This window comes from Bifidobacterium amazonense, assembly GCF_018555435.2.
Lineage (GTDB): Bacteria > Actinomycetota > Actinomycetes > Actinomycetales > Bifidobacteriaceae > Bifidobacterium > Bifidobacterium amazonense.
Map to the genome: position 1 here is coordinate 1 of NZ_JAFEJT020000007.1, position 57,671 is coordinate 57,671.

The window sequence follows — 57,671 nt, forward strand, 5'->3', positions numbered from 1 at the left end:
TGTTCATCAGGCGCTTTTTGGTTGTTGTTTTTCTTGGTCGTTAAACATCCTACCCAGAAAGCGCTTTTCTCTTACTCCCTCAACGACTCAACAACGAACCCACACCCACGAAAACAGCAATAGCGCCATAAAAAAAACATCGGTGCGCAACCACCACGCGCACCGATGCCCACCCGCAATAAACCCCAGTGCCCAACCCTCCAAATATTCACAGGTCTACCATCTGGAATCCCTGTACAAAAGGAAGCTCGGTAGTCGAGCCTTCGGCTTAAACGCGAACTAGCCGATGTTCACGATGAGTGACAGGAAACTCGCCGGGAGAGGTCTTGGTTTATCTCGTCTCCGACACGCCGGCACTCGCCTGGCGAACGTTTTTTCGTCTACAATCCATCTTAGATGCAAGAATAAAAGCATCTAAGAACCAAAGATTATGGAGGCGCAAATGGCTGAGATCATGACAATCAAGCTCGGTGGTCGTACGAACTTCGTAGAAGAAATTCCTTACGGTGGTGGGGCCAAGCGCTCTCAGTACGGCTGGGAAGAGGGTATGACCGAAGACCAGTGCTGGGAAGCCGCTCAAGGATGGTGGCGTCTTGAGCCCGGCCGCGCGATTCGTGCGAAGCTGGCACTCGTGCTCAACAATGATAGTGAAGTCGTCGCCATCGGTCGGATTGAAGGTGTCGTTAAAGGTGAAGATCGTCTTTGGCTGCTCGGGAAGCAGGATGCTACCGGTTACGAGCAGTGGCTACACAAGCATGTGAATCGTAACCACAGCCAGAACCCGATTGCTTACTTCGATGAAAAGAGGTTCGTCAAGCCGGAAGACGTCACCGCTGAAACAGCTGACATCATCATCGACGATGCTAAGAACTAGCTCTTGATTTCAAGTTACTGCATGAGCTGCTTCGCAAAGATAATCTAAATAGATTGCCCTCCACAAAGTCGGCGTAGCCGGATGGGGAGGGCAATCTATTGCTGTACTGGGGTGTCGGTTAGTTCCCGTTGTTTGAGCTGTTTTGTACTAGTTTCGTAACCTGCTCTTCAACGTACTCCCGTTTCTGATCAGGCTGCATGTAATAGGCCGCCTTGGGGATTTGAGCAGCCGTAGCGTTCTCCAATGTCCAGAGGAACACGCAGGTGGGACCGTTCCATGATGGAGTGAAAGTGTTTCCATCGAGAGCTCCGTATATGCCGATCGTCCAATTGCCGTTCGAGTCATAAGCGAAGCAATCAACGATCTTCCAGAAGTCCTGCGGCATACTGGTGGCATCGACGGTTCCTTGATCGGCCATGAACTCATGAAGCATGGTCCTGTAATCGTCCTTGTTCATACCTACCGGCAACCATACTTTCAGATTTGCGTCTGAAGAGCCGTCTGAATAGTCTTCGGAAGAAGTATCCGAGTAATCCTCAAATGAATCGTCAGAAGAAGATGAATCATCTGAAGAGGAATCGTCGGATGACTCATCATAGGAGGAACTGCTTTGGCTTGACGACTGGTCCTTCTGGTTGACGTGGACTATAGCCGCGAATGACGTTACAAGCGCGACTGCAATGAATATCGAGGCAACTAAGATGAGAATACGTAGTATTCTCGAGTGACTCTCGTCTCGTTCTGGACTGAACTGATCCATCTTGACCTGTTTTCTCCCCTATGAATGTCAGCGACGACGCTGCATTTCTTCCTTAAGCTCTCGGATCTCTTTTGTCTGGCGGTGCATTTCGAAGGCCTGAGAAGCTTGCGCCGCAGCGGAAGCGACCATCGCGTCAGTCTGCCTCCTTGCTTCCTGGACCTTCTCATACTCATACTGCTCCAGACGAACACGATGCGCGTGCTCCTCCCATTGCTTCACCGCCGAGCTGAAATCAGCGGCTTGGCCGCAGAGCAGTAGTTGCAGCATGTATGCGTTGGCCTCATCGGTGCGGCAAGACTGCGGGAACATGAGGACCGCCGGTCGCATTTCTTCCTGTACTTTCGCTATAGCCTGACGATCCGTGTCAATCGCCTCACGAACTTTCGGGAGGACATCTTCGATGTTGCTCTTATGATGACGGTAATTGATGATTCCTGGAATCAGGAGAAGAGCCCCTACCACGGCTACAATCAATGCCATGATTGCGCTGACGGAACCGCCTTCGCCGATTATACTGCAGAGTAGAGACCAAACGGCGGCAATAATGGACAGCACCAAACAAACCAGTGACCATTCATAAACTGTCTTGTTGGTAGTGAATGCACCTTCACCGCCCTTGATGTCCTTTTTCAAAGCGGCGATGTTCGCGTACTGTTCATCAAGGGGCTGCATGATGGCAATGAGCTGACGAGGCGTCAGCTGGCCAAGTCCGAGCACTTCCTGTTTTTGTGGACTAGACGCTGGCTGACTTGGTTCCTCCGCGAATTTCCTTCGAGTGCCGCATTTCGAGCAGAAATCCGCATCGTCGGCCAGTTGGACCCCGCATTTATGGCAGAACATTTCTTCCTCCTCGTAATGACAGGGATGTCTCGGATCGGCCATGACGTTCAACTCCTTCGTCGCTCCGTCCCTCAAACAACCGTCCAATACATTATAGCCAATCCAGCCGCCGATGATAGCCCGGCCCGAATCGGGCCTGTCCAAACCGGACAACACGTACAACAAAGAGGTCTTGCCCGCTCCTGAAGGCCCGACGATCGCCGTCAACCCGGCACCGGGAATATCCAACGAGACATCGTTGATGATCACACTCGGACCGGAACCATCAGCGGAAGCCACATGCTTGACCAGCCTACGCGCCTGAACCGGCATCGACTTAACCGGTTGCAGACCGTCATCTCGTTGCCAATGGCTTGTCGCAATGGGGAGTATTCGGATTTTGGATTGCCACGCCAGCCCCTTTCCGTAAAGGTTGATTACGCCGTTTCCGACGTATGACTTATACCTTCATGGAAAGGAGCACTAAAGTCGAGAGATAAACGAGATCTGTCATCTTAGGGTGACATATCTCGCTGATGATGCTCCCAGATAAAAGAGAGCCCCCAGTGCATCACGGCTCAGTCGAAGACCGTCCGGAGAGGCCCATTGGGGGATTTCATGGAATATGATAATGATTCATGAGCCGACAGTCAACCCCAGTATCCGCTTTCCTCTCGCAGACCCCCTCGCAAGGGAAGTCCGCAGGAGAGGGCGTTGCGCGCGTGCATCACCGACGAACGGCTCACATCCTACGATTCCGAAGCGCGGCGACGCTCATGCCCGGCGCCGCGACTGTACCTGTGGGATCACGACATGGCCAGCGCCTGCATGGGCGACATCGCCATCCTCGAAGTCGTTCTACGCAACCACATGGACCGGCAGTTGTCACTCATCGCCTTGGAACAGTCCGGCACCGAGGACTGGTATATGGCGGGTCTCCGTTTCGACGACCGCACCCAACGCCAGATCCGCGAGGCATGGGGCCATCTCACCGTCCAGCAGAGGAAACGGCACACGCACGGCCATCTCGTCGCGGCGTTGACGTTCGGGTTCTGGCGCAACCTGCTGGAGAACGGCGGAGCTATCCACGCGCACTGGCCGGACGAGGGCAGCGCCGACTACGAGAACGACCTTTGGCGCAAAGGCATCGTCAAAGCCTTCCCCGGCGGGCGTCGGCACGCATCGGACGCGAACGCCAAGTGGACGAGACGCTTTGCGCTGGATATCGTCAAGACCGTGCATGCTCTGCGTAACCGTGTCGCCCATCACGAGCCTCTCGTCAACGGTATCCCGCTGCCCGGCGAGAACCGGCGCATCACGTTGGCGGACGCGATGCAGACGTGCTTCGATCTGGCGATGATCCTGGACCGGGACTTGTATGCGTGGCTGATGGACAACAGCAAGATGAAACTCGTGCTCGGACACGAGCCGCAACCCAATGAGTAGGCGACCGCTGCTGTTCTCTTCAATCACCTGTTCGGAGAAGGACGGCACGGTACGGAGAAAGAGCGGTAACAAATTGTTTTGACCGTGTGTCGACACGCCGCGCTATTCCACCGTTCCGATGCTCAAAGCCAGTAACAAACCAGTAACAATGACCGTCACGATTCGCCAATCTGGGTGGTCTGAACAAAGAAACTCGAAACTTGAAAATGGCTTGATTCCAACGGTTCCGAGGTGAGCCAAGACCGCTGGTGTGAGCCAAGAACCCTCGAATCCTAACAGGATGTCGCAGGTTCGAATCCTGTCGCCCCGACCCGAAAGCCCTACTCCCGCTTGGGAAGTAGGGCTTTGTCATACCCGGTTGTGCAGGCTGGTGATAACACTGGGTAACAATGACCGCAGACCGTCGACACGATCGGCGACGATACTGTGATCGGTGCGGGCGGCGTCGCCGCGAGTAATATGATCGGCATGACAAGCAATAGTCAACCCGCCATGTTCGATCGCATCCGCGCATTCGCCGCGGAGCACGCGGACGAGGCGACGATCATCGAGCATGAGACGGCGATCGTCGATCTGCAATCCGGCGCGACGGTGTTCGATCTCGACAAGGCCGCGGCGACATACATCGTCGAAGCCAAGGAAGGCGTGTTCGCCGTGGTCGCATCCGCCACAAGCCATTTGAAATGGCGGCAGCTGGGGCGTGCGCTGGAATTGCGGCAGCTGCATCTCGCCTCGCCGGAACTGGTCAGGGAACGCACCGGATACGACGTCGGCGAGGTCGGACCGCTGTTCCTGGGCGGCATACGCATGTTCCTCGACCGCCGCCTGCTGGACCACGACCGCGTATACTGCGGCACCGGCGACGCGCACCACACGCTGTCCATCGCGCCGCGGCTCATCGTCGACAGCAACGACATCGCCGGCATGTTCGACGGTGCCGAATTCGTGCGATAAGCGACTCCGATACGGCTTCGACGCGGCATAATGGAGACGATGCGTCGATCATGCTCATCAAGGAGGAAATCATGGCCATCGAGAACGCCAAAGTGCTGATCATCGTGAACAACTGGGGCATCGAGGAGGCGGAGCTGACCCGCCCACTGCGCGACCTGAAGGCCGCCGATGCTGAGGTCACGCTCGCCGCCACCGAGCTTGAGCCGTGCGAAACCGTGCAGCACGACCGCTATGAGGGGGAGACGCTGACGCCTGACGTGAAACTCTCCGACGTGCAGGCGGCCGACTACGATCTGCTCGTCGTGCCGGGAGGAACCTGCAACGTCGACCGCATCCGCGTGAACGAGGACGCGATCACGCTCGCGCAGGAGTTCGCGCACGAAGGCAAGCCGATCGCCGCGATCTGCCACGGCGCGTGGCTGCTCGTCAACGCCGGTCTGATCGCCGGCAAGACCGCATCGCCGTGCCGTTACATCGCCGCCGACATCGAAAACGCCGGCGGACACTATGTCGATAAGCCGCTGACCGTGGACGACGCGAACGGCTGGAAGCTCATCACCTCGCGCAAGCCCGACGACCTCGACTACTTCGTCGGCGCGATCAAGGAGGCGCTCGCTGACTGACGGTCAGACAACGAACCGTAGGTAGGTGCGGTCGTCGAAGGACTCCTGGCCGGGCGTGAAACCCTTGGTGGTGCGGTATTCGCGAATGAGCCGCGGATCGTCGCGGCGAAGATGGTCCAATTCGCGTTCCGATTCGGCGAGCGTCGGTCGCAGCAGGGGATAGCCGTCCGATGCGAGCACCACATCGTCGCCGGGACTGACGGAAACCGTACGGATCGGATACGTCGGATCGGTGAACCCGTCGAAGACGAAATACCCGTATTCGCCACGCCGGTTCGCGAACCGCGACTGCAATCGCAGGAACGGCAGGATCATCGCACGGGCGGGATCGTCGCCGGTGCCGACGGCACGGTGGTCGGTACCGACGGCACCGCCGTAATCGGCTCCATCACTCGGTCCGCATTCCAACGCCAACGCCTGAGCGGCGAACGACCGCAACTCGCCGAACAGCACGTCCACGCACTTGACCGTCGGCGTGGCCACGCCGTTGACCATGATCTGACAGTCGCCGAACAGCCACGCCTCACGCCGATACGCACTGTAGACCACCGCATTCGCCTGCAAACGCTCCCACGGTTCGCGTTCGAACAACGCCGCATCGTCGCCGATCGCGGCGTACTGCGCGCGCAGCCGACCGTCCAGCATCGTCTGCACCTGACGCATCGTCGCGTCCGCAGGCAGATCGGCGATCGCCTCCAACAGCAGGTTCTTCGCCACGACTCCGCCGCTCGGACGCCACAGCCGACGCACGCTCTTGCTCGTCACACCGTCCACCACCGCGGCGAAACCGTCCGTCAGCACCAGCCCGTCCTCATTCAACGACTGATCGGCCCTCTTGCCACGGCAGCACCGTTCGATAACACGCATGCCTCCACCATAGTGCGCATGCCGACGCAATACGGGCATCCGAACCTCAACGAACGGACACGAAACCCGCGAATGCGGACGCAGGGCGCCGCGGCGACCACGAAACCGATACGATAGCATCCATGAGCGAAACGAACTATCCCAACCCCTGGCCCGCGCCGACGGCGAGCGGGCCTCTCGACGCGACCGTCACCATCCCCGGCAGCAAATCGCTGTCCAACCGCTATCTCATCCTCGCCGCACTCGGCTTCAGGCCGGTCACGCTGGTCGGCCTGCTGCGTTCGCGCGACACCGAACTCATGATGGGCGCGCTCGCCGCGCTCGGCGTGCGCTGCGACGTCGACCCGAACGTCGAAACCACCGTCACCGTCACGCCGCCCGCGAACGGACGGTTCCACGGCGACGTCGACGTGTACTGCGGACTCGCCGGCACGGTCATGCGATTCGTCCCCGGGCTCGCACTGTTCGCTGACGGTCCGGTACGCTTCGACGGCGACGAGCAGGCGTACGCTCGGCCGATGAAACCGGTGCTCGACGGGCTCGAACAGCTCGGCGCGACCGTCGACTATCACGGCGAGACCGGACGGTTGCCGTTCACGATCACGCCGCCGGCCGAGCTGCCATCGGCCGATGATGACGCCGCGCATGTCGCGATCGACTCGTCCGGCTCGTCGCAGTTCATCTCCGGACTGCTGCTCATCGGCTCACGCCTGCCGGGAGGACTCGAGCTGGCGCACACCGGCGAGAAGACGCCGAGCCTGCCGCATATCCGCATGACCGTCGCCGACGTGAACGGGGCCGGCGGACGGGCGCTCGCCGACGAGGACGCGCGCGTGTGGACCGTCGCGCCGGCTGATCTGCAGCTGCCGGAACGCGTGGTCGTCGAGCCGGACCTGTCGAACGCCGCGCCGTTCCTCGGCGCCGCGCTGATCGCCGGCGGCACCGTGCGCGTACCGCATTGGCCGGTCGAGACGACCCAGCCGGGCGGACTGCTGCCCGGCTATCTGGAGCGCATGGGCGCGACCGTCTCGTTCCCGGAACATGACGGCGTGCGGTATTGCGAGGTGACGGCCGAGCGCGGCACGATCCGCGGCCTTGGCGACTTCGACCTGACCGCGGCGGGGGAGATCGCGCCGTCGCTGGCGGCGATCCTCGTGTTCGCGGACGCGCCGACGCGCATGATCGGCATCGGCCACCTGCGCGGGCATGAGACGAACCGGCTTGAGGCGTTGGTCAACGAGATCCGCCGCATCGGGGGAGAGGCCCGCGAACTGCCGGACGGCATCGAGATCGCGCCGGTGCCGTGCGACACGTTGCACGGTGCGGTTATGGAATCATACGCCGACCACCGCATGGCCACGTTCGCCGCGATGATCGGACTGGCCGTGCCGGGCGTGTCGGTCGTGAACGTCGCGACCACGCGCAAGACGCTGCCCGACTTCGTCGGCATGTGGACCGGCATGCTGGGATAGTTCGCAACGTCGGCCGGCATGAGAAAGCCCCTGTGACGATTCTTCGGGAACCATCACAGGGGCTTTCTCATGCTATGTCAGCGAATCAGACGACTCACTTGGCGAACTTGTTGCCGTAGGTGTCCTCGCCGGCCTCCGCGATGGCGGCGGACTTGCGGGCGATGGCCAGCTCCTCGTTGGTCGGGATCACGGCGATGATCACGGAGGAATCCGGGGTGGAGATGACGCGCGGCTCCTTGGAGCGCTTCGCGTTCTTCTCCTCGTCGAGCTTGACGCCGAACGGGGCGAGCTTGTCGCACACCATCTTGCGCACGATGTCGTCGTTCTCGCCGACGCCGGCGGTGAAGGTGATCACGTCCACGCCGCCCATCTGCGCGGTGTAGTTGCCGATGTAGCCGACGATGCGGTGCACGTACACGTCGAGCGCCAGCTTGGCGTCCTCGTTGCCCTCGGCCACCAGACGGTGCACCTCGCGCAGATCGCCGAAGCCGGTCATACCCATCATGCCGGAACGCTTGTTGAACAGGGCATCCAGCTCGTCCACGTTCATGTGGGCGTTGCGGATGAGATGGAAGACCACGGCCGGGTCGATGTCGCCGGTGCGGCCGCCCATCATCAGGCCCTCGAGCGGGGTCAGACCCATCGAGGTCTCGACCGGACGGCCGGAGATCTCGGCGGAGGCGGAGGCGCCGTTGCCGATGTGCAGGACGATCTGCTTGAGGCCCTCGGCCGGCTTGCCGATGACTTCCGGCACCACGGAGGAGATGAACTCGTGGGAGGTGCCGTGGGCGCCGTAACGGCGGATGTGGTACTGGTCGGCGATCTCCTTGTTCAGCGCGTAGGTGCTGGACGCCTTCGGCAGCTGGAAGAAGAAGGAGGAGTCGAACACGAAGATCTGCGGCACGTCCGGCAGCAGCGCGCGCATGACCTCGGCGCCCTTGGCCTCCGGGCCGTTGTGCAGCGGGGCGAGCACGGCCAGATCCTTGACGGCGTTGATGGTCTTGTCGTTGACCAGAGCCGGCTTCGGGAAGAGGGAGCCACCCTGGACCACGCGGTGGCCGACGGCGACGATGTTCGCGTCGGCAAGCTTCGGGCCATACTCCTCGAAGAAGCCGAGCACGCGCTTCAGGCCCTGCTCGTGGTCGTGGATCGGCTCCTCGAGCTCGTGCTTCTCGCCGTTGTACTCGTGCTTGTAGTGGCCGTCGACCGGCTCGCCGATCTTCTCGACGAGACCGGAGGCAAGGCCTTCGCCGGACTCGAGATCAACCAGCTGGTACTTGATCGAGCTGGAACCGGAATTGATGACAAGGACGGTTTTCGCCATTGTGGGCATCCTCCATATTGTTTGCCGTGCCGCGAGAACGCGGCTTTCCAAATCTTCAGATTACTCGTTGCTTGCTACAAAAACGTTCGCCGGGCGGTCGTGGCGACCGGCCCGGCGAACGTCGACGCCGCTACTGCGCCTCGATGGCGGTCAGGGCGATCGTATTGATGATATCCTGCACGAGCGCGCCACGGGACAGGTCGTTGACCGGCTTGTTCAGGCCCTGCAGCACCGGGCCGATGGCGAGGGCGCCGGAGGAGCGCTGCACGGCCTTGTAGGCGATGTTGCCGGCGCACAGGTCGGGGAACACGAACACGTTGACGTGGCCCGCCACATCGTTGCCCTTGGCCTTGGTGGCGGCCACGCTGGGCGACCATGCGGCGTCGAACTGGATGGAACCGACGACCGGCAGGTCGGGGGCCTTCTCCTTGACCAGGCGCGTCGCCTCCTCGACCACGTCCACGTCGGGGCCCTTGCCGGAGCCGAGCGTGGAGTAGGAGAGCATGCCGACCTTCGGGTCGATGCCGAAGGCGCGCGCGGTGTCGGCGGACTGCAGCGCGATCTCGGCGAGCTGCTCGGCGTCCGGGTTGAGGTTGATCGCGCAGTCGGCGAACACGGCGACGTGGTCCTTGAAGCACATGAGGAACGCGCCGGAGACGAGCTTCTGGCCGGGCTTGGTCTTGATGACCTGCAGGGCCGGGCGCACGGTGTTGGCCGTGGAGTTGATCGAACCGGAGACCAGGCCGTCGGCGTAGCCGAGCACGACCAGCATCGTGCCGAAGTAGCTGGCGTCGGCCAGCTGCTTGCGGGCCTGCTCCTCGGTCATGCCCTTCTTGGCGCGCAGCTCGCACAGTTTGGCGACCATGGGCTTGAGCACGTTCTCGTCGTCCTTGGCCTGGAAGCGGGCCCGGTCGAGGTGCTTGAGGCCGAGTTCGGCGCCGCGGGCGAGGATCGCATCCTTGTCGCCGACGATGATGAGGTTCACGATCTCGCGTTCGAGCAGGTAGTCGGCCGCCTTGATGATGCGGTCCTCCTCGCCTTCGGGCAGCACGATCGTCTTCTTGTTGGCTTTCGCGCGGCCGAGCAGGCTGTACTGGAAGGCGTACGAGGTGACGGGGAATTCGACGTCGACGTCGAGCGCGCGCAGCACCTCCTCGGTGGGCACGTTCGCCTGGAACGCGGCGAGCGCGGCGTCGGCCTGGGAGGCGTACTCGAACGGGGTCTGCGGGATGGTCCACACCGGCAGGCCGAAGTCGGCGAGCGTGTTCTTGACGGAGACGGAGTGGCGCGGCTCGCAGCCGGTCACGAAGATGCCGAGCACCTTGTTGCCGGCCTGCTCCATGCCTTCGATGGACAGCTGCACGGTCTCCTTGAGCTCGTCCGGCCAGCGGTCGATGGTGCACACGGCGAGGAAGACGCCGGCCTGCAGGTCGGCGGCGATGTCCGCGTTGAACGAGTAGGTGGTGGGGTCGTTGACGTGTGACTTGTCGGTGCCGACGATGAGCGCCGCGTCGGCGCGGGACACGTTCATCGCGTCGTTGAACGCGGCCACGATGTCGCCGCGGGCCGCGGCCTTGTCGCGGCGCACCTGATGGATGTCGAGTCCGGTGGACAGCGCTACGCCGAGGCCGGCGTTGGAGGCGGCGAGCAGGACGGGCGTGAAGTGGTCGTGGTTGGAGACGGCGGGGCGGAACACGGCGGTCTTGTATTTGGTGGTCAGGGCCTTGAGCACGCCGTAGGCGACGACGTTGCGCCCGTTGGCTCCCTCGGGGCTGGCGATGTAGACGTTGGTAATGGTCACGATGTATCTCCTCGTTGATGGTTGCGCGTGTGACCGCTTTGTTCACACTCATCGCCCATTGTAGTGTGGTGCCGTTCGCCTTCGGCCGTCCCAGCCTGTGTGACTTGCGTCACAGTGCGGGGCGGCGATGTGAACGGCACCATGCGCCGCGGGTCATCCGTTCGAACGGTCCGTCGTACCCGGACGTCACTTGTGGGGACGTCACTTGTGGTACAGACTCACCCGCTCGTACTTCGGTTCGCAGCATACGTTGATGCCGAGCTTGCGGTAGGTCGCCTCGTCGGTCGGGGAGACGATGACCGAGAAGAACGCGTCGCAGCCGCGCAGCTGTTCGAGTCCGGCGATGACCTTCGCCGCGGTCGGATCGGACGCGCTGGTGATCGACAGCGCGATCAGCGTCTCATCGGAGTGCAGGCGGCGGTTCGTGCTGTGCAGATGCTCGGTCTTGAGCGTGCAGATCGGCTCGATGTTCGCGTCGTCGATCACCGGCAGTTCCGCGTCCACGCCGGTGACTGCCTTGAGCGCGTTCATGAGCAGCGCGCTGGCCGCTCCCATGAGCACGCCGGTCTTGCCGGTGACGACCCGTCCGTCCGGCAGCACCATCGCGCCTGCGGGAGCCCCGGTCAGTTCCTCCTTGCGCAGGGCGGCCGCCCGTGCGGGGGACAGGTTCTCGTCCACGCCGGCGCGCTGCATGATCGAATGGAGGCGTTCGACCTGCTCCTCACCGGTGCCGGTGCGCTTGAGCTGTTCGGCCGCCGTGAAATACCGCCGAACGATCTCCATCTTCGCGGCCTCACGGCACGCCTCGTCGTTCGAGATCGCGTAGCCGGCCATGTTCACACCCATGTCGGTGGGGCTTTGGTAGGGGCTTTCGCCCATGATCCGCTCCATCATGGCCTTGAGCACTGGGAACGCCTCGACGTCGCGGTTGTAGTTGACCGTCGTCTTGCCGTACGCCTCGAGATGGAACGGGTCGATGATGTTCGCGTCGTCGAGATCGACGGTTGCCGCCTCGTACGCGACGTTGACCGGATGGTTGAGCGGCAGGTTCCAGATCGGGAACGTCTCGTATTTCGCGTAGCCGGCCGCGACGCCGCGCTGATGCTCGTGGTAGAGCTGCGACAGGCAGGTGGCGAGCTTGCCGGAGCCGGGGCCGGGCGCGGTGACGACGACGAGCGGACGGCTGGTTTCGACGTAGTCGTTGCGTCCGTAGCCTTCGGGCGACACGATGCGTTCGATGTCGTGCGGATAGCCGGCGATGGGGTAGTGCAGATAGCAGGTGATGCCGAGCTGATCAAGCCGGCGACGGTAGACGTCGGCGGCCGGCTGGTTCGCGTACTGCGTGAGCACGACGGAGCCGACGTGGAAGCCGCGCGAACGGAACACGTCGATCAGGCGCAGCACGTCCTCGTCGTACGTGATGCCGAGGTCGCCGCGCATCTTGGCCTTTTCGATATGGTTGGCGTTGATCGCGATGACGATCTCCACGTCCTGCTTCATGCTTTCGAGCATGCGGAACTTGGTGTCCGGCCGGAATCCGGGCAGCACGCGCGACGCATGGTAGTCGTCGAACAGTTTGCCGCCGAACTCCAGATACAGCTTGCCGCCGAACTGCGCGATGCGTTTCCTGATGTTTTCGGCCTGCAGCGCGATGTACTTGTCGTTGTCGAATCCCTGTCGCATGTGAATCGGCATTCCTTTCGGTCCGTGGCCTCGGCGTCGGCGCGGCACTCGGATGCGCCGCGCGCAAATGTAAGAATTGTACCGAAGATTCCACCCATGTATGCTGGTTCGTATGTTTGCCGCGGCACCGTATCGGCGTTCTCCGGGGTGTACGGGGAGACTGTCGTTTGGATGCAACGGGGATATAAATCAGCATGATTGCGTCGATCGATGGAGAGATGAGTATGGCATTTCAGTTTGATCTCGCTGAGGCAGCAGATGCGGCGAAGAAACAGGCGGGGAGAGCTGCCGGTGCGTTTGCCGGGGTGGCGGGACAGGGGATAAAAGCGACTGGGGACGCAGCGAAGAAAGCCCGCGACACCATGTCCCAAGCTGCGGCGGATCTGAAATCGTCGGCCGAGAAGGTCGTTGAAAAGAAAGAAGAGAAAACCGAGGAAAAGATCGACGAATACGATCAAGCCGTCATCGAGTACAATCTCGCCTACACTGACTTGAACGACGCCGGCATGGGTCTGCTGAGAATTCGGGAACGCTCCGTGGACCTCCTCGACGCAGTGACCGCGCTCGTCAATTCGATAGCGAACACTCCGAAGTCGTTCCAACAGGATATCGCGGAAATCATTCTCACAAGAAAAGAATTCGAGGACAGTGAGACCTTCGCCCGTCGGGAGATAAAGGCGGCCAGGGAGTCGGCGATTGGCGCCGGCGCCGGCGCGGCCGCTGGCATGGCAGTGGCCAGCATGGCTCCTTCTGTCGCAATATGGGCGGCGACCACGTTCGGTACCGCGTCCACGGGCACCGCCATCTCGACGTTATCCGGAGCGGCGGCGACCAATGCGGCGTTGGCCTGGCTGGGAGGCGGCGCATTGGCCGCTGGCGGCGGCGGCATGGCCGCGGGCAATGCGCTGCTCGCCATGGCGGGGCCGATCGGATGGACTATGGCTGGAGCCACATTGCTCACGTCGATCGTGCTGTTCGCCAAGAAACGGCATGACATCGCGCAGGAACGGCAACGTGAGCTTCTCGCCCTGAAGGAGAACGCGGCCGCACTGGGCAAGATGACCGTGCACATCGGTGATGTGTCTTCCAGAACCGGCAAACTGCGGGAGGCATTGAGCGGAAGCTTCCTGTCATGCTGTCACGCGTATGGTGCCGACTACCATTCCCTCGCGGACGAGGAACGGCTACGGCTCGGCGCATTGGTCAATTCGACTAAGGCGTTGTCCGCCCTCATCGCGGAAAGAATCTCCGACGGGGATGTGGAATGACGGATATGGCGGATAGCGTCGCCCGTAACGCCCAGGAACAGCTGACGGGGGCGTGGATCGGTCTCATCAACCAGCTGAGGATCGGTGACTTCATCGACCGACTGGCGGCGCAGGACCTCAACTTCAGGGATGCGATGGCATCAATGGATTGGGCGGTGGCGGAAATCGACAAGCTCGTCGTGACGAACCGCGGCGGCGACAGGGGTGTCCATGGATTCATCGCCGAGGTGGCCGAATGCGGCATCGAGAACGCGAGATCGATGCTGCGTGGACAGAGTCCGATTTGCCGATGGGTCAACGACAACGGCGCGGCGGATCTTGCACGTGACGGTGTGAACATTCAGGTCAAGTTCGTGCAGTCGGGAGGTCGGTATTCCCTCAATGCCGTGCTTGATCATCTGAAGAAGTATCCCGACTTCGTGGATGATTCGGGGATTTACCAGATTCCCAAGGACTATTACGGTACGATCCGCAGACTGTATGGCATGACTCGGCCCGAGGCCGTGAGACTGGTCAAGGGCGCGGACGGAGCGTCATACTCGGATTGGGAGAAGATCCAAGAATACTTCCATTCCACCGGGCTACGCATTGATGATCTCGAACCGTCGGATTTCTCCTATGCCGAGGTCCAGAGGGATGCGATCGACGGAGCGATGAAGGCACGGAAGACCGTGCTGGCTGACGAGGATCGGCGAATCCGCGAATCCGCGTACAGGGCGAGCCGGCCCAGCATGGCGGAAGGGGCCAAGGCAACCGTGATAGGTGCGGCAATGGAAGGCGCCACGACCTTTGCGCTAGCTGTGAGGCGCCGTGCCATGGGGCGGGGAGGACTCCGCGAACTGACGCAGGACGACTGGGTTGCGATCGCGAAGGAATCCGGGCTCGGTCTGGCAAAGGGCGGGGTGCGCGGCGCAGGTGTCTACGGTCTGAACAATTTCACGGCCACCCCCGCAGCCGTGGCGACTGCGTTGATGACCGCTTCCTTCGGCGTCGCGGAGCAGATCCACGAATTTCGTTCCGGTGCCGTGGATGAAGCCGAGTTCATCAGACGTTCGGAGATGATATGCCTTGATTCGGCAGTCAGCGCCCTATCCGGTTTTCTTGGCCAAGCATTGATTCCCATCCCGGTGCTGGGAGCGCTAGTGGGCAATGCCGTGGGAACCTTGATGTACGAAAGCGCCAAAGACATTGCGAACAAGCATGAGACCGCGGTGCTGAAACGCCATGCCAGAGAGGCGCATGAGCAGGATTTGCGACTGGCTGGGGAATACCGGAAATACGTGGAGCGATCGGATGCCGCGATGATGTCATATCTTCGCATCCTGGGGAAGACGTTCACCATCGACGTGTCCGTAGCATTTGCGGGCTCGATCGAACTTGCCCGGTCCCTTGGCGTGCCACAAGAGGAAATCCTTACCGACATGCGGCAGGTGGATGATTACTTCCTCGGCTGATGCCGGCGTATTGTTCCCGGGATACGCCGGCAGCGGAGCATCATTGCACAGAGCATGAAGACGGATGACGGTAATCCTTCATGCTCTGTAACACGATTAATGATTCATCATTCCCATTCGATGGTTGCCGGGGGCTTGGAGGTGCAGTCGAGGACGACTCGGTTGATCTGACGGCATTCGTTGGTGATGCGCGTGGAGATCGTGGCGAGCACGTCGTAGGGCAGGCGCGACCAATCGGCGGTCATGGCGTCCTCGGAGGAGACGGGGCGCAGGACGATGGGGGAACCGTAGGTGCGCTCGTCGCCCTGGACGCCGACGGAGTGGACGTCGGCGAGGAGCACGACGGGGCACTGCCAGATCTCGCGGTCGAGGCCGGCCTTGGTGAGCTCCTCGCGGGCGATGGCGTCGGCCTCGCGCAGGACGGCGAGGCGCTCGCGCGTGATCTCGCCGACGATGCGGATGCCGAGGCCGGGGCCCGGGAACGGCTGGCGCCAGACGATCTCGTCGGGCAGGCCGAGTTCGGTGCCGATGGCGCGCACCTCGTCCTTGAAGAGGGTGCGCAACGGCTCGACGAGTTCGAACTTGAGATCCTTGGGCAGGCCTCCGACGTTGTGGTGGCTCTTGATGTTGGCCGCGCCGTCGCCGCCGCCGGATTCGACGACGTCCGGGTAGAGGGTGCCCTGCACGAGGAACTTGACCTCCTTGCCGCGGGCGCCGGCCTCCTCGAGCACCTGGCGCTGGGCCTTCTCGAAGGTGCGGATGAACTTCTCGCCGATGATCTTGCGCTTGCGCTCCGGCTCGGAGACGCCCGCGAGCGCGTCGAGGAAGTCGTCGGCCGCGTCGACGGTGATCAGGCGGATGCCGGTCGCGGCGACGAAGTCGTGCTTGACCTGCTCGACCTCGCCCTTGCGCAGCAGGCCATGGTCGACGAACACGCAGGTGAGCTGGTCGCCGACGGCCTTGTGCACGAGGGCCGCGGCGACGGCGGAGTCGACGCCGCCGGACAGGCCGCAGATCACTTCGGCGTCGCCGACCTGTTCGCGGATCTTCTTGACCTGGTCCTCGATGATGCCGGAGGCGTCCCAGTCGTTGGGCAGGCCGGCGCACTTATGGAGGAACGTCTCGATGAGCTGCTGGCCCATCGGCGTGTGCTTGACCTCCGGGTGCCACTGCACGCCGTAGAGCTTGCGGGATTCGTCCTGCATGGCGGCGACGGGCGCGCCTTCGGTGTGGGCGAGCACCTCGAAGCCGGCGGGCGCGGTCTTGACAGCCACGCCGTGGCTCATCCACGTGTTCTGTTCGGCCGGGGAGCCGGCGAGGATGCCGTCCGCATGGTCGATCGTGGTTTCGGTCTTGCCGTATTCGCCGAGCGCGGCCTTGTCGACGTCCGCGCCGAGCGCGTAGGCCATGGCCTGGAAGCCGTAGCAGATGCCGAGCACGGGGACGCCGGCGTCGAACAGCTTGGTGTCGACGCGCGGGGCGCCGGGCTCGAAGACGGAGGCGGGGCCGCCGGACAGGATGATGGCCTTGGGATCCTTGGCGAGGATCTCGTCGGCCGGCATGGAGTGGGGCACGAGCTCGGAGTAGACGCCGGCCTCGCGCACGCGGCGCGCGATGAGCTGGGCGTACTGGGCTCCGAAATCAACGACAAGGACAGGACCTGTTGCCATGAATTCTCCCTTTATATGCAAAATTGGGTGTTCCGGACGGTTAACAGATCCATTATGGCGGCGCAAGGCGACATTGAAGGCGTGTTGCCGTGCCGCGGACGGGATGCGATGAAAGTAACATTCCGTTACGTTCGCTTGAACAACACGCCGCGCTCCCCTGGGGAGAAACGAACGTGGCCTATATGCTTAAATCGTTGATTTGGCGCGGAAAATGGCCGTTTTGAGGTAACGTTTCGGTAAACTTGGTGTTCACAAAATCCACATCGAAAGCAAACAAAACATTAGATTTTCCTAACATTTCCGAACACACACGCAAAAAATCGGTCAGAAGTCGGGCATCAATCGTATGATGCCAAGTGATTGGGATTGAGCACGGCTGAATCGCAAGGCTCGGCACGGCCCATGACCTACCGATAATAACCAATCGCACAACACAGTGCAGGAGTACAGGAGTACATATGACGAGTCCTGTTATTGGCACCCCTTGGAAGAAGCTCAACGCTCCGGTTTCCGAGGAATCCCTCGAAGGCGTTGACAAGTACTGGCGTGCAGCCAACTACCTTTCCATCGGCCAGATCTATCTGCGTTCCAACCCGCTGATGAAGGCGCCGTTCACCCGCGAAGACGTCAAGCACCGTCTGGTTGGCCACTGGGGCACCACCCCGGGCCTGAACTTCCTCATCGGCCACATCAACCGCTTCATCGCAGATCACTCCCAGAACACCGTGATCATCATGGGCCCGGGCCACGGCGGCCCGGCCGGTACCTCCCAGTCCTACCTGGACGGCACCTACACCGAGACCTTCCCGAAGATCACCAAGGACGAGGCCGGTCTGCAGAAGTTCTTCCGTCAGTTCTCCTACCCGGGCGGCATCCCGTCCCACTTCGCTCCGGAGACCCCGGGCTCCATCCATGAGGGTGGCGAGCTGGGCTACGCCCTGTCCCACGCCTACGGCGCGATCATGAACAACCCGAGCCTGTTCGTCCCGGCCATCGTCGGCGACGGCGAGGCCGAGACCGGCCCGCTGGCCACCGGCTGGCAGTCCAACAAGCTCGTCAACCCGCGCACCGACGGCATCGTGCTGCCGATCCTGCACCTCAACGGCTACAAGATCGCCAACCCGACCATCCTGTCCCGCATCTCCGACGAAGAGCTCCACGAGTTCTTCCACGGCATGGGCTACGAGCCGTACGAGTTCGTCGCCGGCTTCGACGATGAGGACCACATGTCCATCCACCGTCGCTTCGCCGAGCTGTTCGAGAACGTCTGGGACGAGATCTGCGACATCAAGTCCGCGGCTCAGACCGACGACGTGCATCGTCCGTTCTACCCGATGATCATCTTCCGCACCCCGAAGGGCTGGACCTGCCCGAAGTTCATCGACGGCAAGAAGACCGAGGGCTCTTGGCGTTCGCACCAGGTCCCGCTGGCTTCCGCCCGCGACACCGAGGCCCACTTCGAGGTCCTCAAGAACTGGCTCGAGTCCTACAAGCCGGAGGAGCTGTTCGACGAGAACGGCGCCGTGAAGGACGACGTCACCGCCTTCATGCCGAAGGGTGAGCTGCGCATCGGCGCCAACCCGAACGCCAACGGCGGCCTGATCCGCGAGGACCTCAAGCTCCCGAAGCTCGAGGACTACGAGGTCAAGGAAGTCCAGGAGTACGGCCACGGCTGGGGCCAGCTCGAAGCCACCCGTCGTCTGGGCGTCTACACCCGCGACATCATCAAGCTGAACCCGGATTCGTTCCGTATCTTCGGACCGGACGAGACCGCGTCCAACCGTCTGCAGGCCGCGTACGACGTCACCAACAAGCAGTGGGACGCCGGTTACCTGTCCGAGCAGGTCGATGAGCACATGGCCGTCACCGGTCAGGTCACCGAGCAGCTCTCCGAGCACCAGATGGAAGGCTTCCTCGAGGCCTACCTGCTCACCGGCCGTCACGGCATCTGGAGCTCCTACGAGTCCTTCGTGCACGTGATCGACTCCATGCTCAACCAGCACGCGAAGTGGCTGGAGGCCACCGTCCGTGAGATCCCGTGGCGCAAGCCGATCTCCTCGATGAACCTCCTGGTCTCCTCGCACGTGTGGCGTCAGGATCACAACGGCTTCTCGCACCAGGATCCGGGCGTGACCTCCGTCCTGCTGAACAAGTGCTTCAACAACGACCACGTCATCGGCATCTACTTCCCGGTTGATTCCAACATGCTGCTGGCCGTCGCCGAGAAGTGCTACAAGTCCACCAACAAGATCAACGCGATCATCGCCGGCAAGCAGCCGGCCGCCACCTGGCTGACCCTCGACGAGGCCCGTGCCGAGCTCGAGAAGGGTGCCGCCGAGTGGAAGTGGGCTTCCAACGTCGAGTCCAACGACGAGGCCGACATCGTGCTGGCCGCCGCCGGTGACGTCCCGCAGCAGGAGCTCATGGCCGCCGCCGACAAGCTGGCTGCCCTGGGCATCAAGTTCAAGGTCGTCAACGTCGTGGATCTGCTCGCTCTGCAGTCCGCCAAGGAGAACGACGAGGCCCTGTCCGACGAGGAGTTCGCCGAGATCTTCACCGCCGACAAGCCGGTCCTCTTCGCGTACCACTCCTACGCCCGCGACGTGCGTGGTCTGATCTACGATCGCCCGAACCACGACAACTTCAACGTCCACGGCTACGAGGAGCAGGGCTCCACCACCACCCCGTACGACATGGTCCGCGTGAACAACATCGACCGCTATGAGCTGACCGCCGAGGCCCTGCGCATGGTTGACGCCGAGAAGTTCGCCGACAAGATCAACGAGCTCGAGGCCTTCCGTCAGGAAGCCTTCCAGTTCGCGGTCGACAACGGCTACGATCACCCGGACTACACCGACTGGGTGTACTCCGGCGTGAAGACCGACGTCCAGGGTGCCGTCACCGCCACCGCCGCCACCGCCGGCGACAACGAGTGACATTAGCCTGATCGCTAGGTCATAACGGCATAGAAGGCTCCCCGAGGAGAAATCCTCGGGGAGCCTTCTGCATATCCGTGGCGCATGCCGAAGGCATCGCCATGAAACACAACTGACGGGAGGGAGTCTCTCCGTCCAGCGTTACAGGACCGACATCACTCGATGAACAGTAGGCCAAATGCCTTCGATCGAGCGGAGCCGTCCCCTATCGTCGTAATCATGAAGTTGGGCAGGTTCAGGCCTCCGTCGGCGGCTCAGACGGTGCTGTGCCTCATATGCGGCGTAGCCGTCACAGGCGCCGACGACGCGGCGACCGTCGCGACGCTCGGACCGTTCGACGCCCGTTTCGCCGTCCGCTCACTGGGTGCCGCCCTGCTGCTCCTCGTGTTCCTCATTGGCGAGGGACTCATGACGGCTCCCGCGAGAATGGATCGCGGCGGTCGGGACAAACCCGCCGTATACGCCGCCTTCCGCATCGCCGCTTCCCCCATGCTGAAGCGCTACCGGTCCCTGCCGTTCGCCGGACGGCTTCTCGCGACGTCCGCGGTCATGCTCGCATGCTGGTCGCCGGTCATCGTCATGATGTACCCCGGCACCATCTGGTACGACACCGGCGACCAGATCGCCCAATGGTACGGCATCGGGGCGTACGGGCAGCCTGCCGGCTCGATCTCCTCCCACCATCCCCTGCTCGACACGATCGTGTTCGGCTCGCTCGCTCGTCTCGGTGATGCGTTCGCCGGCGATTATCGGAGCGCGTTGGCCGTCTACGTCATCGTCCAATGCGTCGTCATGTGCGCGGAGCTTTCCGGCGTGTGCCTGTATGTCGCGCACGTCGGGCGTCCAAGGGCCGCGCGCGTGGCCGCAGTCGCCTTGTTCGCCTTCTTCTCGTTGTTCCCCGCCCTCGCGATCTTCATGATGTCCATCGTCAAGGATTCGCTGCACCTCCTGTTCCTCGTCCCGTGGCTGGTGATGTTTGCCGAGACCGTCCGCACCCGTCTCACGGTGCTGCGCTCGCCCCGTTTCGCCGTCGGGTTCGCGGCCCTGTCCGTGGCGGCCGCCCTGACGACGATGACGGGACTGTACGTGACGGTTCTCTCCCTGTGCTGCCTGCCGCTGATGCGAGCCGGATGGGCCGACCGGCTGCGCGTGGCCGCAGTCGCCGCCGTCACGGCGGTCACGGCGATGGTCGTTTTCCCCACCGTCGCCCGTTCCGTTCTCGACGTGACGCCCGAGGATCAGAACCAGTTGCTGGTCGTGCCAATGCAGATGACCGCGCGGTATGCGCTCGATCATCCGGATGATGTGACCGACGCGGAGCGCGCAGCCATCGACCGAGTCAACCACGTGCCGTTCTCGCGGATGGCCTCGCGTTACAACCCATATCTGGCCGATCCCATCATCCAGTACTCGCTACGCGACCCATCGGGCGTGGGGGAGTACCTGCGGGCGTGGGCGGCGATGGGCCTGCGTCACCCGGACTCGTATGCGAACGCGTTCGCCGCCCTCGAATCGGGATGGGTCGCCGTGAGCCGCACGCCGACCGACGTCACCGACCGGGGGATCGGCTTGGACGAGCTGCGCGGCATCGCAGGCAGGGCGACGGCCAACCGCATCCGATTCCAGATCGCCAATGCGATCAGCCCGCCGTTCTCACGCATGCCCCGGTACCGCGCGAACCCCGAGGGACAGTCGGGCGTCTACGCCCTGTGGGGCTTCTGGCAATCCACGCCCGTGCTTCGGATATTGACGCTGACAGCCCTGTGGACGTTTATCCTGCCTGCGTTCCTGCTCTTCCGCCTGCTGCGCCACGGTCGCCGCGGCAGACGGCCGGCGCGACCGGCATACGCCGCCTTGCCCGCCGTGACCGGGGCGCCGCTCGTCTGGTCGCTGCTGTCGCTGCTGCCTAGCGCGATTTCCATACCGCTCAAGCCCACGGCCAGCCGGTACATGCTGTGGGCGCTCGTCGTCGTCCCGTTCATGCTCGCCCTGTGCGCGTCATGTCGGGACGGGACGGACGAACCATCGGTCGGGACCGGCGCCGAACCGGCGCACGGCGGTCGGAAAGGAGACGAACGATGAACCGCGGACTCATCCTGAACCTCGTCAGCAACCTCGCGTTCTTCGTCAGCGGCTATGCGATCCATTTCTTCCTTGGCGGCTTCGCCACGCCGGCGGGCTACGGGGTGGTGGGCACCGTCATCACCGTGCTCGACATCGAATATCTGTTCGTGTCCAACGGTGCGCGGCAGTCCCTGTCGCGCACCCTGTCGTCCGGACGGTACGATCCACGCGACGTGGTCGTCAAGACCCTCGCCGTGCAGACGGGCATCGTCGCCGTGTTCGTGGCCGTCGACGTGCTCGGCGCCCCCGTGTTCGGCCGGGTGCTGGGCGACCGGTCGCTCGACCTGTACATGCGTCTGGCCGCGTTCCTGGTGCCCGCCAACGGCCTGTATGTCGTGATGCTCGGCATCAACGACGGGTTGAAGTGCTTCGGCCGCAGCGCATTGCTGTCCACGCTGTACCCGCTCGTCAAGCTCGGCACGATCCCGCTGATCATATTCGTTTTTCCCGACCGGCCGGTCATCGGCGTGGAGTTCGGCTACTGCGCGTCGATGATCCTCGTCATCCTTCTCGGCACGGCGATGCTCGCGCCGCATCTGATCGCCATGCGCAGGCGCGGCGGCAAAGGGAAGGCCGCCGCGTCCCATTCGCGCATCGGCTGGCGCGAGGCCGCGCACGGCACGATCTCGTTCTCCCTGTTCTTCATCATGGCCTCGCTCGTCCTGAGCGCCGACACGCTTGTCGTCAAGGCCAACCTGCCCGACGCGATGTCCGGCTTCTACACCGGGGCCATGAACTTCGGCAAGACCACGTACTATCTGCTGCAGGCGTTCGCCGTGATCATCCTGCCCGTCGTCTCCGGGCTGATCGGCGAACGGCGGCGCGTCGAGGCGCTTGGCAAGGCCCGTGACCTCGTGCTTCTGGCGGTCGTGTTCATCCTGCCGATGGCCGTCTCCATCTCGGCCACAAGCGTCAACCTCCTGTCGTCCTTCTACTCCCGGCAGTTCGCCGTGGCCGCTCCGGCCCTGTCGTGCCTGGCTCTGTCGAGCTTCTTCATGGGCGCCACGGTCGTGCTCAACATGGTGCTGAACGCCGAGAGGGACACGCACTTCTCCGACATCCTGTCCGCCGTATCGCTGCCGGTCGTGGTGGCCGCGTTCGTCGTCGCCGCCCGGTTCGGCGGCATCACCGCCGTGGCCGCCACGAGCATGGGCGCGACGTTCCTGACGATGCTCGTCTCCTACATGCAGGTGCGTCGTCGGTTCGGCGACGTCATGTCGCGCGCCGCATGGGTCGCGGTCGGCGTCAACGTCGTCCTGTGGATCGTCATGGCGGCGCTTGCACCGATCCTTCCCATCCGCAACTTCATCGTGCTGGTGCTTGTCTACATGCTTGAATACATGGTCTATCTGGCGGTGCTCGCCGCGATGGGCGTGCTTTCCCCGGCATGGGTCAGGGCGTTCGCCGCGGGATTGGGCCGCGGCGGTGCGGCCGGCGGGTCCCGGTCCCGCGGCGTGGGGACGGCGTCGGCCGCCGCCGGCATGGATGGGGGCGTCCGATGATCCGTGGGATCCCGATGCCCCGGATGACGAGGGCGCGCGTCACGCCGGTCCTCGTCGCCGTCCTCACGATCGTCGTGCTCGAACTGTTCGTCTTCAACCTGCCGTTCTGGCAGACTGCCGGTTCACGGCCCGAACAGGCGCGCGACGACGGCGTCGGCCCGGGGCTGACCGTCGAGAAGGGCGGCATCGCCATAGTCACCGATCCCGACTACGCCTGGCGCGACCTGTCCTCCGACCAGCCGATCGAATACCTGTACATGGGACATGCGAACGCCGAACGCCCGCGTCAGGACGACACCGTGCGCTGGCGGATCTCCACCGCGAAGGCAACCGACGGCGGCTGGTACGACGCCAACGCCGACGTCGGCTACTCGCCGTCGTCCGAAGCCTCCCGATACTCCCGGGTCGGCGGACGGGCCACCCGCGTGCGCATCCGCTACCGCATGGACAAGGGCGCGGTCATCCCGTACAACCCGGTGACCGTGAACCCGCACGTGCCGATGCGTGTAAGTCTCCTGCGGCTCGCGCTCGAAACCGTCGTCGCGCTGCTCGTCATCCTGTTCAGGCCCTCGTCCCGCCTCTATCGGATCCGACTGGCAAGAACCCGAGCCTGTCTTGCGCCGCTCGCCCTATGCGCCGCGTTCGCCTGCACCGTGCCGCTCGCCCTGTTCGCGATGGCCACCCCGCAGGACAGTCCCGAACCGGTCTATTGGGACTTCTACGCCACATATCAGGCCACCGACCAGTACCAGCGTCTCGCCGATGCGATCCTGAACGGCCGCGCATGGCTTGACTATCCGGTCAATGACGCGTTCGCCGGCATGGCCAACCCGTACGACACGCGCTCGCGCACCCTGCTCGCCCTGAACCACCCCGACATGCCCATCTACTTCGACGTCGCGTTCCATGATGGGCGCTACTACAGCTATTTCGGGGTCCTACCGGCGATCCTGCTGTTCGTCCCGTTCAAGGCCGTGACCGGCATGCCGCTGCCCACCAACGCCGGCATTGCCGTCGTCGCCCTGCTGGCTTCCGCCGCATGCGCCCTGCTCGCCGTGCAGATCGCCCGGCTGATCGGCCGTCGTCGCCCCGTCTCGCTCGGCGCGACCATGCTCGGCATGCTCGCCTTCATGCTCGGCAACGGCATCGCCATGCTCATCCAGCTCGGTCTCTTCTACCAGATCCCGCAGGAGCTGGCCGTCGCATGCGCCGCCGGCGGCCTTGCCGCATGGATCGAGGCGAAACTGCTCGGCCTTGGCTCGGGGCTCCCCGACAAACGCTTCCTGGCCTTGGGATCGTTCCTCATGGCATTGACGATCGCATGCCGGCCTCAGGTGGCCGCCGCCTCCCTGATCGCCATACCCCTGTTCGCCGACGAGATCCGCGGCCTCTGGCGCGAGGGACTGCACGGCCGTCACGGGTTCCTGCGCGAGGCGACCGTCTGGGCGTACGCGCTCATCCCGTACGTGGTCGTGTTCCTGCCCCAGTTCGCGTACAACATGATCCGGTTCGGCTCGCCCACGGACTTCGGCGCCACCTACAATCTCACCGGCTACGACATGACGCATTTCCATGCGCCGCTGACCCAATACCCGGCGTTCCTCTTCCACTACCTCCTGCAGCCGCCGAACCTCACCGCCCACTTCCCGTTTGTCGGCTGGGATGAGGTGCCGCTGACCACTTGGCGGTCCGAGCATCCGCACTTCGGAGGATGGTTCATGACCGACGCGCCGTTCGCGCTCATCCTGTTCGCGCTCGTCGTATGGCGTCCGCTCATGGCTCGGGTGCGGGCCACGGGCCTCGCCGCCGGGGTGCTCGGGTGCGCGGGGCTTGTCTTCCTCGTCGACGCGCGCATCACCGGTGTCGACTACCGTTACGAGATCGACTTCGCGTGGATGATCGTGGTCGCCGTGGTCGCCGTGCTGTATGCGCTCGACGCGGGGCTGGGCGTGGCCGCCGGCAACGGCGTCGCGCAGGCGGGGCGGGCCGGTGCGGTCGGTGCGACGGAGCCGTCTCTGGGGACGGTCGTCGGCGGGGACGGTACCATGGCCGGTTGCGCTTTCCCGTTCGACGCGCGCTCGGCGCTGCGTCGAATCGTGTTCGGCTGGTTCGCGGCGGGCGTCGTCGTCGCGGTCCTGTTCCTGTTCTTCAAGCAATTCGCGTATGGCATGAACATGCCTGTGCGTATCTGGTGGGACGTCGCCTCTTGGTTCCTGTTCATGTGACGGCGGGCTGAGGACCCTCCGGCCGGACGGCACGGTGCCGGCATCCGCGGGAGCTTTGCGTCCGGCACGATCTGGTCGGTTTGCCTACCGGTGTCCGCGGATCCACAGGATCGCCAGCTGCGTGCGGTTCGTCAGTCCCATCTTGTCGAGGATGCCGCTGACGCGGTTGCGCACCGTGCCTTCGGACAGGTACAGCCTGGCGGCGATGTCGCGGTTGTCGAGTCCTTCGGCGACCAGTGCGGCGATGTCGCGGTCGCGTTCCGGCAGCGCTTCGAGCGCGTCCCGGTCGGCGGCGTGATCGCACTCCCGTCCGGCCGCCGACGTGATGCCGGCTGATGTGCCGGTCGGACCGGCGGCTCCGGCCGTGTCGGCCGCGTCGGTCATGTCGGACGACGACTCGCTGCCCGACAGTTTGTCCAACACCTCCGCGCCGAGCACGATCTGTCCGGCCATGACCGCCTGCAACGCCGGACCGACCGACGCGACGTCCTGTTTGATGAGATAGCCGCGCGCGCCGAGCGACACGGCCTGCGTGATATACGACCGGTCCGCGAACGTGGTCAGAAACAGTATCTTCGCGCCCGGATCCTTGGCGAGAATCTCCCGGGCCGCGGCCAGACCGTCCTTGCCGGGCATCTGCACGTCGATGAGCAGCACGTCCGGCCGGCTCGACGGCGACCGGAAATACTCCGTCACCGCCGCATCCCCGTCGTTCGCCGTCCACAGCACGTCCGCCGTGTGCGTCGCCGTCAGGATCGTCGCCAACGACTGGCATACGATCGGATCGTCGTCCGCAATCGCCGTTCTCATCGTCGTTCCTTATGCCCCTCGGTACCTATCGGTCGGTCGGACGGGCCGGTTCCGCCGGTCATGATCGTCCGTCACGATCATGGTATGTCCACCGCCGTTTGGGAATCGTGACGAACACGCGCCATCCCGCGCCGTACGGGCCGCACGACGACGTGCCGCCGAGCGCGCGCACGCGGCGTTCGATGTCGGCCAATCCCATGCCGCGCAACGATTCGGCGTCGGCGGCGGAGCGTCCGGCGTGGGACTCGTCGGCCGGCGTTCTGGCCGGTCCCGGATCCTGCACGACCAGCTGCCAGATCGCCGGGAAGTCACGCAACGTCACGCTCGCCGAACGCGCGTCGCTGTGCCGGGCCACGTTCGACAGCGATTCGCGGATCACCGTCGCGAAACAGCGCGTCACCGGTGCAGGCGCATCCGTGATCTCGTTCGACAAGGCCACGGAGAAGCCCGGCGACGCGTCGCCGAACGTGCGCGCCGCATCCGCGATCTGCGCGGCGAAATCCGTGCCGTCGTCCTCCAGATCGTGCACGGAGCGGCGCACCATCGTCATCGCCTCGTTCAGCGTGTCGTTCAACGCGCCGAAGCCCTGCGCGGCGACCGGATCGTCCGTCGCGTCGGCCACCGCCTTGCCCGCCTGCGACTGCATGATCGCGCGCGTGAGCAGATGCCCGACGTTGTCATGGATGTCGCGGGCGATGCGCGTGCGCTCGTTGAGCGTGGCCGTGCGGATCGACTGGGCGCGCTCCTCGGCGACGTCGGCCATGCGGCGACGGCTGACTCGCCTGCTGTCGCGGGCCAGATCCTGCGTATGCCGCAACGACCGGCGCAATCGCATGACGGTCGCGCGCGACCGGCCGAGCATCATGCCGACGACGGCGAACAGCCCGGTCAGCACCATGATCGTGCGATCGGCCGCGGTCGATGCCCTCACGAACGCGACGACGATCGGCGCAAACGGCAGACACCGGACCAGCCGGTCGGCGCGCGCGTCACGCATCATCGACGGCAGACGAGGCGCATCATAGGCGACGACCGGCAGCAGCATGCACCATCGCGGCATCAGCAGGGCCGCCGCCATGCACAGACAGGCCGGCACGGCGGCCATGAGCGGGGGAGTGCGCCGCGCCATCAGCCATTCCCCCAGACAGGACAACGAGATCGCGGCCAGCAGGCCGATCAGCGACAGTGAATCAAAGCCGGACAATGCCGCCACGGCCGTTCCGCAGGCCAGCAGCAGGGCTTTCTCCAGCAGGACGAGCATGGTTGCCATGGTAGCCGGCTCCCGGGATGCGACGAATACGTGACAAATGTCATGGAGCCGGGCCCAGATCGTGACGGATGACTGTAGCGCGGCCATGCCCCGGCGCGCGATGATGAAGATACCCCAAGGAAAGGAGCGGACATGACCGACAACAACGAGACGCCGGCCGTCCACGTCAGCCAGCTGGTCAAACGATACGGCGACATGGTCGCGCTCGACTACTTCGACCTCGACGTGCGCCAGGGCGAGATCTTCGGCCTGCTCGGCCCCAACGGCTCAGGCAAGACCACCGCCATCAACTGCATCCTCGCGCTGCTCACCTACGACTCCGGCACGATCCGCGTGTTCGGCCAGCCGATGACGCCGACCAGCTACGAGCTCAAACGCCGCATCGGCATCGTGCCGCAGAACGTGGCCGTGTTCAACGAACTGACCGTCACCGAGAACATCGACTACTTCTGCTCGCTGTACGTGCCGAAGAAGTCCGACCGCGCGCCGCTCGTCGAAGAGGCGATCGACTTCGCCGGCCTGCAGGACTTCCGCAGATTCCGTCCCGGCAAACTCTCCGGCGGCCTGCTGCGCCGGCTCAACATCGCCTGCGGCATCGCGCACAAGCCCGATCTCATCTTCTTCGACGAACCGACCGTGGCCGTCGACCCGCAAAGCCGCAACGCGATCCTCGAAGGCATCCAGAAACTCAACCAGGCCGGCGCGACCGTGATCTACACCAGCCACTACATGGAGGAGGTCGAACAGATCTGCGACCGCATCCTCATCATGGACCACGGCCGTCACCTCGCGCTCGGCACCGCCGACGAACTCAAGGCCATGATCGACACGGGGGAGCGGATCACCATCGAAACGCTCGACCTGACCGACGACGCGCTCGCCGCCGTGCGCAGGCTCCCGTTCGTGATCGAGGCGACGTACGACGGGCGCGAACTGGCCGTGCGATGCCGGCGCGGCGACCATAACCTCGTCGACCTGATCGGCGTGCTGCGCTCCGCGGGCGCGAACATCGGCCACCTGACCAGCCGGCCGCCGAGCCTCAACGACGTGTTCCTCGAACTGACCGGCAAGGCGCTACGGGACTGACGGGAGCGATTCCGACCATCCCGGCAAGGAAAGGAGAACGCCATGTGGAGCACCTTCGTCGTCACCCTGAAATCGAACCTGCGCAACACGAGCGCATTGTTCTGGCTCATCGTGTTCCCGATCGCATTGTCGACCATGTTCAACGTCGTGTTCGGCAACCTGGACAACGCCATGAGCATCACACCGGTATCGGTCGCCGTCGTCGAGGACGCGAACTGGACGAAGACGACCGGCGCGGACACGCTCATCACGGCGCTGTCCGGCAAGCAGTCCGGCAGCGGCAAGACCGACAAGACGACGGACACGACAACAACGACGGATGACGCGCGCGCCGCCATCGGCGACCTCGACGTCGACGTGCGGCTGCTGGACGTCACCACGGTCGACTCGACGGCACAGGCCCGCGAACTGCTGGACGACGGGACGACGGACGGCATCATCGCCGCCGACGGCGACGGACGGCTCGCGCTCACGCTCAGCTCCGACACCGTCGCCACGGCCAACAACAGCACGAGCGCGGTCGGACTCGACGTCTCCCTCGCCGCGCTCGACAACGTGCTCGACCAGTACAACCGCACCGGCGCGACCGTGCGAGCCGCGCTCAAGGACAATCCGACCGCGGCCGTCAACCGCGCCTTCTGGAACGGCATCGGCTCGGCCACGAACGGCACCAAAGAGATCACGCTCACCAACTTCAAACCCGACGCGATGGCCCGCTACTACTACGCGCTCATGGGCATGGCCTGCCTGATGGCCATGTCGACCATGATCTACGCGGTCACCACGGCCCAGGCGAACCTCTCCGCACTCGGCATACGCCGTTCCGTCGCCCCGCTCGGCCGAGCCAGACAGCTCGTCGCCGGATTCCTCGCCGGCTGGCTGTGCTCCTGCGCATGCCTGCTCGTCGCGCTCGCCTACATCCGCTACGCCTGCGGCATCGCGGTCGGCGGCCGAGAACCGCTGGCCGTGCTCGCCGTGATCGTGTCCTCGTTCATGACATGCTCGCTCGGCACGATGATCGGCGCGATACCGAAACTCACCGCCGGCGTCAAGCAGGGCATGGCGACCGCGCTCTCCTGCGGACTGTCGCTGTTCAGCGGCCTGTACGGCGGGTTCGCGATGGAGCTGAGCGACCTGATCGCGCGCAAAGCGCCGCTGCTCGCCACCATCAATCCCGTCCAGCAGGTCACGGACCTGTTCTATTCGCTCATGTACTACGACAGCTACCGACCGTTCGTCCGCACCTGCGCCATCCTGCTCGCGATGAGCGCGGCATTCCTCACGGCCGGCGTGATCATGCTCAGGAGGCAACGCTATGAACACCTATAAGGCCACCGTGCGCGTGCTGCTTGCGCACCGCACGTACATCATCATCTATCTCGTGCTCATGGGCGTCATGATGCTCATGCTCAGCTGGTCGCAGATCACCGCCGCCAACCGGCCGGTGGCCGACACGTACGAGCCGGCCAAGGTGAACGTCGCCGTCGTCGACCGGGATGCGGACCGCGGCGGCATCGCGGACGGGCTGCGCGACTATCTGACCGAATCGGCCGCGCTGGTCGAACTGGACGACGATCCCGAATCGCTGCAGCGGGCCGTCGCCTCGAACTGGACGGATCTCATCGTCATCATCCCGGACGGCTATGCGAACCGGTTCCTCGCCTCCGCGCGTTCCGGCGACGACATGCCACGGGTCGAGACGGTCACCAGCTACACGTCGGGCGCCGGCACGATCGGCACCATGAACGTGAACGGGTTCCTCTCGCTCACGCGGATCGCGCTGATCGGCGAACACGCAAGCGTCGACCAGGCACAGCTCAAGGCATGGTACGAGCGCATGGCGGGCGGCGCGAATGCCGGGGGAGCCGCTGCCGGTTCGTCCACGTCCGATTTCGACGCGGATCTCGACTCGCTGCCGGAAGGCTCGATCTCCGACCTGACGATGGATGACGTGCGGCAGGCCGCCGTCGCCGCCGCGAAGACGGCCCACGACGCGGACGTCAACCGTCCGGTCGCGGTGGACCGTTCCACGTCGCGGGACAGCCGGGATGCCGGTGCGGTGAATCCCGTCGCATCCGGATTCGGCGACACGATGAAGACCGCGCTCTACCCGCTGTTCCTCACGCTGAGCGTGTGCGTGAGCTTGGTGGCGCGCGTGTTCGGCACCGGCGAACTGAGGCGTCGTCTCGCGGCGTCCCCGGTGGCGGGGGCGATCGGGCTGAAGCGCATGGGCGTGCTGTGCTGCTTCGCCCTGCTGATCTGCGTGGCCTATCTGGCGGCCGCCTTGGGATTGACCGTCGCCATCGGAGCCGACGTCTCCTCGTTGCCGCCGGCCGGCGTGGCGATGACGTTCGCATCGGCCTGCATGTTCAGCCTCATGTGCGTGGCATGCGGATTCATGCTCGGCGAATTCGGCGCGTCCGACATGGTCGCCAACGGGTTCGCCAACGTGTTCGGCCTGCTCATCATGTTCACGTCGGGCATCTCGTTCCCGATCAGCATGATGCCCGACACGGTCGTCGCGTTCGTCAAACTGACGCCCGGCTGGTGGTACACGTCGTCGATCGACATGGCGCTCGGCGTCGGAACGGACGGGATGGACGCGCTCGGATGGCTGGGAGGCGTCGGCATCATCGCCCTGTACTCGGTGACGTTCGTCTGCATCGGCCTTGCGGTGGGTCAGGTCCGCCGGGCGAAGCCCGTGGCCGCGGCGCCGGCGCTCACCCAACTGGCCGAGGCGTGATCCGAGGATGCCTCCTCACGAGGAGCGGCTGAGGTTCAGCCGGTACCGCTGATCGGGGTCATCCTGGAACCGCACCGGGGTGACCCTTCCCTCGCGCAGCAGCTCGCGCAGGCCGGCGGTGGCGGCGAGCGGCGTCAGCTGCAGCTCGCGCATGATCTCCTTGGCGCTCATCGCCGAATGACGTTCCAGCACGGTGGTGATCGCCTTGGAAACGTCACCGGGAGAGCCAAGCCGTGCGGTGCGCTGCTTGGTGATCGTCATGGTGAACGTGTTGATCGTGTTCACCGTGGTCGCCGGCTCGATGCCGGCCTCGCGCAACGCGGCGGCGATGCGCTGGTAGCCGTCGCCGCCCTCCGGGTTCACGTACCCGCCTCCCGGATACGGGGTCGATTCGAGCAGCGTGAACAGGAACTGGTTTCGGGTCGACTGGAACGGCGTTCCGGACACCGGATGCGGGTCGGTGAGCACGTCGTGCGTGACGGTGCCGTACAGGCCGCCCGGATTGGCGATTTCGATGCGGTCGGTGAACACGTTGACGTGCACCTGCGTGCCGCGCGCGTCGGGGGAGTAGTCGCGGTGGGTGAGCGCGTTCGCGATGGCCTCGCGCAGCACGACGGGCGGATAGTCCGGCTTTTTGGCGCCGATCCAATGCATCAGCGATTCGACCGCGTCGTCGATCATCACCGGGATCGGCCCGACGATCGACCTGGAGGCGACCAGCCGTTCGTCGCCGCGGAACACGTCGTTGCGGCTGGTGCCGGGGAACACGGCGATCGTGATGCCCAGACGCGGATAATACTTCTGCGGGTAGCGTCCCAACGCCATCAACCCGGCAAGCGTCGGACGCAGGACGCCGCCGACGCTCGCCTCATCCGAATCGTCATGACGCAGCACCTGCAGGTCCAGCAGCGTGTCGGCGTCGCCTCGCCCGGCGAACACGTGCGGATGCTGTTCACGCACCCGCTCCAGCAGTCCGGACACGAGCACGGGATCCAGATCGTCGACCGTGGCGTTCGGCACGATGTCCAGATCGTAGGTGGGCTGCAGATGCTCCTCGATGAGCCGGTCCACCTCGTACGGGTTCATATGCCGGTCGCCGTCGCCGGTGCGGATGTACGAGCCGTTATATGGTCCCTGTTCGGTCAGATAGCACGGTTTGTCGCGCGGCAGCATCTCGTCCACGCGCGCGAACACGAGATTCGACCCCTCGAACGGGCAGGTCACGATCGTGGGCCTGACCGGCGGCGTCATCTTCTCGCACGCCTGGCTGAGCGACTCCTGCATGGCCCGTGCGTTGAAGCCCTCGACCGGCGTGAACCCGGCCTTCTCCGACAGCCCGAGGATGATCCAGCCGCCCGACCCGTTCGAGAACGCGGACAGCGTGTCGGTGATGGTCGACGAGATGCGCCGCTTGCACTCCTTGACCTCGCACTGCTGCGTGTCGTTGCCGATCAGACGCATCAGTTCGATCAGCTCGGTCATCTTCGCGGTGTAGTCGTCGGTCATGGGCACGCCTCCTTGACACCATTGTGCCGCAGCGCGGGCCGCCTCGCCGTCGGTTCATGGAGAATTCACGTACAGGAAAGGCCTCCCTCCGTGATCGGAGGGAGGCCTATGGGCGACGGCTCTCATTCATTGCCGTGGGCGGCGAGACAGCGCCTGTTATTCCTCGCCGTGGGCGGCGAGACAGTGCTTATTCTTCCTCGCCGCGAGCGGCGAGGAAGTGCTCCTCGCTCGGTAGGACGGCGTTGAGGATGACGGCGACGACGAAGGCGACGGCGATGCAGTTCGAGGCGAAGATCTGCTGGAACAGGGCCGGGAACTGGCTGAAGATGTCGCTCACCTGCGTGAAGCCGATGCCGATCGTGAGGGAGAGCGCCGCGATCGTGATGTTGCGCTGCGAGAAGCCGGCCTCGGCGATCATCTGGAAGCCGGAGAGGATGATGTTGCCGAACATCATGATCGTGCAGCCGCCGAGCACGGCCTGCGGCAGCGAGTTGAACACCTCGGCGATGGCCGGCACGAAGCTGGCGACCACGAGGATCAGGCCGCCGGAGAGGATCACCTTGCGGTTGACGACCTTGGTCATGGCCACCAGACCGATGTTCTGCGCGAACGAGGTCAGCGGCAGGCAGCCGAACAGGCCGGACACGGAGGAGATCAGGCCGTCGCCGGCGATCGCGCCGGCCGTCTCGCGCTCGGTGGGCTGGCGGTTCAGGCCGACCTTGGTCAGCGCGGCCGTGTCGCCCAGCACCTCGACCGAGGAGACGACGTAGAGCAGGCCGAGCGAGATGATCGAACCCCAGTCGAACGTCGGCTTGAACGGCATGAACTGCGGCAGGGAGACGATGGCGAGGTTCTGGAAGCCGGAGAAGTCGACCTTGCCCATGGCAATCGCGACCACGTAGCCCACGACGAGGCCGAACAGCACCGACAGCTGCTTGGCCGTGCCCTTCATGAGCAGCTGGAACGCGAGGCAGGCCACCAAGGAGATCAGACCCAGCGTCAGATTCTGCCAGCTGCCGAAGTCCTTCGCACCGGAGCCGCCGCCGAACGAGGTCGCGCCCACGTTGAGCAGCGAGAAGCCGATCGACGTGACGACGATCGCGGAGACGATCGGCGGGACGAACCGGCGCCAGTACTTGGCGGTCAGACCCAGCACGAGCTCGAGCAGGCCGCCGACGATCACCGCGCCGACGACCGCGCCGTAGCCCTTGTCCGCGGCGATCGCGCATGCGGCGGCCACGTAGGTGAACGAGATGCCGGTGACCATCGGCAGCCTTGAGCCGATCAGCCATGCGCCGTACAGCTGCAGGCAGGTGCCCAGGCCCGCGACCAGGAGGCCCGCCTGGATGATCGCCGCGGACTGGGCGGCGTCCATCTTCGCGGCGGACGCGACGATGAAGATCGGGGCGAGGTTCGCCACGAACATGGCCATGACGTGCTGCAGGCCGAACGGGATGCCCTTCCAGAACGACACGGGCGCGTCGAGGCTGCTCAGCGCCTCGAACGAGACGGCTTCGGATTGCTTCTTCTCGGACAAGTCGGTTCCTCTCTCCTTATGCTTGCCTTGGATCAGTGACGGAATTCGATCTCGCCGGTCTTCGGATCCATCGACTCGACGATCGCCAGCGAATCGACGTCGTAGCCCTCCTCGCGCAGCTGGTCGCCGCCGCCCTGGAAGCCCTTCTCCACGGCGATGCCGATGCCCTCGACGGTCGCGCCCGCATGCTTGCAGATGTCGATCAGGCCGTGCAGCGCCTTGCCGTTGGCGAGGAAGTCGTCGATGAGCAGCACGTGATCCTCGGGGCCGAGGTACTTGCGGGAGACGATCACCGGGAACTCGCGCTGCTTGGTGAACGAATAGACGGTCGTCACGTACTGGTCGCCGTCGAGGTTGATCGACTGCGCCTTCTTGGCGAACACGACCGGCACGTTGCCGAAATGACGGGCCGCGACACACGCCATGCCGATGCCGGACGCCTCGATGGTGAGGATCTTGTCGATGTTTTTGCCGGCGAAATGCTCGGCCCACGCGGCTCCCATGGCGTCGTAGAGCGCCACGTCGCACTGGTGGTTCAGGAAGGCGTCGACCTTGAGCACGTTGCCTTCCTTGACGGTTCCTTCCTTGCGGATGCGTTCCTCGAGTTCCTTCATACAACCCCTTTGCGTTGCGGTCGGCCAATGATGACGAACGGCCAGTTTACGCCGTGCAGATGACCTCGAACCGGTTGCCTGGGCCACTGCGCGAAGCCGGCCGGCATGTGTCTCGGGGTGTCGTAGTATTGCGGGGTGATGGAAACAGATCAGCAGGAAACAGCGCGGCCGCAGGGGCGGCCGCAGACCCCGGCCCGCGTGCGGTACCGCAGCATGGACGGCATCAAGGGGGTCGCCCTCATCGGCATCATTTGGTATCATCTTTCGCCCCTGTCGCTGCACGGCGGATTCGTGGGCGTGGACATGTTCTTCACGGTATCCGGCTTTCTGCTGGGGCTGAGCCTGCTGCGTGAATGCATCACGCGAGGTGCCGTCGATGTGGGGCGCTTCTATCTGCGACGCATCGTGCGCCTGTGGCCGGCCATGGTGTTCATGATCGCCGCGACCGTCTCGCTCGGCTACCTGTTCGACCGCGACGCGCTGGTGGGCATCGCCGGCAAAAGCATCGCGGCCGTCACCTTCACCTCGAACTGGTATGAGATCTTCACCGGCGGCAGCTATTTCGCCTCCACGTCGCCGCAGCCGCTGCGCCACCTATGGTTCGTGGCGTTGCTCGCGCAGGTCACGATCGTGCTGCCGTGGCTCGTCATGCTGGTGCGCAAGACCGTGCCCGAACGGTTCCGCATCGCCGTGCCGTTGGCGCTGGCCGTGGCGTCCGCGCTGCTCATGTGGGTGCTGTACCGTCCCGACGTGGACCCGACCCGCGTGTACTTCGGCACCGACACGCATTGCTTCGGCATCATGTTCGGGCTGGCATTGGCATGGCTGGTGACCGAGTCGCAGCGGCACGAATGGCCGATCCCCGATGCGGCGCGTCAGGTCGCCCCGTGGCTGGCCACCGTCGCGCTGGTGTGGCTGATCGTGCTGATGATGCGCGTCGACCAGGACACGTCGGCGTTCCGCGGCGGACTGCTGACGGCGGCCGTGCTGTCCGTGGTGCTGCTGGCGGGCAGCATCACCGCGGACTCGTGGATGGAGAACCTGTTCGTCTGGCGCCCGCTGGCCTTGCTCGGCCGCTATTCGTACGGCATCTACCTGTGGCATTGGCCGTTGTTCCTGATGTTCCAGTCGCTGCTGCCCGGCTGGCGAGGCCGCGGCATGTGGCTGATCCGACTGCTGGCGCTCGTCTCGGCCGGCGTGATGACCGCTGTGTCATGGTGGCTGGTCGAACGTCCGCTGGCCCTGCTCATCGACCCGTCCGGCAAGACGGACGGTGACATGCACAAGGTGTTCGGCGTGGACCCGTCCGTGGCTCGCATCGTCGTCGCCGTGCCGTTGACGATCGCGCTCGTCGTCGGTTGCGTGTTCGGCTATCGCAACGCCCCCGCCAAGTCCAGTGTGCAGCAGATGCTCGAGGACAACCAGAGCGTGCTCGACCAGCAGGCGCACAAGCGCGCCTCCGACGCCAAGGCGGCCGCCGAGGCGAAGAAACGCGCCGCAGAAGAGGCGAAACGTCGCGAACAGGCGAAGGCCGAAGCCGAAAAGACGCTCAAGGGCGATCAGGTCACCGTGATCGGCGATTCGGTGACCGTCGGCTCGTCCCCGGCGCTCAACGACCTGCTGCCCGGCATCGTCATCGACGCGAAGGTGTCGCGCTTCGTGCGCGACGCGCCCGACATCGTCTCCAATCTCAAGGCGCAGGGCCAGCTGCACAAGTACGTCGTCGTCTCGCTCAACACGAACGGCAATGTCACCACGCAGGACTACGAGGACATCGCGGCCGCGGCGGGCGACGGCCATGTGCTCGTCATCGTCAACGGCTACGGCGACCGCACCTGGATCCCCACGGCCAACCAGGCCGCCGTCGACTATGTGCGCACGCATCCGTCGAGTGCGACGATCGCCGACTGGAACAGCGCGATCGGCGCGCACACGGACATGCTCACCAGCGACGGCATCCATCCGGAGCCGGAAGGGCAGAAGCTGTACGCGCAGACCGTCAAGGACGCGATCGTCGGCTGGATCGCCGACCACGCCGACTGACCGGCCCCGGCCGCGAGACCGGCGTCGCTGACCGCGACATATGGTAGACAAGTAAGGCCGCGGAGCAACCCGCGGCCGCAGGACACAGAACAAGGGGAGCAGCGTGCAGCAGGATCCGGATCTCATCGCAAGAAGCGCGAACGAACTCGTCGGCGACCTCAACCCGCAGCAGGCGGAGGCGGTCCAGTACCGCGGGCCGGCCCTGCTCATCGGCGCGGGCGCCGGCTCCGGCAAGACGCGCGTGCTCACGCGGCGCATCGCCTACATCCTCAGCCAGTTCGGCGCATGGCCCAGCCAGATCCTCGCCATCACGTTCACCAACAAGGCCGCCGCCGAAATGCGCGAACGACTCGCCGCGCTCATCGGACCCGTGGCCGAACGCATGTGGGTGTCGACGTTCCATTCCGCCTGCGTGCGCATCCTGCGCCGCGACGGCAAGTCCATCGGCCTCGACCCCGGCTTCTCGATCTACGACACGGCCGACTGCGAGCGTCTCGTCAAGCTCATCGCCGCCGACCTCAACATCGACGTCAAGCGGTACACGCCGCGAGCCATCCTCTCGCGCATCTCCGACTACAAGAACAACCTCGAAGGCTGGCAGGACAAGCTGCGCGAGCAGGCGCCCGACTACCGTCCCGGACAGCGCGGCTACCAGATCGGCAATCCGGGCAACGCCGAAGCGCTGTACGCGGTCGTCTACGCCGAATACCAGCACCGGCTCGCCGCGGCGAACGCCGTCGACTTCGACGACCTGATCGGCCGCACCGTCGAACTGCTGCGCCGCGACCCGGCCGTGGCCGACTACTACCGGCACAAGTTCCGTTATATTCTCGTCGACGAGTACCAGGACACCAACCACGCGCAGTACGTGCTCGTGCGCGAGCTCGCCGGCGTGGACGCGGCCAAGGGCGCGCCGGTTCCGGCGGACATGCCGTATGCCGGGCGCGAGGGACAGGCGTGGATCACCGTCGTCGGCGACTCCGACCAGTCGATCTACGCGTTCCGCGGCGCCGACATCCGCAACATCCAGGACTTCGAGCAGGACTTCCCGAACGCGAAGACCATCATGCTCGAACAGAACTACCGTTCCACGCAGACCATCCTCGACGCGGCGAACGCGGTCATCTCCAACAACGAGGGCCGCAAGCCGAAGAAGCTGTGGACCGCACTCGGCAAGGGCGAGCCGATCGTCGGCTATGCGGCCGACAACGCGCAGCAGGAGGCCGCGTGGATCGCCGGCGAGATCGCGCGCCTGCACGGCGAGGAGGCCATCGCATACTCCGACATGGCGGTCATGTACCGCGCCAACGCGCAGTCGCGCTCGCTCGAGGAGGCGCTCATCAACGCGGGCCTGCCCTACCAGCTGGTCGGCGGCACGCGCTTCTACGAGCGTCGCGAGATCAAGGACGCCATCGCCTACCTGCAGGCCATCGTCAACCCGGCCGACGACGTGAACATGCGGCGGATCCTCAACGTGCCCAAGCGCGGGCTCGGCGCGCGGGCCGAGGCGATCGTCGTCGGATACGCCGACATGAACGCGATCCCGTTCTACGCGGCCGTCGAACGGCTCGACTCGATCGAAGGCGTGCCCACGCGCACCGCCAACCAGCTGCGCGCCTTCCGCGACCTCATGGACGGGCTGCGCAAGTTCGCCGCCGATCCGGCCAACCGGCCGAGCGACATCGTGGCGGAAGTGCTCTCCAAGTCCGGGCTGCTCGACGAACTGCGCAAATCCGAGGACCCGCAGGACGCCTCGCGCGTCGAGAACCTTTCGCAGCTGCAGTCCGTGGCCGCCGAATTCGAACAGAACACGCCCGACGCGACGCTCGCCGGCTTCCTCGAGACCACGGCGCTCGTCGCGGACTCCGACCAGCTGCCGGGCGAGGGCGAGGACTCCGGCAAGGTGACGCTCATGACATTGCACACCGCCAAGGGCCTCGAATACCCGGTCGTGTTCCTCACCGGCATGGAACAGGGCACGTTCCCGCATTCCAGGGCCATGGAGGATGCGAGCGAGCTGTCCGAGGAGCGCAGGCTCGCCTACGTGGGCATCACGCGTGCCAAGCGGCGGCTGTACGTGACGCGTGCGGCCGTGCGCGCCCAGTGGGGACAGGCCAACGAGATGATGCCCAGCCAGTTCCTCGACGAGATCCCGTCCGATCTGATCGACTGGAAGCGTCGGGAGGCCGGCGTGGAGCGCATGCGCGCGAACTGGTCGAACGGCGGGTTCGACGACGACGAGTTCGGCGGATGGGGCGACGACGACTTCGGCGGCACGACGTACGGCGGGTCGACGTACGGCTCCTCCTACGGTTCGTCCGAGTCGGCTTCCGGCTCGTCGTACGGGTCGGGGACGCGGAGATTCGGCGCGGGCGCCGGTTCGCGCTCCCGTGGAGGATCGGCGGGCGGCTCCCGCTCGGGTTCCGCCGGTTCGAACGGCCGTTCCGGATACGGTTCGCGTTCGTACGGGTCGTCCGGATCGTCGTACGGCTACGGTTCCGGCTCGGGATCGTCGTCACGCTCCGGACGCGTCACGACGCGACGGGTCGCGCCGAAGACCGGCGGTTCCGCATCGTCCGCCGCGCCGGGCGCACCCCGCGACAACGGGCTGAACATCGCCGACTTCCACGTCGGCGACCGCATCACGCACGACATGTACGGTCTCGGCACCGTCGTCGACACGCTCGACAAGGGCGCCAAGTCGGTCATCACCGTCGACTTCGGCTCGGCCGGGACCAAGCGGTTGATGCTCAACCGTGCTCCGATCGAAAAGCTCTGACGAGCTTTTCTCACGGAGCCTTCGCGGCGATGCCGCTCACTTCGCCTACGGACAGTCCACCGGACTGTCCGCTTGACGGCTCAGCAATCGAAAAACTCTGACGAGTTTTTCTCACGGAGCCTTCGCGACCGCGCGTCGATAGCAGGGACTGGCGGAAAAGTCAAGTCTTGTTTTTCGGGTTTGCCACTGGCATAATCTGCACAGTTCACGGCAAACCAGAGATCTTGAGAGGAAGACATGACCCGCAAACTGTTCGCCACCCTGCCCGCCATCGTGCTCGGCGCGCTCATCGCCGTCGCCCCGCAGACCTTCGCCTACGTGTGCAAGGTCGAGGACGGCATGAAGATGGCCTGCCACTACACCGCGCAGGCCGCGCTCGGGCTGGGCGTCGTCATCGCATTGCTCGGCGTGATCGGTCTGTTCGTCGACTCCAAGGTCCGTGCCGGACTCGACATCGCCGTCGCACTGAACGCGGCGTTCGTCGTCGCCGTGCCGACCGTGCTCATCGGCGTGTGCAAGGGCGCGATGATGCACTGCCACATGGTCACGCTGCCCACGCTCATCGTCCTCGGCGTGCTCGCCGTCGTTCTCGCCGCGATCGCGGCATGGCTGGACCTGAACGCCCCGAAGAACGCGAAGCGCTGACCATGCCGCACGTCACCCTGAAAAGCCTGCCGTTCGAGAATCTGAAACGCAAGCCGTTCCGCACGGCCGCGCTCGTCATCGTCGTCACCATGCTCACCGTCGCGTTCTACGGCGGCGCGCTGCTCGCCACGAACCTGAAGGCCGGTCTGAACAGCATGCAGGAACGCATGGGCGCCGACCTCATGGTCGTGCCGCAGAACACCGGCACCAAGGCGGAGGCGCTGCTGACCAGCGGAAGCTCGAGCACGTTCTACTTCACCAACGACATCGAACGGGCCGTGGCCTCCGCCGACGGCGTGGGCCAGGTCACCGCGCAGACCTATATATCGTCGCTCGCCGCCGCCTGCTGCGACGAGAAGGTGCAGATCATCGGCTTCGACCCGGCCACCGATTTCGTGATCGAACCGTGGATCACCTCGCAGTACGACGGCGCGCTCAAGGACGGCGAGGTCGTGGCCGGCGCGAACATCAACGTGTCCGCGAACGGCACGATCAAACTGTACAACCACGAATTCCCGGTCGCCGCGCAGCTCGCCTCCGCCGGCACCAGCCTCGACAACTCGGTGTTCGTCAACGAGACGACCATCCCCGCCGTCGTCTCGTACTCCGCGAAGGCCGGACACGCCGCCATCCCGGCCGAATACGCCGACAAGGCCATCTCGGCGGTGCTGATCAGGACCGACGGCGCCGAGGCGAAGACCGTCGCCGCGAACATCGCCGAGACGGTCAAGGCGGACGGCGTCACCGGACTCGGCTACGTCTACCCGGGCGGCGTGACGGCCTCCACCAAGGCCAGCCTCGACGCGATCATCGGCTACGCCGGCCTGTTCCTCGCCGTGTTCTGGATCATGGGACTCGTCGTCCTGCTCGCCGTGTTCGCCTCCGCGATGAACGAGCGCAAGCGGGAGTTCGCCGCCTACCGCATCATGGGCGCCACGCGCGGCATGCTGGTCGGCGTCATCGTGCGCGAATCCGCCGCCGTCGGCCTGATCGGCGGCGTGATCGGCATCGCCGGCGCCTCGCTGGCGATCCTGCCGTTCAACACGCTGATCGGCCAGCGCCTGCAGCTGCCGTACCTGCAGACCGGGGTCGCGACCGTGCTCGCGCTGGTCGTAGCCGGTCTGGTCTTCGCGGTCGCCACCGGACTCGCCGCGTCGGTCGTGTCGGCCGTGAGGCTGTCCGCGCCGGAGACGTACCTGACGCTGCGTGAGGGGGAGTAGTGGACGCGATGCTGGAGACCCATGACCTGACCCGCGAGTTCCGCCGCCGCGGCAAGCCGTTCGCCGCCGTCGACCATGTGAACCTGACCGTCGCGCCGGGCGAGTTCGTCGCGATCGTCGGCAGGTCCGGCAACGGCAAGAGCACGCTGCTCAACCTGATCACCGGGCTGCTGCGGCCGACCGGCGGATCGGTGACGGTGGACGGCCGCGACGTCGCCTCGCTCGACGACCGCGAGGCGTCCGCGATGCGCAACCGTACGATCGGATTCGTCACGCAGTCGGCCACGCTGCTGGCGAACCTGACGGTGCTCGACAACGTGATCCTGCCGGCGGCGATGGCGGGGGACGCCCTCCGCGACACGGACGGACGTCCCGATATGGACGCGACCGGGGACGCCGTCCCCTCCGCGTCTCGCGACGACGACATGCCGGACGTGATCGCGCCGGAGAGGCTCGACGACGATGATCCGCTGACGTTCCGCGCCCACGATCTGCTGCAATCGCTGCAGGTCGACGATCTGGCCGGCTGCTATCCCAAGGAGCTGTCCGGCGGCGAGATGCGGCGCGTGTCCATCGCCCGCGCGCTCATGAACCGTCCGAAGCTGCTGATCGCCGACGAACCCACCGGCGACCTCGACGCGGAAAGCACGGCGATCGTCATGCGTCTGCTGCGCGACGTCGCCGACGGCGGCACCGCCGTGCTCATGGTCACGCACGATCCGGACGCGCTCGCGTACGTCGACCGCACGCTGCGCATGGATCGCGGCCTGCTGTCCGAGGCGTGACCGGCGGCGCCGCGGCGGCGCGACGCGCGCTGTCCGTACCCCGTGTGTATAGTTGACGATTGGTGTGCGCCGCGAGGCCGCACTGTCTGGAGCCTTGGCCCATCAGCGGGTCGGCGACCGGGAACCGCACGGTTCCCCGCCGTTCGCGCTCGTTGCGGAAAAGCGCTGGAGAGGCTGGCTCAGCGCGCCGATCGCAGGATCGTCGCGCTTCCGTTCAGACAACGACAGAACAACAAAAGGAATAAACCAATGACGAACGTTCAGCGTTCCCGCCGTCAGGTGCGCCTTTCCCGCGCCCTCGGCATTGCACTGACCCCGAAGGCTCAGCGCATCTTCGAAAAGCGTCCGTACGCCCCGGGCGAGCACGGCCGCACCCGTCGCCGCACCGAGTCCGATTACGCGGTCCGTCTGCGCGAGAAGCAGCGTCTGCGCGCCCAGTACGGCGTGTCCGAGAAGCAGCTGCGCCGCGCCTACGAGGAGGCCACCCGCACCGCCGGCCAGACCGGCAACGCCATGCTGACCGACCTCGAGACCCGTCTCGACAACCTGGTCCTGCGTGCCGGCATCGCCCGCACCACCGCCCAGGCCCGTCAGTTCGTGGTGCACCGTCACATCCTCGTCGACGGCAACATCGTGGACCGTCCGTCCTACCGCGTCAAGCCGGGCCAGACCATCCAGGTGAAGGCCAAGAGCCAGACCATGGTCCCGTTCCAGATCGCCGCCGAAGGCGTGCACCGTGACGTGCTGCCGGCGGTTCCGGGCTACCTCGACGTGAACCTCGCCTCCCTGAAGGCGACCCTCACCCGCAAGCCGGAGGTCGAAGAGATCCCGGTGCAGGTCAACATCCAGTACGTCGTCGAGTTCTACGCTCGCTGATCTGGATTCCCTACCAACTGTAAGAATTTACAGCTTAAGGACATACATACGCACGAACGCCCCGTGGCCCAAAGGCCCGGGGCGTTCGTGTATTCCGGCTATATTGAAAACCATGATTCTGCATCTGCATCTGGTCCGCCACGGGCAGACCACGTTCAACCGCTACAACCGACTGCAGGGCTGGTGCAACTCGCCGCTGACCGAATCCGGCATCGCCGACGCCGACAAGGCCGGACACAAGCTCTCCGGCTATGACTTCGCCGCGGCGTACTGCTCGGACACCACGCGCGCCGAGATCACCGCCGCGCGCATCCTCGACATCAACGAGGCCGCCGGGCATGCCCGCCCCACGCTCGTTGCGGACATGCACTTCCGCGAGCAGTGCTACGGATACTTCGAAGGACAGGACATGTCGCTCGCATGGACGGCGGCCGGAGGCCCCCACGGCGCCAAGAACTACAACGACATCGTCGCCAAGTTCGGTCTCGCCGCCACGCGCGACTTCCTCAAGGAGGCCGACCCGTTCCACGATGCGGAATCAGACGAGGAATACTGGGCGCGCGTGGAAGGCGCGTTCGCGCTGATCGCCGCCAACCCGAACCTGAAGGACGGCGATGACGTGCTGCAGATCTCGCACGGCAACACGCTGCTCAGCCTCGCCCACCGTTTCGGCGGCGACGGCCTCGACCTGAGCGAACGGCCGGCCAACGGGTCGGTCACCGACATTGACTTCGACACGGACAAGCCGTTCCCCGAGGCGCTCACGATCACGCGATACAACCAGTGAACATCGGTCGGGCCGCATCATCCGGTTGCGCGCGTCGCGTCCGTTGGCTAGTGTTGTGCGGGTATTGTGTGCACGGGTAATGCCGTGATGCAGGAAAGAGGTTCTGATGGGTGTTGGAGAAATCGCCGGCCTGATCGCCGCGATCGCGTTCGCCGTGCTCGCGGGGTTCATGATCTACCCGCTGATCCGACTCGGCAAGCTGTTCGACCAGATCGCCGAAACGGTCAGGGAATCCGGCGAACATGCGATTCCGGCGCTCGACGAGGGCGTGACCACCGTCAGGCAGGTCAACAAGTCGCTCGAGGACGTCAACCGCATCTCCGCCGCGGCCTCCACCACCGCCAACAACGTCGGGGCGCTCACGGACCTGTACGGTTCGTTCCTCGGCAAGCCCATCATCAAGATCGCCTCGGCCACGTACGCGCTCAAATCCACGGCCCGTTCCTTCCTCGCGAAGCAGGGCGTCGGCGGCGCGAACGGCAACGCGACCAAGGGGGAGTGATGTTCAAACGAATCTTCTGGCTCGGGCTGGGCTTTGCTGCCGGCGTGATCGCCGTATCCAAGGCGAACGCCTACGTGAAGGCCAACACCCCCGATGCCATGCGCCAGTTCGTGCTCGGCCCAGACCAGGACCATGTCACCATGCGCACCCTCGAAGGGCTCGTCAACGAATTCAACGCGACCCGCCGAGCCCGCGAGGCTGAGCTCAACAGGACCTACACCGAACGCGCGGGCCGGTAGCCGCACGCCCGGTCGTCCACTTTCCGGCAAGCATCTATCGGACGGCAAACCACAACCATCCGGACGGCGCGAACGCGCTGTCCAACCACAAGGAGTCCAATCACACTTATGCGCACTTCAGAAATCGCGAAGCGCTACCTCGACTATTTCGGCAAGCACGACCACCTCATCGTGCCCTCGGCGTCCCTGATCTCGCCGAACCCGACGACCCTGTTCACCATCGCCGGCATGGTGCCGTTCATCCCGTACCTGATGGGCGAGCAGACCCCGCCCAAGCACCGCATGGCCTCCAACCAGAAGTGCGTGCGCACGCTCGACATCGACGAGGTCGGCAAGACCACCCGTCACGGCACCTTCTTCCAGATGCTCGGCAACTTCTCCTTCGGCGACTACTTCAAGGAGGAGGCCATCCACTACGCGTGGGAGCTGCTGACCACCCCGCAGGACCAGGGCGGCTACGGCTTCGATCCGGAGAAGCTGTGGATGACCACGTTCACCGACGACGAGGAAGCCCGCTCGCTGTGGAAGAACGAGGGCGTCGACCCCGAGCACATCCAGATCATGGGCATGGAGGACAACTTCTGGACCACCGGCGGCCCCGGCCCCGGCGGCCCGTGCTCCGAGATCTACGTCGATCGCGGCCCCGAGTACGGCGTCGAGGGCGGCCCGATCGCCGATGAGAACCGCTACATCGAGATCTGGGACCTCGTCTTCGAGAACTACGAGGTCGACAACGTCAAGTCCAAGACCGACCTGCACATCGTCGGCGAGCTCGAGAACAAGAACATCGACACCGGTGCGGGCCTCGAACGCCTCGCCTACCTGATGCAGGGCAAGCAGAACATCTACGAGACCGACGAGGTCTTCCCGGTCATCGAGGCCGCCGAACGCCTTTCGGGTCGCAAGTACGGCGAGGACGAGAAGGCCGACGTGAAGTTCCGCGTCGTGGCCGACCACGTGCGCTCCGCCCTCATGATCATGTCCGACGGCGTGCGTCCGTCCAACGTCGGCCGCGGCTACGTGCTGCGCCGCCTGCTGCGCCGCACCATCCAGGCCATGCGCGTGCTCGGCGTGACCGATCCGGTCATCCCGGAGCTGCTGCCCGTGTCCAAGGACGCGATGGTCGCCTCCTACCCGGAGCTCAACGACACGTTCCACGACGTGTCCGAAGCCGCCTACGGCGAGGAGGACGCGTTCCGCCGCACGCTCGACAACGGCATCCAGATCCTCGACGTGGCCGTGGCCAACGCGAAGAAGAACGCCGACCCGACCGTCTCCGGCGACGACGCGTTCACGCTGCACGACACCTACGGCTTCCCGATCGAGCTCACCCTCGAGATGGCGGCCGACCAGGGCGTCAAGGTCGACGAGGCGAAGTTCCGCGAGCTCATGAGCGAGCAGAAGTCCCGCGCCCGCGCCGACGCGCTCAAGAAGCGCCACAACGTGGATCTGTCCGTCTACGACGACTTCAAGAAGACGCTCGCCAAGCCGATCGACTTCCTCGGCTACACCGACTTCTCCGCGCGTGGCACCGTCATCGGCATCATGCAGGAAGGCAAGGGCTCCGTCCCGGCCGTCACCGCCCCGGCGAACATCGAGGTCATCCTCGACCGCACCCCGTTCTACGCGGAGGCCGGCGGCCAGCTCGCCGACCAGGGAGAGATCCTGTCCGACGACGGCGCGGTGCTCGAGGTCGACGACGTACAGAAGCCGATCAAGGATCTCATCGTCCACCAGTGCCGCCTGACCGAAGGCACCCTCGTGGTCGGCTCGCCGGTCAACGCGAACATCGACCTCGAGCGCCGTGGCGCCATCGCCCGCTCGCACACCGCCACGCACATGGTGCACAAGGCGCTGCGCGAGGAGCTCGGCCCGCAGGCCACCCAGCGCGGCTCCGAGGACGCCCCGAACCGCCTGCGCTTCGACTTCCAGTGGTCCAAGGCCCCGTCCAAGACCGTGATGAACGCCGTCGAGGCCCGCGTCAACGAGAAGCTGCGCGACAACCTGGCAGTCACCACCAAGGAGATGAAGTTCGACGACGCCATCGCGCTCGGCGCGATGCACCTGTTCGGCGAGAAGTACGGCGACGTCGTGCGCGTCGTGTCCATCGGCGAGGACGGCTGGAGCCGTGAGCTGTGCGGCGGCACCCACGTCGACCACGTCGGCAAGATCGGCATGGTCAACATCATGTCCGAGGCCTCCATCGGCTCCGGCGTGCGCCGCGTCGACGCGCTCGTCGGCCAGGGCGCATACGACTTCAACGCCCGCGAGCACGCGCTCGTCTCCCAGCTGAGCGACAAGCTCAACGCCCGCCCGGACGAGCTGGCCGAGCGTGTGAACACGCTGCTCGCCAAGCTCAAGGAATCCGACCGCCGTCTCGCCGCCATGTACGAGAGCCAGCTGGCCGCCGCCATGCCGGCGCTTGTGGCCGAGACCCGCGCGTCCGCGGCCCCGGTCAAGGTCGCCGCGAAGAACGTCGGCCACTTCGGCTCGTTCGACGCGCTGCGCAAGACCGTGCTCGACGTGCGCGGCCAGCTCGGCGACGAGGCGCCCGTTGTGGTGGCCCTTGCCGGCGTGTCCGAGGACGACAAGCCGATGGTCGCCGTGGCCACCAACGAGGCGGCCCGCAAGGCCGGCATCAAGGCCGGCGACCTCGTGCGCGGCGCGTCCAAGATCCTCGGCGGCGGTGGCGGCGGCAAGCCGGACTTCGCCCAGGGCGGCGGCGCCGACGCCTCGAAGATCGACGAGGCGGTCGCCGCGTTGAAGAACGAGGCGCTGAAGGGCTGAGCCGCCTGTGGTATGGCTCGGCGTTGATTTGGGTGATGCCCGGGTCGGACTCGCGTTGTCCGACCCGGAGCTCACCCTTGCGCACCCTGCGGGCAACATCAGGGTGTATGGTGATTCATTTCAGGCGTTGGACGACGTCATCGGCGTCATAGAGGACGAATCGGTGGAACGCGTCGTGGTGGGGCTGCCGCTGCAGCTCGACGGCACCGAAGGCAAAAGCGCCAAGAAGGCGCGCCGATGGGCGGCCAATCTGGCGCGCAGGATGCAGGACTACATCGACGCGGGGGAGTGCGCCGTCGCGCAGGTCCCCGACATTGTCCTGCTGGACGAACGGCTGACCACGGTCAGCGCGCACCGGCAGCTGCACGAGGCGCAGGTCTCCGGACGCAGGCATCGGCCGGTGGTCGACCAGCAGTCGGCGGTCGTGATCCTGCAGTCGGCGCTGGATGGCAACGAGTGGACGGAAGACGGGGAGAGAACCATTGGGTGAGGATCTCGAGCATTTTTTCTCTGATGAGGGAGCCGGGGACGACGCGCATGGCGACTTTTTCGCCCTGCCGCCGCAGCCTCCGGCATCGCGCAGCGAAATGCGGCGCAAACGAGAGCGCATCCGCCGCCGTCGGATGATCACCGCCGTCGCGGCCCTCGTCGTGGCCGTGCTGGTCGTCGTCATCGGCGTCGTCGGCATGGGCAAGCTCAAGGCATGGCGCGACGCGCGCGGCACCGATACGGCCGCGGCGGTGCAGGACTACAGCGGCCCGGGCGACGAGGACGTGACGTTCACCGTCTCGAGCGGCCAGGGCGCGGGCGAGGTCGGCGAAAACCTCGTCAAGGCCGACATCGTCAAATCGGCGGCGGCGTTCACCAATGCGGTCGCCTCCGTCGACGCCACGCTCTACCCGGGAACCTTCGCGCTCAAGACGCACATGAAGGCGTCCGACGTGGTCACGATCCTGTCCGATCAGAGCAAGGCCGGCGGCTTCCTTGAGGTCAGGCCCGGCGAGCGGCTCAGCGACGTGATCGCCAACGCCGCGGCGGTGGACGGATTCGACGCGGACGCGTTCAAGAGCCTGCTCGAGGGCGACGGCAGCGGCATCCTGCCGGCCGAAGCCGGAGGAAGCTTCGAAGGATGGCTCGAACCCGGCGCATACAATGTCCAGAACCGGGAGGCGGCCGACGTCGTCAAGGACATGGTCGACGCGCGCATCGCCAAACTCGACAAGCTCGGCGTGCCCACGGGCAGCGAACGCGACGACATCCTCAAGATCGCGTCCATCGCCGAGGCCGAGGTCAATTCCGAGGAATACTACGCCAAGGTCACCCGCGTCATCGACAACCGCATCGAACAGGGCATGACGCTGGGCATGGACACCACCGTCGCCTACGGACTCGGGATCAAGGCCAGCGAGCTGACCGACGCGCAGCTGTCCGACGAATCGAACCCGTACAACACGCGTGTGCATAAGGGACTGACGCCGACCCCGATCAGCAACCCCGGCGACAGCGCCATCAAGGCCGCGCTGAGTCCGGAGGAAGGCGACTGGCTCTTCTTCGTCACCGTCGATCTGAGCACCGGCGAGACCAAGTTCACCACGGGTACGCTGGACGAGCAGAACGCCCAGTTCCAGCAGTACGTGAACGAGTACAAGACCAACAACGAGAACGCGAACTAAAGCGCGATCCCGAACATCCCCGCGGCCAGGCCCGCAATCACGATCACCGGGGCGAACGGCACCTTGCCGGCGTACGGCGTATCGGATTGCGGGTCGAACCGTATCCAGAGCGTCATCCACGCCAGTCCCAGCAATCCCATCGCTAGCCACCAGACGATCATCGCATCCAGACCGAACAGGCCGACGGCGAGTCCCGTCATCAGCGTGCACGTCACGTCGCCGAATCCGAGCGCGCCCGGCCTCGCCAGCGCGAGCAGGCACTGCAGCACCGCCGCGACCATCGCGAACAGCACGGCCTGCGGCACGACGAACAGCGAGTTGACCGCCAGGCCGTAGACGACGTCGGCGATCAGCTGCGTCAGACAGCCCGCGGCGATCCACGCGCGCGGCACGCGTCGGCGGCGCACGTCTTCGGCGCCGACCGCCAGTCCACAGAGCAGACTCGGCAACATCGCAAGGTAAGGCATACCGCTACAATAGCCCGCAGTTGACGACGACAAGCAAAAGGAGAGTACGGTATGTTGCGCTGGCAGACGGCGGGCGAATCGCACGGCGAAGCACTGGTGGCGATGATCGAGGGGCTTCCGGCCGGGGTCGAGATCCGCACGGACGACGTCGTGTCCGCTTTGGCGAGGCGCCGCCTCGGCTACGGCCGCGGCGCGCGCATGAAGTTCGAACAGGACAAGGTGCGCCTGCTCACCGGCGTGCGCCACGGCTCCACGCTTGGCTCCCCGGTCGCCATCGAGATCGCGAACACCGAATGGCCCAAGTGGACCGAGGTGATGAGCGCCGACCCGCTCGACCATGATCTGCCGCGCGAGGGACGCAACGCGCCGCTGAGCCGTCCGCGCCCGGGCCATGCCGACCTGACCGGCATGCGCAAGTACGGCTTCGACGACGCGCGTCCGGTGCTCGAACGTTCCAGCGCGCGCGAGACCGCGTCCCGCGTCGCGCTCGGCGCGGTCGCCGCGAAGTTCCTCGAACAGGCCGCCGGCATCCGCACCGTCGCGCACGTGCTGTCCATCGGCGGCGCCGGCGTGGACGAAACCGCCGCGGACCGCGTGCTGCCGACACCCGACGACGTGGCCGCGCTCGACGCGTCCCCGGTGCGCACGCTCGACAAGGCCGCCGAGGAGCGCATGATCCGTCGCATCGACGAGATCAAGGCCAATGCCGACACGGTCGGCGGCGTGATCGAAGTGATCGCGTACGGCGTGCCCGCGGGACTCGGCACGTACGTCGAATCCGACCGTCGCCTCGACGCGGCGCTGGCGTCCGCCGTCATGGGCATCCAGGCCATCAAGGGCGTGGAGATCGGCGACGGCTTCCTCGAGGCCGTGCGCCCGGGTTCCGCCGCGCACGACGAGATGGTGCCCGGCGACGACGGCCGCATCACCCGTCTGACCAACCGCGCCGGCGGCATCGAAGGCGGCATGTCCAACGGCGAGCCGATCCGCGTGCGCGCCGCGATGAAGCCGATCCCGTCGATCCCGCGCGCGCTGCGCACCGTCGACGTGGCCAACGGCGATGCCGCGCAGGCCATCAACCAGCGGTCCGATTCGACCGCCGTGCCGGCCGCGTCCGTCGTGGCCGAGGCGATGGTCAGGCTTACGCTCGCGAAGTTCGTGCTCGAGAAGTTCGGCGGCGACAGCGTGACCGAAACCCGGCGCAACATGGAGTCCTACCTCGCCTCGTGGCCGGAGCACATGCGATGAGCGATGCCGGCACGCAGCATCCCGTGGCCGTCATCATCGGCATGATGGGCGCGGGCAAGACCCGCGTCGGCCGCGAGGTCTCGCAGATGATGGGACTGCCGTTCAAGGACGCCGACATCGAGATCGAGCACGAGGTCGGCATGACCATCCCCGAATACTTCTCGCAGTACGGCGAACCGGCGTTCCGCCAGGTCGAAAGCGACCTGATCCGGCGCACGCTGGACGGTTTCGGAGGCCTGTTCGCACTCGGTGGCGGAGCCCCCATGACCCCCGCCACGCAGGACGCGCTGGCCGACTACATCGACGGGGGAGGCCGGGTGATCTACCTGCAGGCCGATCCCAAGGAGGCCATGGAACGGGCCAACCGCGGCGGCGGACGCCCCATGCTCGACGGCGGCGACGCCGACGCGCGCTGGATGCGCCTGTACGAGCAGCGCGACCCTGTGTTCGACCGGATCGCCAACGTGCATGTGCGCACGCACGGCTCCACTCCCCAGATGGCCGCAAGAAAGGTGATGAACATGATCGAGGAACGCGTCGTGCACGTCGGGGTCGTCTCGGCGGACGACTACAACGTGCGCATCGGCGAAGGCGCGATGAACCATCTCGCCCCCATGCTCGGCGACAAGCCGGCGCGCATCGCTCTGATCCACACCCAGCCGGTGCAGCGGCACTCCGACCGGGCCCGCGCCCTGCTGCGGCAGGCCGGCTACGAGGTCTCCGACATCGTCATCCCGGACGCGGAGGCGGGCAAGACCGTCACCGTGGCCAACGGCGTGTGGGAGCGGCTCGGCGCCGAAGGCTTCACCCGCTCCGACGCGGTCGTGGGCGTGGGCGGCGGCGCGGCCACCGATCTGGCCGGATTCATCGCGGCCACATGGATGCGCGGCATCCGCTACGTGAACTGTCCGACCTCGTTGCTGGCCATGGTCGATGCCTCCACCGGCGGCAAGACCGGCATCAACACCGCGGCCGGCAAGAACCTCGTCGGCTCGTTCTACACGCCCGCCGGCGTGCTCGCCGACATGACCACGCTCGCCTCCCTGCCCAACGACATCTTCATCGAGGGCCTCGGCGAGGTCGCCAAATCCGGCTTCATCTCGGACACCGAGATCCTGCGCATCCTGGAGGGGCACGCGGCCGAACTGCGCGCCTTCGACGGCGCATCGTTCCTCGGCACGCCGCTCGAGGATGTGGTCGCCGAACTCATCGAACGCACCGTGCGCGTCAAGGCGAAGCACGTGTCCGCCGATCTCAAGGAGGCCGGACTGCGCGAGTTCCTCAACTACGGCCACACGATGGGACATGCGATCGAGAAGATGGAGCACTTCCGCTGGCGGCACGGCAACGCGGTGGCCGTCGGCATGGTGTATGCGGCCGAACTGGCCTGCCTGCTCGGCCACATCGACCGGGACCTCGTGGACTACCACCGTTCGCTGCTCGCCTCGCTCGGCCTGCCGACCTCGTGGAACGGCGGCTCGTTCGACGACGTGCTCGCGATCATGCACCGCGACAAGAAGGCCCGCGGCAACAAGCTGCGCTTCGTCGTGCTCGACGGCGGACCCGGCCGCATGATGCATCTCGACGATCCGCCGGCGGACGCGGTCGAAGAGGCGTTCCGCCGCATCCAGCACTGAATCCGTCGTCATCCCCGTCAAAGGAGCAACCATGACCAAAGTGATCGTCGTCAACGGACCCAACCTCGGCCGTCTCGGCGTGCGCCAGCCCGACGTGTACGGCCGGCAGGATCTCGAGGAGCTGCGTCGCCTATGCACCACGTGGGGCGCCGAACTCGGCCTCGACGTCGAAGTGCGTCAGACCGACGACGAAGCCGAGATCATCCACTGGATGCATCAGGCAGCCGACGAGAAAACGCCCGTGGTGATGAATCCGGCCGCGTTCACCCACTACAGCTACGGGCTTGCGGACGCCGCCCACATGGTCGGCGACGCCGGCCTGCCGCTCATGGAGGTGCACATCTCCAACCCGTCCGCACGCGACGAGTTCCGCAAGCGTTCCGTGATCAGCCCGGTCGCCACCGGCACCATCACCGGTCTCGGCTTCTACGGCTACAAGCTCGCGCTCGAAGCGGTCGCGCACATCCTCTCCGAACGCGGGGAGTGACGTAAGGCGGACCGCCACGTCGGCCGCTCGTTTTTGGGCCCGTCCGTTCCACGCAACGGACGGGCCCATTGCGTGAACACGCCCGGTCACATGCGGATGATAGGATGGAATTCCATGGTTAGAAGACAACATGGCAATTCCCAAGAACACGTCACCAAGCATATCTTCGTCACCGGCGGCGTCGTTTCCTCACTCGGCAAGGGCCTGACCGCCTCTTCGCTCGGCCGCCTTCTGCGCAGCCGCGGCATCCACGTTCTTCAGCAGAAGCTCGATCCGTACATCAACGTGGACCCGGGCACGATGAACCCGTTCCAGCACGGCGAGGTCTACGTGACCGAGGACGGCGCCGAGACCGATCTCGACATCGGCCACTACGAGCGCTTCCTCGACGTCTTCCTCTCCCAGAAGGCGAACGTCACCACCGGCCAGATCTACCAGGAGGTGCTGCGCAAGGAGCGCGCCGGCGAATACCTCGGCCAGTGCGTGCAGGTCATCCCGCACATCACCAACGAGATCAAGTCCCGCATGCGTGCCCAGGCGGGCGACGACGTCGACGTGATCATCACCGAAATCGGCGGCACCGTCGGCGACATCGAATCCCAGCCGTTCCTTGAGGCCGCCCGCGAGGTGCGCCGCGACCTCGGCGCGGAGAACTGCATGTTCGTGCACGTCTCCCTCGTGCCGTACATCTCCGCCGCCCACGAGCTCAAGACCAAGCCGACCCAGCACTCCGTCATGATGCTGCGCCAGCTCGGCATCACCCCGGACGCGCTCGTGCTGCGAAGCGACCGTCCGCTCAACAAGTCCATCAAGGACAAGATCTCCCTGATGTGCGACGTGGACGAGGAGGGCGTGGTTAACTGCGTGGACGCGCCGAGCATCTACGACGTGCCGAAGATCCTGTTCAACGAGGGCCTCGACGCATACGTCGTGCGCGAGCTCGGACTGCCGTTCCACGACGTCGACTGGGACGAGTGGGCCGATCTGCTCGAGCGCGTGCACCATCCGAAGCACGAGGTCAACATCGCGATCGTCGGCAAGTACATCGACCTGCCGGACGCGTACCTGTCCGTCACCGAGGCCATCAAGGCCGGCGGCTTCGCCAACTGGGCCAAGGTCAACGTCAAGTGGGTCGCGGCCGACAAGTGCGAGACCGAGGAGGGCGCGGCCGCCGCGCTCGACCAGGTCGACGGCATCGTGATCCCGGGCGGCTTCGGCATCCGCGGCATCGACGGCAAGATCGGCGCGCTCAAGTACGCGCGCGAGAACAAGCTGCCGGCGCTCGGCCTGTGCCTCGGCCTGCAGTCGATGGTCATCGAATACGCCCGCCACGTGCTCGGCATCGAGGACGCGAACTCCACCGAATTCGAGCCGGAGTGCGCGAACCCGGTCATCGCCACGATGGAGGAGCAGAAGGACATCGTCGCGGGCCACGGCGACATGGGCCACACCATGCGTCTCGGCTCCTACCCGGCCGTGCTCGAGGAGGGCTCGCTCGTCGCCGAACTGTACGGCACCACGCACGTGACCGAACGCCACCGCCACCGCTACGAAGTGAACGTGGCCTACAAGGACCGCCTGCGCGAGGCCGGCCTGCGCATCTCGGGCCAGAGCCCGGACGGCGAGCTCACCGAGTTCGTTGAGCTGCCGACCGACGTGCACCCGTTCTACGTGGCCACCCAGGCCCACCCGGAGTTCAAGTCCCGCCCGACCAAGCCGCACCCGCTGTTCGCCGGGCTCGTCAAGGCCGCGCTCGACCATCAGGCCGACCACCAGCGCTGAGCGTAGGCGGGACCGCACGGCGGGATGGGGCGTGATATATATCACGCTCAGCCGATAACGAACCATGCCCATGGATTCCCTTGGAATTCATGGGCATGGTGCATAATGATGGGCAACGCGCATGAGCGCGGGCAGTAATACACAGAGAATGAACAAGAGTTCGCATGAGCAACAATAACGGACAGTCCAACAACGGGTTCCCCCAGCGCGGCAACACCGGCGCCGGATCGATGGCGTTCGCCGCGGACGGCGAGTCGACCGCGGTGCTGCGTCCCATCAGCCTGGACTCGTTCGCCGCTCCGATGTCGGCGGACGAGATCAGAAGCATCGAACGCGCGCCCAGGCGCCGTCTGGTCTGGCCGTGGGTGCTCGCCGCCATCATCGCGATGCTGGCGGCGGTCGCGGGCGGCGCCTACTGGTTCTTCCAGTCGCACGCCCTGCCCGGCGTGACGTTGTGGGGCAATTCCGTCGTCGGCAAGTCGCAGTCCCAGATCGCCGACGACATCGACGCCGCGGTGGCCAAGTCCAGCGTGACCGTCTCATACAACGGCAACACCGCCAAGATCACGCTCAAGGATCTCGGTCTGAGCGTCGACTCGCAGGCCATCGCCAACGAGGTGCTGAGCGCCAAGCGCGATGACGCATGGTGGCAGCGCTACGCGTTCTGGATCACCAAGGACGTGAGCACCGAACCGGCCAATCCGGCCGCGGCGGACTCCTCCGAACTCAACAGCCGACTGTCCATCAGCGAGGTCAAGCCGGTCGACGCGCAGGTGACGCTCAACGCCGACAAGAACGGCTTCGAAACCGTCGCCGGACAGCAGGGACAGGGCGCCGATCCCGAGCCGGTCGCCAAGGCCGCGGTCGCGCTCGTCGAAACGCTCGGCGCGAACGAGTCGAAGACCATGAACGTGGAGCTCAAATCCACCGATCCGGCCGTCACCGACAAGATCGCCGAACAGGCCAAGGCCACGCTCGACAAGCTCGTCAAGAACCCCGTGACGCTCAAGATCGGCGACCACACCATCGCGACCCTCGACGCCAACGCGCTGGCCGCGGCGTCCACCGTCAACGCGAACGAGAACGCCAAGCTCGCCACCGGAGAAACCCGCGACGGATACGTCGTGTTCAGCGCGGACAAGCTCCAGCAGTACTACGAGAACAGCATCAAGCCGACCTTCAACACCAAGCGCGAGGATCGCGAAGTCATCGTCAACAACAACGACGAGGAAATCAAGGTGCTCAAGGAAGGCCATGACGGCATCTCCATCACCGACGGCGCGGACGCGAACATCGGCACGGACGGGGCGACGCTGCTCGCCAACGGCGGCGGCTCGCTCGACGTGCAGGGCAGCATCGACGCGATGAAGACCAAGACGACCAAGCGCCACGTCGTCGTCGATCTGTCCGACAACAAGGTGTATGCCTACGAAAACGGCAAGCTGATCCGCACGATGAGCATGTCCGCCGGCCAGGGCAACGACCGCAAGACCGGCGAATGCACCGGACAGGACCTGTGCACGCCGACCGGCGACTTCACCATCTGGCTCAAGTACGAATCGCAGGACATGAGCGGCAACCTCACCCTGTCCGACGGTTCCACTGAAAGCTGGGACGTCAAGGGCGTGGGATACGTCAACTACTTCTCGCACACCGGCTGCGCGATCCACCGCATCGCCACGAAGACCGCGATGAACGACGCACAGGTCGCCGCGCTCGGCAACACCTCGCATGGCTGCGTCGGCATCGGCTGGGATCAGGCCGAATGGTTCTACAACTGGGCCGTGTACGGCACAAGCGTGCACGTGCAGGTGTGACGCCGGACCCGTTGCGCGCGGATAGGCGCGGCGGCGGGTACGGGATCCACGACGAACGGGGCGGAACGGCCGCAATGGCCGACGCCCCGTTCGTCGCATATCGGCCGTGACGACGTGCGTCCGGAGGCCTGTCGGCAACATCACGTCCGATGCCGGCCAATATACAGCCCGCCGGCTAGTGTTTCGCGACGGGTTCTGTTAGATTTACCTAGGTACTTTGTGAAGTCGATTGGAGGGAAGCGTACGGTGAGCGAAAACCAAGCGCCAAACGCCGCGGCTGACGTGGAGATGAGCCAGTATGTGGCCGATCGCGCCCGCGTCAACGAGGAGAAGATCAAACAGGATGACGAGATCATCCAGCAGTTCGGCGACTACAGCTACGGCTGGCATGATTCCGACGCCGCCGGCGAGGCCGCCAAGCGCGGCATCGACGAGAACGTCGTGCGCGCCATCAGCGCCGACAAGGGAGAGCCGCAGTGGATGCTCGACATGCGTCTGCGCGGATTCAAGGCGTTCCTCGACAAGCCGA

Annotated in this window: 45 protein-coding genes (1 of these 45 running past the window's edge); 32 read left to right on the plus strand and 13 right to left on the minus strand. The window is 65.1% G+C overall.

Annotated elements, in window-relative coordinates; all coding sequences use genetic code 11:
- Window positions 1–442: 442 nt before the first annotated feature.
- The gene (locus tag JS533_RS02830; protein ID WP_241513022.1) at window positions 443–874 is read left to right on the plus strand and encodes a protein-(glutamine-N5) methyltransferase; all 432 of its coding nucleotides are present in this window, start codon (window positions 443–445) and stop codon (window positions 872–874) included.
- Window positions 875–992: 118 nt separating this feature from the next.
- Here JS533_RS02830 and JS533_RS02835 read toward each other — a convergent pair whose 3' ends face one another.
- On the minus strand, window positions 993–1,634 hold the full coding sequence (locus tag JS533_RS02835; RefSeq protein ID WP_241513023.1) for a hypothetical protein: 642 nt from the start codon (window positions 1,632–1,634) through the stop codon (window positions 993–995).
- A 27-nt stretch (window positions 1,635–1,661) separates the two neighbouring features.
- Entirely contained in the window at window positions 1,662–2,786 is a 1,125-nt protein-coding gene (locus JS533_RS13680) for an ATP-binding cassette domain-containing protein (protein ID WP_274619144.1), read from the minus strand.
- A 381-nt stretch (window positions 2,787–3,167) separates the two neighbouring features.
- On the opposite strand from JS533_RS13680, the gene JS533_RS02845 reads away from it, so the two are divergent.
- From JS533_RS02845 to JS533_RS02855, 3 genes are all read left to right on the plus strand, one after another.
- Window positions 3,168–3,899 carry a DNA-binding protein gene (locus JS533_RS02845; RefSeq protein ID WP_241513024.1) on the plus strand — a complete coding sequence of 244 codons (732 nt, stop codon included), beginning with the start codon at window positions 3,168–3,170 and terminating at the stop codon, window positions 3,897–3,899.
- A gap of 492 nt (window positions 3,900–4,391) precedes the next feature.
- On the plus strand, window positions 4,392–4,853 hold the full coding sequence (locus JS533_RS02850; RefSeq protein WP_241513025.1) for an aminoacyl-tRNA deacylase: 462 nt from the start codon (window positions 4,392–4,394) through the stop codon (window positions 4,851–4,853).
- A 71-nt stretch (window positions 4,854–4,924) separates the two neighbouring features.
- Entirely contained in the window at window positions 4,925–5,476 is a 552-nt protein-coding gene (locus JS533_RS02855; RefSeq protein WP_241513026.1) for a type 1 glutamine amidotransferase domain-containing protein, read from the plus strand.
- A 3-nt stretch (window positions 5,477–5,479) separates the two neighbouring features.
- Here the strand turns inward: JS533_RS02855 and JS533_RS02860 are convergent, their stop codons facing one another.
- Window positions 5,480–6,343 carry a hypothetical protein gene (locus tag JS533_RS02860; RefSeq protein ID WP_241513027.1) on the minus strand — a complete coding sequence of 288 codons (864 nt, stop codon included), beginning with the start codon at window positions 6,341–6,343 and terminating at the stop codon, window positions 5,480–5,482.
- 122 nt (window positions 6,344–6,465) lie between these two features.
- Between JS533_RS02860 and aroA the strand changes: the two genes are divergently transcribed.
- A complete protein-coding gene (gene aroA / locus JS533_RS02865) occupies window positions 6,466–7,815 on the plus strand; it encodes a 3-phosphoshikimate 1-carboxyvinyltransferase (protein WP_241513028.1) in 1,350 nt (449 codons plus the stop codon).
- 94 nt (window positions 7,816–7,909) lie between these two features.
- Here the strand turns inward: aroA and JS533_RS02870 are convergent, their stop codons facing one another.
- From JS533_RS02870 to JS533_RS02880, 3 genes are all read right to left on the minus strand, one after another.
- Window positions 7,910–9,139, minus strand: coding sequence for an acetate/propionate family kinase (locus JS533_RS02870; protein ID WP_241513029.1), 1,230 nt, complete (start codon window positions 9,137–9,139; stop codon window positions 7,910–7,912).
- Between the two features lie 130 nt (window positions 9,140–9,269).
- Entirely contained in the window at window positions 9,270–10,940 is a 1,671-nt protein-coding gene (gene pta / locus JS533_RS02875) for a phosphate acetyltransferase (protein WP_241513030.1), read from the minus strand.
- Window positions 10,941–11,141: 201 nt separating this feature from the next.
- Window positions 11,142–12,623: a DUF1846 domain-containing protein gene (locus JS533_RS02880; protein ID WP_241513031.1), complete on the minus strand. Its 1,482-nt coding sequence runs from the start codon at window positions 12,621–12,623 to the stop codon at window positions 11,142–11,144.
- A 224-nt stretch (window positions 12,624–12,847) separates the two neighbouring features.
- On the opposite strand from JS533_RS02880, the gene JS533_RS02885 reads away from it, so the two are divergent.
- Entirely contained in the window at window positions 12,848–13,891 is a 1,044-nt protein-coding gene (locus JS533_RS02885) for a hypothetical protein (RefSeq protein ID WP_241513032.1), read from the plus strand.
- A gap of 5 nt (window positions 13,892–13,896) precedes the next feature.
- The gene (locus JS533_RS02890) at window positions 13,897–15,345 is read left to right on the plus strand and encodes a hypothetical protein (protein WP_241513033.1); all 1,449 of its coding nucleotides are present in this window, start codon (window positions 13,897–13,899) and stop codon (window positions 15,343–15,345) included.
- Between the two features lie 107 nt (window positions 15,346–15,452).
- On the opposite strand, the gene guaA is transcribed toward JS533_RS02890, so the two are convergent.
- Window positions 15,453–17,015, minus strand: a complete 1,563-nt coding sequence (gene guaA / locus JS533_RS02895) for a glutamine-hydrolyzing GMP synthase (RefSeq protein ID WP_241513034.1) — start codon at window positions 17,013–17,015, stop codon at window positions 15,453–15,455.
- 458 nt (window positions 17,016–17,473) lie between these two features.
- Between guaA and JS533_RS02900 the strand changes: the two genes are divergently transcribed.
- From JS533_RS02900 to JS533_RS02915, 4 genes are all read left to right on the plus strand, one after another.
- Complete coding sequence (locus tag JS533_RS02900) at window positions 17,474–19,951, plus strand: phosphoketolase (protein WP_241513035.1); 2,478 nt, start codon at window positions 17,474–17,476, stop codon at window positions 19,949–19,951.
- Between the two features lie 219 nt (window positions 19,952–20,170).
- Window positions 20,171–22,033, plus strand: coding sequence for a DUF6020 family protein (locus tag JS533_RS02905; protein ID WP_241513036.1), 1,863 nt, complete (start codon window positions 20,171–20,173; stop codon window positions 22,031–22,033).
- On the plus strand, window positions 22,030–23,577 hold the full coding sequence (locus tag JS533_RS02910) for a lipopolysaccharide biosynthesis protein (protein ID WP_241513037.1): 1,548 nt from the start codon (window positions 22,030–22,032) through the stop codon (window positions 23,575–23,577). The genes JS533_RS02905 and JS533_RS02910 overlap by 4 nt, the downstream gene beginning before the upstream one ends.
- 14 nt (window positions 23,578–23,591) lie before the next feature.
- On the plus strand, window positions 23,592–25,802 hold the full coding sequence (locus JS533_RS02915; protein WP_241513038.1) for a hypothetical protein: 2,211 nt from the start codon (window positions 23,592–23,594) through the stop codon (window positions 25,800–25,802).
- A gap of 84 nt (window positions 25,803–25,886) precedes the next feature.
- Here JS533_RS02915 and JS533_RS02920 read toward each other — a convergent pair whose 3' ends face one another.
- Window positions 25,887–26,612 carry a response regulator transcription factor gene (locus JS533_RS02920; protein ID WP_241513039.1) on the minus strand — a complete coding sequence of 242 codons (726 nt, stop codon included), beginning with the start codon at window positions 26,610–26,612 and terminating at the stop codon, window positions 25,887–25,889.
- Between the two features lie 58 nt (window positions 26,613–26,670).
- Entirely contained in the window at window positions 26,671–27,873 is a 1,203-nt protein-coding gene (locus JS533_RS02925; RefSeq protein ID WP_241513040.1) for a sensor histidine kinase, read from the minus strand.
- A gap of 141 nt (window positions 27,874–28,014) precedes the next feature.
- On the opposite strand from JS533_RS02925, the gene JS533_RS02930 reads away from it, so the two are divergent.
- The 3 genes from JS533_RS02930 to JS533_RS02940 are packed head-to-tail and all read left to right on the plus strand — an operon-like array spanning window position 28,015 to window position 31,711.
- The gene (locus JS533_RS02930; RefSeq protein ID WP_241513041.1) at window positions 28,015–28,968 is read left to right on the plus strand and encodes an ABC transporter ATP-binding protein; all 954 of its coding nucleotides are present in this window, start codon (window positions 28,015–28,017) and stop codon (window positions 28,966–28,968) included.
- A 42-nt stretch (window positions 28,969–29,010) separates the two neighbouring features.
- Entirely contained in the window at window positions 29,011–30,297 is a 1,287-nt protein-coding gene (locus tag JS533_RS02935; protein ID WP_241513042.1) for an ABC transporter permease, read from the plus strand.
- Window positions 30,284–31,711, plus strand: coding sequence for an ABC transporter permease (locus JS533_RS02940; protein WP_241513043.1), 1,428 nt, complete (start codon window positions 30,284–30,286; stop codon window positions 31,709–31,711). The genes JS533_RS02935 and JS533_RS02940 overlap by 14 nt, the downstream gene beginning before the upstream one ends.
- 15 nt (window positions 31,712–31,726) lie before the next feature.
- Here JS533_RS02940 and JS533_RS02945 read toward each other — a convergent pair whose 3' ends face one another.
- The 3 genes from JS533_RS02945 to JS533_RS02955 form a co-directional block, all read right to left on the minus strand.
- Window positions 31,727–33,217 carry an ATP-binding protein gene (locus tag JS533_RS02945; protein ID WP_241513044.1) on the minus strand — a complete coding sequence of 497 codons (1,491 nt, stop codon included), beginning with the start codon at window positions 33,215–33,217 and terminating at the stop codon, window positions 31,727–31,729.
- 187 nt (window positions 33,218–33,404) lie between these two features.
- On the minus strand, window positions 33,405–34,754 hold the full coding sequence (locus JS533_RS02950) for a nucleobase:cation symporter-2 family protein (protein WP_241513045.1): 1,350 nt from the start codon (window positions 34,752–34,754) through the stop codon (window positions 33,405–33,407).
- Window positions 34,755–34,786: 32 nt separating this feature from the next.
- Window positions 34,787–35,368 (minus strand): xanthine phosphoribosyltransferase, encoded by a 582-nt coding sequence (locus JS533_RS02955; RefSeq protein WP_241513046.1) that lies wholly within the window; start codon window positions 35,366–35,368, stop codon window positions 34,787–34,789.
- A gap of 138 nt (window positions 35,369–35,506) precedes the next feature.
- Here JS533_RS02955 and JS533_RS02960 point away from each other — a divergent pair, with 138 nt between their 5' ends.
- The 12 genes from JS533_RS02960 to mltG all read left to right on the plus strand — a co-directional run bounded on the left by JS533_RS02960 (window position 35,507) and on the right by mltG (window position 49,704).
- Window positions 35,507–37,411: an acyltransferase family protein gene (locus tag JS533_RS02960; RefSeq protein WP_241513085.1), complete on the plus strand. Its 1,905-nt coding sequence runs from the start codon at window positions 35,507–35,509 to the stop codon at window positions 37,409–37,411.
- Window positions 37,412–37,514: 103 nt separating this feature from the next.
- Window positions 37,515–40,190, plus strand: a complete 2,676-nt coding sequence (locus tag JS533_RS02965; protein ID WP_241513047.1) for an ATP-dependent helicase — start codon at window positions 37,515–37,517, stop codon at window positions 40,188–40,190.
- A gap of 237 nt (window positions 40,191–40,427) precedes the next feature.
- A complete protein-coding gene (locus tag JS533_RS02970) occupies window positions 40,428–40,835 on the plus strand; it encodes a DUF4418 family protein (protein WP_241513048.1) in 408 nt (135 codons plus the stop codon).
- Between the two features lie 2 nt (window positions 40,836–40,837).
- Window positions 40,838–42,055 (plus strand): ABC transporter permease, encoded by a 1,218-nt coding sequence (locus JS533_RS02975; RefSeq protein ID WP_241513086.1) that lies wholly within the window; start codon window positions 40,838–40,840, stop codon window positions 42,053–42,055.
- A gap of 8 nt (window positions 42,056–42,063) precedes the next feature.
- Window positions 42,064–42,840, plus strand: coding sequence for an ABC transporter ATP-binding protein (locus JS533_RS02980; RefSeq protein WP_241513049.1), 777 nt, complete (start codon window positions 42,064–42,066; stop codon window positions 42,838–42,840).
- A 249-nt stretch (window positions 42,841–43,089) separates the two neighbouring features.
- Window positions 43,090–43,716, plus strand: a complete 627-nt coding sequence (gene rpsD / locus JS533_RS02985; protein WP_033495585.1) for a 30S ribosomal protein S4 — start codon at window positions 43,090–43,092, stop codon at window positions 43,714–43,716.
- Between the two features lie 112 nt (window positions 43,717–43,828).
- Window positions 43,829–44,503, plus strand: coding sequence for a histidine phosphatase family protein (locus JS533_RS02990; RefSeq protein WP_241513050.1), 675 nt, complete (start codon window positions 43,829–43,831; stop codon window positions 44,501–44,503).
- Window positions 44,504–44,609: 106 nt separating this feature from the next.
- Window positions 44,610–45,005, plus strand: a complete 396-nt coding sequence (locus tag JS533_RS02995) for a DUF948 domain-containing protein (protein WP_241513051.1) — start codon at window positions 44,610–44,612, stop codon at window positions 45,003–45,005.
- Window positions 45,005–45,244: a hypothetical protein gene (locus JS533_RS03000; protein ID WP_241513052.1), complete on the plus strand. Its 240-nt coding sequence runs from the start codon at window positions 45,005–45,007 to the stop codon at window positions 45,242–45,244. Before JS533_RS02995 ends, JS533_RS03000 begins: the two co-directional genes overlap by 1 nt.
- 108 nt (window positions 45,245–45,352) lie before the next feature.
- Window positions 45,353–48,031: an alanine--tRNA ligase gene (gene alaS / locus JS533_RS03005; protein WP_241513053.1), complete on the plus strand. Its 2,679-nt coding sequence runs from the start codon at window positions 45,353–45,355 to the stop codon at window positions 48,029–48,031.
- Between the two features lie 7 nt (window positions 48,032–48,038).
- Window positions 48,039–48,521 (plus strand): Holliday junction resolvase RuvX, encoded by a 483-nt coding sequence (gene ruvX, locus JS533_RS03010; protein WP_241513054.1) that lies wholly within the window; start codon window positions 48,039–48,041, stop codon window positions 48,519–48,521.
- A complete protein-coding gene (mltG, locus tag JS533_RS03015) occupies window positions 48,514–49,704 on the plus strand; it encodes an endolytic transglycosylase MltG (protein ID WP_241513055.1) in 1,191 nt (396 codons plus the stop codon). Before ruvX ends, mltG begins: the two co-directional genes overlap by 8 nt.
- Here mltG and JS533_RS03020 read toward each other — a convergent pair.
- A complete protein-coding gene (locus tag JS533_RS03020) occupies window positions 49,701–50,171 on the minus strand; it encodes a prepilin peptidase (RefSeq protein WP_241513056.1) in 471 nt (156 codons plus the stop codon). The genes mltG and JS533_RS03020 overlap by 4 nt on opposite strands.
- A 51-nt stretch (window positions 50,172–50,222) precedes the next feature.
- Here JS533_RS03020 and aroC point away from each other — a divergent pair, with 51 nt between their 5' ends.
- The 6 genes from aroC to sufB all read left to right on the plus strand — a co-directional run.
- Window positions 50,223–51,419, plus strand: a complete 1,197-nt coding sequence (gene aroC, locus JS533_RS03025; protein ID WP_241513057.1) for a chorismate synthase — start codon at window positions 50,223–50,225, stop codon at window positions 51,417–51,419.
- Window positions 51,416–53,056, plus strand: coding sequence for a bifunctional shikimate kinase/3-dehydroquinate synthase (locus tag JS533_RS03030; RefSeq protein ID WP_241513087.1), 1,641 nt, complete (start codon window positions 51,416–51,418; stop codon window positions 53,054–53,056). The genes aroC and JS533_RS03030 overlap by 4 nt, the downstream gene beginning before the upstream one ends.
- 31 nt (window positions 53,057–53,087) lie before the next feature.
- Entirely contained in the window at window positions 53,088–53,543 is a 456-nt protein-coding gene (gene aroQ, locus JS533_RS03035; protein ID WP_241513058.1) for a type II 3-dehydroquinate dehydratase, read from the plus strand.
- 114 nt (window positions 53,544–53,657) lie between these two features.
- Complete coding sequence (locus JS533_RS03040) at window positions 53,658–55,325, plus strand: CTP synthase (RefSeq protein WP_241513059.1); 1,668 nt, start codon at window positions 53,658–53,660, stop codon at window positions 55,323–55,325.
- A 164-nt stretch (window positions 55,326–55,489) separates the two neighbouring features.
- Window positions 55,490–57,142 carry a L,D-transpeptidase gene (locus tag JS533_RS03045; RefSeq protein WP_241513060.1) on the plus strand — a complete coding sequence of 551 codons (1,653 nt, stop codon included), beginning with the start codon at window positions 55,490–55,492 and terminating at the stop codon, window positions 57,140–57,142.
- Window positions 57,143–57,430: 288 nt separating this feature from the next.
- A protein-coding gene (gene sufB, locus JS533_RS03050) for a Fe-S cluster assembly protein SufB (protein ID WP_051923850.1) crosses the window boundary here: on the plus strand, window positions 57,431–57,671 show its start. The gene runs 1,214 nt beyond the window's last position; only the first 241 of its 1,455 coding nucleotides appear in the window; it begins with the start codon at window positions 57,431–57,433; the stop codon falls past the right edge of the window.

Bases quoted from the DNA above. Each gene is read 5' to 3' on its own strand.
- JS533_RS02830 (WP_241513022.1), top strand. From the start codon at position 443: ATGGCTGAGATCATGACAATCAAGCTCGGTGGTCGTACGAACTTCGTA.
- JS533_RS02835 (WP_241513023.1), bottom strand. From the start codon at position 1,634: ATGGATCAGTTCAGTCCAGAACGAGACGAGAGTCACTCGAGAATACTA.
- JS533_RS13680 (WP_274619144.1), bottom strand. From the start codon at position 2,786: ATGCCGGTTCAGGCGCGTAGGCTGGTCAAGCATGTGGCTTCCGCTGAT.
- JS533_RS02850 (WP_241513025.1), top strand. From the start codon at position 4,392: ATGTTCGATCGCATCCGCGCATTCGCCGCGGAGCACGCGGACGAGGCG.
- JS533_RS02855 (WP_241513026.1), top strand. From the start codon at position 4,925: ATGGCCATCGAGAACGCCAAAGTGCTGATCATCGTGAACAACTGGGGC.
- JS533_RS02860 (WP_241513027.1), bottom strand. From the start codon at position 6,343: ATGCGTGTTATCGAACGGTGCTGCCGTGGCAAGAGGGCCGATCAGTCG.
- aroA (WP_241513028.1), top strand. From the start codon at position 6,466: ATGAGCGAAACGAACTATCCCAACCCCTGGCCCGCGCCGACGGCGAGC.
- JS533_RS02870 (WP_241513029.1), bottom strand. From the start codon at position 9,139: ATGGCGAAAACCGTCCTTGTCATCAATTCCGGTTCCAGCTCGATCAAG.
- JS533_RS02880 (WP_241513031.1), bottom strand. From the start codon at position 12,623: ATGCGACAGGGATTCGACAACGACAAGTACATCGCGCTGCAGGCCGAA.
- JS533_RS02885 (WP_241513032.1), top strand. From the start codon at position 12,848: ATGGCATTTCAGTTTGATCTCGCTGAGGCAGCAGATGCGGCGAAGAAA.
- JS533_RS02890 (WP_241513033.1), top strand. From the start codon at position 13,897: ATGGCGGATAGCGTCGCCCGTAACGCCCAGGAACAGCTGACGGGGGCG.
- guaA (WP_241513034.1), bottom strand. From the start codon at position 17,015: ATGGCAACAGGTCCTGTCCTTGTCGTTGATTTCGGAGCCCAGTACGCC.
- JS533_RS02900 (WP_241513035.1), top strand. From the start codon at position 17,474: ATGACGAGTCCTGTTATTGGCACCCCTTGGAAGAAGCTCAACGCTCCG.
- JS533_RS02905 (WP_241513036.1), top strand. From the start codon at position 20,171: ATGAAGTTGGGCAGGTTCAGGCCTCCGTCGGCGGCTCAGACGGTGCTG.
- JS533_RS02910 (WP_241513037.1), top strand. From the start codon at position 22,030: ATGAACCGCGGACTCATCCTGAACCTCGTCAGCAACCTCGCGTTCTTC.
- JS533_RS02915 (WP_241513038.1), top strand. From the start codon at position 23,592: ATGCCCCGGATGACGAGGGCGCGCGTCACGCCGGTCCTCGTCGCCGTC.
- JS533_RS02920 (WP_241513039.1), bottom strand. From the start codon at position 26,612: ATGAGAACGGCGATTGCGGACGACGATCCGATCGTATGCCAGTCGTTG.
- JS533_RS02925 (WP_241513040.1), bottom strand. From the start codon at position 27,873: ATGCTCGTCCTGCTGGAGAAAGCCCTGCTGCTGGCCTGCGGAACGGCC.
- JS533_RS02930 (WP_241513041.1), top strand. From the start codon at position 28,015: ATGACCGACAACAACGAGACGCCGGCCGTCCACGTCAGCCAGCTGGTC.
- JS533_RS02935 (WP_241513042.1), top strand. From the start codon at position 29,011: ATGTGGAGCACCTTCGTCGTCACCCTGAAATCGAACCTGCGCAACACG.
- JS533_RS02940 (WP_241513043.1), top strand. From the start codon at position 30,284: ATGAACACCTATAAGGCCACCGTGCGCGTGCTGCTTGCGCACCGCACG.
- JS533_RS02945 (WP_241513044.1), bottom strand. From the start codon at position 33,217: ATGACCGACGACTACACCGCGAAGATGACCGAGCTGATCGAACTGATG.
- JS533_RS02955 (WP_241513046.1), bottom strand. From the start codon at position 35,368: ATGAAGGAACTCGAGGAACGCATCCGCAAGGAAGGAACCGTCAAGGAA.
- JS533_RS02960 (WP_241513085.1), top strand. From the start codon at position 35,507: ATGGAAACAGATCAGCAGGAAACAGCGCGGCCGCAGGGGCGGCCGCAG.
- JS533_RS02970 (WP_241513048.1), top strand. From the start codon at position 40,428: ATGACCCGCAAACTGTTCGCCACCCTGCCCGCCATCGTGCTCGGCGCG.
- JS533_RS02975 (WP_241513086.1), top strand. From the start codon at position 40,838: ATGCCGCACGTCACCCTGAAAAGCCTGCCGTTCGAGAATCTGAAACGC.
- JS533_RS02980 (WP_241513049.1), top strand. From the start codon at position 42,064: ATGCTGGAGACCCATGACCTGACCCGCGAGTTCCGCCGCCGCGGCAAG.
- rpsD (WP_033495585.1), top strand. From the start codon at position 43,090: ATGACGAACGTTCAGCGTTCCCGCCGTCAGGTGCGCCTTTCCCGCGCC.
- JS533_RS02990 (WP_241513050.1), top strand. From the start codon at position 43,829: ATGATTCTGCATCTGCATCTGGTCCGCCACGGGCAGACCACGTTCAAC.
- JS533_RS02995 (WP_241513051.1), top strand. From the start codon at position 44,610: ATGGGTGTTGGAGAAATCGCCGGCCTGATCGCCGCGATCGCGTTCGCC.
- JS533_RS03000 (WP_241513052.1), top strand. From the start codon at position 45,005: ATGTTCAAACGAATCTTCTGGCTCGGGCTGGGCTTTGCTGCCGGCGTG.
- alaS (WP_241513053.1), top strand. From the start codon at position 45,353: ATGCGCACTTCAGAAATCGCGAAGCGCTACCTCGACTATTTCGGCAAG.
- JS533_RS03020 (WP_241513056.1), bottom strand. From the start codon at position 50,171: ATGCCTTACCTTGCGATGTTGCCGAGTCTGCTCTGTGGACTGGCGGTC.
- aroC (WP_241513057.1), top strand. From the start codon at position 50,223: ATGTTGCGCTGGCAGACGGCGGGCGAATCGCACGGCGAAGCACTGGTG.
- JS533_RS03030 (WP_241513087.1), top strand. From the start codon at position 51,416: ATGAGCGATGCCGGCACGCAGCATCCCGTGGCCGTCATCATCGGCATG.
- aroQ (WP_241513058.1), top strand. From the start codon at position 53,088: ATGACCAAAGTGATCGTCGTCAACGGACCCAACCTCGGCCGTCTCGGC.
- JS533_RS03040 (WP_241513059.1), top strand. From the start codon at position 53,658: ATGGTTAGAAGACAACATGGCAATTCCCAAGAACACGTCACCAAGCAT.
- JS533_RS03045 (WP_241513060.1), top strand. From the start codon at position 55,490: ATGAGCAACAATAACGGACAGTCCAACAACGGGTTCCCCCAGCGCGGC.